This is a genomic window from Mycobacterium asiaticum (assembly GCF_001673635.1).
GTDB lineage: Bacteria > Actinomycetota > Actinomycetes > Mycobacteriales > Mycobacteriaceae > Mycobacterium > Mycobacterium asiaticum_C.
This window is the reverse complement of the sequence record NZ_LZMH01000044.1, coordinates 57,672-115,342: the sequence shown is the minus strand read 5'-3', so window position 1 is coordinate 115,342 and position 57,671 is coordinate 57,672. Positions and strand designations below refer to the sequence as shown.

The 57,671-nt window shown below is 66.3% G+C and carries 48 protein-coding genes, 3 tRNA genes and 1 pseudogene (2 of these 52 cut by a window edge); 41 read left to right on the top strand and 11 right to left on the bottom strand.

Annotated features, from left to right (window positions below; all coding sequences use genetic code 11):
- The 6 genes in view from A5645_RS13370 to A5645_RS13345 are tightly spaced (at most 1 nt apart) and all read left to right on the top strand, a layout consistent with a single transcriptional unit that may run on beyond the window.
- On the top strand, positions 1-92 hold the final stretch of the coding sequence (locus tag A5645_RS13370) for a CoA transferase subunit B (RefSeq protein ID WP_065037052.1). It extends 556 nt beyond the left edge of the window; the window shows 92 of its 648 coding nt (coding positions 557-648); its start codon lies off the left edge, out of view; it ends in the stop codon at positions 90-92.
- Complete coding sequence (locus A5645_RS13365; protein ID WP_065129837.1) at positions 89-1,666, top strand: carboxyl transferase domain-containing protein; 1,578 nt, start codon at positions 89-91, stop codon at positions 1,664-1,666. Before A5645_RS13370 ends, A5645_RS13365 begins: the two co-directional genes overlap by 4 nt.
- 1 nt (position 1,667) lies before the next feature.
- Positions 1,668-3,659, top strand: a complete 1,992-nt coding sequence (locus tag A5645_RS13360) for an acetyl/propionyl/methylcrotonyl-CoA carboxylase subunit alpha (RefSeq protein ID WP_065129836.1) — start codon at positions 1,668-1,670, stop codon at positions 3,657-3,659.
- On the top strand, positions 3,656-4,822 hold the full coding sequence (locus A5645_RS13355) for an acyl-CoA dehydrogenase family protein (RefSeq protein WP_065129835.1): 1,167 nt from the start codon (positions 3,656-3,658) through the stop codon (positions 4,820-4,822). Before A5645_RS13360 ends, A5645_RS13355 begins: the two co-directional genes overlap by 4 nt.
- Entirely contained in the window at positions 4,819-5,316 is a 498-nt protein-coding gene (locus A5645_RS13350) for a MaoC family dehydratase (protein ID WP_065129834.1), read from the top strand. The genes A5645_RS13355 and A5645_RS13350 overlap by 4 nt, the downstream gene beginning before the upstream one ends.
- The gene (locus A5645_RS13345; RefSeq protein ID WP_065129833.1) at positions 5,313-6,122 is read left to right on the top strand and encodes an HpcH/HpaI aldolase/citrate lyase family protein; all 810 of its coding nucleotides are present in this window, start codon (positions 5,313-5,315) and stop codon (positions 6,120-6,122) included. Before A5645_RS13350 ends, A5645_RS13345 begins: the two co-directional genes overlap by 4 nt.
- A gap of 24 nt (positions 6,123-6,146) precedes the next feature.
- On the opposite strand, the gene A5645_RS28365 is transcribed toward A5645_RS13345, so the two are convergent.
- Positions 6,147-6,422 carry a DUF3761 domain-containing protein gene (locus A5645_RS28365; protein WP_081288333.1) on the bottom strand — a complete coding sequence of 92 codons (276 nt, stop codon included), beginning with the start codon at positions 6,420-6,422 and terminating at the stop codon, positions 6,147-6,149.
- Between the two features lie 142 nt (positions 6,423-6,564).
- On the bottom strand, positions 6,565-7,773 hold the full coding sequence (locus tag A5645_RS13340; protein WP_065037019.1) for an Rv1453 family transcriptional regulator: 1,209 nt from the start codon (positions 7,771-7,773) through the stop codon (positions 6,565-6,567).
- A 132-nt stretch (positions 7,774-7,905) separates the two neighbouring features.
- Between A5645_RS13340 and A5645_RS13335 the strand changes: the two genes are divergently transcribed.
- Positions 7,906-9,414: a flavin-containing monooxygenase gene (locus A5645_RS13335; RefSeq protein ID WP_065037018.1), complete on the top strand. Its 1,509-nt coding sequence runs from the start codon at positions 7,906-7,908 to the stop codon at positions 9,412-9,414.
- Between the two features lie 7 nt (positions 9,415-9,421).
- Positions 9,422-10,246 (top strand): adenylate/guanylate cyclase domain-containing protein, encoded by an 825-nt coding sequence (locus A5645_RS13330; protein WP_065037017.1) that lies wholly within the window; start codon positions 9,422-9,424, stop codon positions 10,244-10,246.
- Here A5645_RS13330 and A5645_RS13325 read toward each other — a convergent pair.
- Entirely contained in the window at positions 10,243-11,424 is a 1,182-nt protein-coding gene (locus A5645_RS13325; RefSeq protein WP_155767996.1) for a hypothetical protein, read from the bottom strand. The genes A5645_RS13330 and A5645_RS13325 overlap by 4 nt on opposite strands.
- A 121-nt stretch (positions 11,425-11,545) precedes the next feature.
- On the opposite strand from A5645_RS13325, the gene A5645_RS13320 reads away from it, so the two are divergent.
- Positions 11,546-12,232: a GAP family protein gene (locus A5645_RS13320; protein ID WP_065129831.1), complete on the top strand. Its 687-nt coding sequence runs from the start codon at positions 11,546-11,548 to the stop codon at positions 12,230-12,232.
- Between the two features lie 172 nt (positions 12,233-12,404).
- Positions 12,405-13,097 carry a cutinase family protein gene (locus A5645_RS13315; protein WP_065037051.1) on the top strand — a complete coding sequence of 231 codons (693 nt, stop codon included), beginning with the start codon at positions 12,405-12,407 and terminating at the stop codon, positions 13,095-13,097.
- Between the two features lie 64 nt (positions 13,098-13,161).
- On the opposite strand, the gene A5645_RS13310 is transcribed toward A5645_RS13315, so the two are convergent.
- Entirely contained in the window at positions 13,162-13,392 is a 231-nt protein-coding gene (locus tag A5645_RS13310) for a type II toxin-antitoxin system RelE family toxin (protein WP_065037014.1), read from the bottom strand.
- Positions 13,393-13,538: 146 nt separating this feature from the next.
- Positions 13,539-13,612 (bottom strand) — tRNA-Arg (locus A5645_RS13305).
- Between the two features lie 188 nt (positions 13,613-13,800).
- Here A5645_RS13305 and lipQ point away from each other — a divergent pair.
- The 9 genes from lipQ to A5645_RS13260 all read left to right on the top strand — a co-directional run bounded on the left by lipQ (position 13,801) and on the right by A5645_RS13260 (position 29,320).
- Complete coding sequence (lipQ, locus tag A5645_RS13300) at positions 13,801-15,057, top strand: esterase LipQ (protein ID WP_065037013.1); 1,257 nt, start codon at positions 13,801-13,803, stop codon at positions 15,055-15,057.
- 229 nt (positions 15,058-15,286) lie between these two features.
- Positions 15,287-16,774 carry a WS/DGAT/MGAT family O-acyltransferase gene (locus A5645_RS13295; RefSeq protein WP_065037012.1) on the top strand — a complete coding sequence of 496 codons (1,488 nt, stop codon included), beginning with the start codon at positions 15,287-15,289 and terminating at the stop codon, positions 16,772-16,774.
- Positions 16,771-18,612, top strand: a complete 1,842-nt coding sequence (locus A5645_RS13290; RefSeq protein ID WP_065129830.1) for an HAD-IB family hydrolase/lysophospholipid acyltransferase family protein — start codon at positions 16,771-16,773, stop codon at positions 18,610-18,612. The genes A5645_RS13295 and A5645_RS13290 overlap by 4 nt, the downstream gene beginning before the upstream one ends.
- Positions 18,613-18,620: 8 nt before the next feature.
- Positions 18,621-20,996 (top strand): glycerol-3-phosphate 1-O-acyltransferase, encoded by a 2,376-nt coding sequence (locus A5645_RS13285; protein WP_065129829.1) that lies wholly within the window; start codon positions 18,621-18,623, stop codon positions 20,994-20,996.
- A gap of 144 nt (positions 20,997-21,140) precedes the next feature.
- Positions 21,141-21,620 carry a single-stranded DNA-binding protein gene (locus A5645_RS13280; protein WP_065037009.1) on the top strand — a complete coding sequence of 160 codons (480 nt, stop codon included), beginning with the start codon at positions 21,141-21,143 and terminating at the stop codon, positions 21,618-21,620.
- Positions 21,621-21,687: 67 nt separating this feature from the next.
- Complete coding sequence (gene ettA, locus A5645_RS13275; RefSeq protein WP_065037008.1) at positions 21,688-23,364, top strand: energy-dependent translational throttle protein EttA; 1,677 nt, start codon at positions 21,688-21,690, stop codon at positions 23,362-23,364.
- A gap of 54 nt (positions 23,365-23,418) precedes the next feature.
- Positions 23,419-28,257 carry an NAD-glutamate dehydrogenase gene (locus A5645_RS13270; protein WP_065129828.1) on the top strand — a complete coding sequence of 1,613 codons (4,839 nt, stop codon included), beginning with the start codon at positions 23,419-23,421 and terminating at the stop codon, positions 28,255-28,257.
- The gene (locus A5645_RS13265) at positions 28,254-28,667 is read left to right on the top strand and encodes an acyl-CoA thioesterase (protein WP_065037006.1); all 414 of its coding nucleotides are present in this window, start codon (positions 28,254-28,256) and stop codon (positions 28,665-28,667) included. Before A5645_RS13270 ends, A5645_RS13265 begins: the two co-directional genes overlap by 4 nt.
- Positions 28,655-29,320: a DUF8010 domain-containing protein gene (locus A5645_RS13260; RefSeq protein ID WP_065129827.1), complete on the top strand. Its 666-nt coding sequence runs from the start codon at positions 28,655-28,657 to the stop codon at positions 29,318-29,320. Before A5645_RS13265 ends, A5645_RS13260 begins: the two co-directional genes overlap by 13 nt.
- 54 nt (positions 29,321-29,374) lie before the next feature.
- Here the strand turns inward: A5645_RS13260 and A5645_RS13255 are convergent, their stop codons facing one another.
- The 3 genes from A5645_RS13255 to A5645_RS13245 form a co-directional block, all read right to left on the bottom strand.
- Positions 29,375-30,391 (bottom strand): NAD(P)/FAD-dependent oxidoreductase, encoded by a 1,017-nt coding sequence (locus A5645_RS13255; protein WP_065129887.1) that lies wholly within the window; start codon positions 30,389-30,391, stop codon positions 29,375-29,377.
- 64 nt (positions 30,392-30,455) lie between these two features.
- Positions 30,456-32,030, bottom strand: coding sequence for a glycoside hydrolase family 13 protein (locus A5645_RS13250; RefSeq protein WP_065129826.1), 1,575 nt, complete (start codon positions 32,028-32,030; stop codon positions 30,456-30,458).
- Positions 32,030-32,425, bottom strand: coding sequence for a globin (locus A5645_RS13245; RefSeq protein ID WP_065037049.1), 396 nt, complete (start codon positions 32,423-32,425; stop codon positions 32,030-32,032). The genes A5645_RS13250 and A5645_RS13245 overlap by 1 nt, the downstream gene beginning before the upstream one ends.
- A gap of 129 nt (positions 32,426-32,554) precedes the next feature.
- Here A5645_RS13245 and A5645_RS13240 point away from each other — a divergent pair, with 129 nt between their 5' ends.
- From A5645_RS13240 to A5645_RS13225, 4 genes are all read left to right on the top strand, one after another.
- Positions 32,555-33,202 (top strand): HNH endonuclease, encoded by a 648-nt coding sequence (locus A5645_RS13240; RefSeq protein ID WP_065037003.1) that lies wholly within the window; start codon positions 32,555-32,557, stop codon positions 33,200-33,202.
- Between the two features lie 72 nt (positions 33,203-33,274).
- Positions 33,275-33,502, top strand: coding sequence for an aa3-type cytochrome oxidase subunit CtaJ (ctaJ, locus tag A5645_RS13235; RefSeq protein WP_065129825.1), 228 nt, complete (start codon positions 33,275-33,277; stop codon positions 33,500-33,502).
- The gene (locus tag A5645_RS13230; RefSeq protein ID WP_065037001.1) at positions 33,489-33,956 is read left to right on the top strand and encodes a DUF5130 domain-containing protein; all 468 of its coding nucleotides are present in this window, start codon (positions 33,489-33,491) and stop codon (positions 33,954-33,956) included. Before ctaJ ends, A5645_RS13230 begins: the two co-directional genes overlap by 14 nt.
- Positions 33,957-33,981: 25 nt before the next feature.
- Positions 33,982-34,719, top strand: a complete 738-nt coding sequence (locus A5645_RS13225; protein ID WP_065129824.1) for a hypothetical protein — start codon at positions 33,982-33,984, stop codon at positions 34,717-34,719.
- On the opposite strand, the gene pepN is transcribed toward A5645_RS13225, so the two are convergent.
- Entirely contained in the window at positions 34,710-37,310 is a 2,601-nt protein-coding gene (pepN, locus tag A5645_RS13220; RefSeq protein WP_065037048.1) for an aminopeptidase N, read from the bottom strand. The two genes, A5645_RS13225 and pepN, sit on opposite strands and share 10 nt — an antisense overlap.
- Positions 37,311-37,433: 123 nt before the next feature.
- On the opposite strand from pepN, the gene A5645_RS13215 reads away from it, so the two are divergent.
- From A5645_RS13215 to A5645_RS28720, 4 genes and pseudogenes are all read left to right on the top strand, one after another.
- On the top strand, positions 37,434-38,045 hold the full coding sequence (locus tag A5645_RS13215; protein ID WP_065129823.1) for an Rv2466c family mycothiol-dependent reductase: 612 nt from the start codon (positions 37,434-37,436) through the stop codon (positions 38,043-38,045).
- Positions 38,046-38,149: 104 nt separating this feature from the next.
- Entirely contained in the window at positions 38,150-38,629 is a 480-nt protein-coding gene (locus A5645_RS13210; protein ID WP_065120581.1) for a ribose-5-phosphate isomerase, read from the top strand.
- A gap of 15 nt (positions 38,630-38,644) precedes the next feature.
- A complete protein-coding gene (locus A5645_RS13205) occupies positions 38,645-39,445 on the top strand; it encodes an Fpg/Nei family DNA glycosylase (protein ID WP_065129822.1) in 801 nt (266 codons plus the stop codon).
- 174 nt (positions 39,446-39,619) lie between these two features.
- Positions 39,620-39,811: pseudogene (locus tag A5645_RS28720) on the top strand (Mtp family mycobacterial-type pilin); the annotation flags it as partial.
- Positions 39,812-39,836: 25 nt separating this feature from the next.
- Here the strand turns inward: A5645_RS28720 and A5645_RS13200 are convergent.
- Both A5645_RS13200 and A5645_RS13195 read right to left on the bottom strand, forming a co-directional pair.
- The gene (locus tag A5645_RS13200; protein WP_065129821.1) at positions 39,837-41,036 is read right to left on the bottom strand and encodes a serine hydrolase domain-containing protein; all 1,200 of its coding nucleotides are present in this window, start codon (positions 41,034-41,036) and stop codon (positions 39,837-39,839) included.
- Positions 41,037-41,069: 33 nt separating this feature from the next.
- Positions 41,070-41,140, bottom strand: a tRNA-Gly gene (locus A5645_RS13195).
- A gap of 133 nt (positions 41,141-41,273) precedes the next feature.
- On the opposite strand from A5645_RS13195, the gene A5645_RS13190 reads away from it, so the two are divergent.
- The 14 genes from A5645_RS13190 to folC form a co-directional block, all read left to right on the top strand.
- Positions 41,274-41,350, top strand: a tRNA-Pro gene (locus A5645_RS13190).
- A gap of 51 nt (positions 41,351-41,401) precedes the next feature.
- On the top strand, positions 41,402-42,886 hold the full coding sequence (gene tig / locus A5645_RS13185; RefSeq protein WP_065129820.1) for a trigger factor: 1,485 nt from the start codon (positions 41,402-41,404) through the stop codon (positions 42,884-42,886).
- A 108-nt stretch (positions 42,887-42,994) separates the two neighbouring features.
- Positions 42,995-43,585: an ATP-dependent CLP protease proteolytic subunit ClpP1 gene (gene clpP1, locus A5645_RS13180; protein ID WP_036358432.1), complete on the top strand. Its 591-nt coding sequence runs from the start codon at positions 42,995-42,997 to the stop codon at positions 43,583-43,585.
- Positions 43,582-44,226, top strand: a complete 645-nt coding sequence (gene clpP2, locus A5645_RS13175; protein ID WP_065036995.1) for an ATP-dependent CLP protease proteolytic subunit ClpP2 — start codon at positions 43,582-43,584, stop codon at positions 44,224-44,226. Before clpP1 ends, clpP2 begins: the two co-directional genes overlap by 4 nt.
- A gap of 382 nt (positions 44,227-44,608) precedes the next feature.
- A complete protein-coding gene (gene clpX, locus A5645_RS13170; RefSeq protein WP_065036994.1) occupies positions 44,609-45,889 on the top strand; it encodes an ATP-dependent Clp protease ATP-binding subunit ClpX in 1,281 nt (426 codons plus the stop codon).
- A 275-nt stretch (positions 45,890-46,164) separates the two neighbouring features.
- Positions 46,165-48,111, top strand: a complete 1,947-nt coding sequence (locus A5645_RS13165; protein WP_155767993.1) for a 2-oxoacid:acceptor oxidoreductase subunit alpha — start codon at positions 46,165-46,167, stop codon at positions 48,109-48,111.
- Entirely contained in the window at positions 48,108-49,196 is a 1,089-nt protein-coding gene (locus A5645_RS13160) for a 2-oxoacid:ferredoxin oxidoreductase subunit beta (protein WP_065036993.1), read from the top strand. Before A5645_RS13165 ends, A5645_RS13160 begins: the two co-directional genes overlap by 4 nt.
- A 1-nt stretch (position 49,197) precedes the next feature.
- A complete protein-coding gene (gene mobA / locus A5645_RS13155) occupies positions 49,198-49,803 on the top strand; it encodes a molybdenum cofactor guanylyltransferase (RefSeq protein WP_155767992.1) in 606 nt (201 codons plus the stop codon).
- A 638-nt stretch (positions 49,804-50,441) separates the two neighbouring features.
- Positions 50,442-50,996 (top strand): transglycosylase family protein, encoded by a 555-nt coding sequence (locus tag A5645_RS13150; RefSeq protein ID WP_065036992.1) that lies wholly within the window; start codon positions 50,442-50,444, stop codon positions 50,994-50,996.
- 81 nt (positions 50,997-51,077) lie between these two features.
- Entirely contained in the window at positions 51,078-52,334 is a 1,257-nt protein-coding gene (locus tag A5645_RS13145) for a saccharopine dehydrogenase family protein (RefSeq protein ID WP_065129817.1), read from the top strand.
- Positions 52,335-52,439: 105 nt separating this feature from the next.
- Positions 52,440-53,027: a DUF937 domain-containing protein gene (locus A5645_RS13140; protein WP_065129816.1), complete on the top strand. Its 588-nt coding sequence runs from the start codon at positions 52,440-52,442 to the stop codon at positions 53,025-53,027.
- Between the two features lie 116 nt (positions 53,028-53,143).
- Complete coding sequence (locus A5645_RS13135) at positions 53,144-53,788, top strand: LysM peptidoglycan-binding domain-containing protein (protein ID WP_065129813.1); 645 nt, start codon at positions 53,144-53,146, stop codon at positions 53,786-53,788.
- A gap of 78 nt (positions 53,789-53,866) precedes the next feature.
- Entirely contained in the window at positions 53,867-56,518 is a 2,652-nt protein-coding gene (locus tag A5645_RS13130; protein WP_065129811.1) for a valine--tRNA ligase, read from the top strand.
- Positions 56,515-57,671 carry the 5' portion of a bifunctional tetrahydrofolate synthase/dihydrofolate synthase gene (folC, locus tag A5645_RS13125; RefSeq protein ID WP_065129808.1) on the top strand. The gene runs 295 nt beyond the window's last position, so only the first 1,157 of its 1,452 coding nucleotides appear in the window; it begins with the start codon at positions 56,515-56,517; the stop codon falls past the right edge of the window. The genes A5645_RS13130 and folC overlap by 4 nt, the downstream gene beginning before the upstream one ends.

The following is a 57,671-nucleotide window of genomic DNA, read 5'->3' as shown; positions in this document are numbered from 1 at the left end:
ACCTGATCGAGACCGCGACCGACGTGTCGGTCGAAGAGGTGGTTGCGAAAACTCAACCGCCCCTGATCATCTCGGAACTGGCGAACCAGTGACGACTATCGCCCCGTCGTTCGCCGACGAACATCGCCGGCTGATCGCCGAACTGAACGGCAAGCTGGCCGCGGTCGCACTGGGCGGTAACGAGCGGGCCCGCGAGCGCCATGTCAGTCGCGGCAAGTTGCTGCCGCGCGAACGGGTGGACCGCTTGCTCGACCCGGGCAGTCCGTTCCTGGAACTGGCTGCGCTGGCCGCCAATGGCATGTATGACGACGAATCGCCGGGCGCGGGAATCATCACCGGTATCGGCCGGGTGTCCGGGCGCGAATGCGTGATCGTTGCCAACGACGCTACGGTCAAGGGCGGCACCTACTACCCGATGACGGTGAAGAAGCATCTGCGCGCCCAGGAGGTCGCGCTGCAGAACCTGCTGCCGTGCATCTATCTGGTCGACTCTGGTGGCGCCTTTCTGCCGCGCCAGGACGAGGTTTTTCCCGACCGTGAGCACTTCGGCCGGATCTTCTACAACCAGGCCACCATGAGCGCCAAGGGAATTCCGCAAGTCGCGGCGGTGCTCGGCTCGTGCACGGCGGGCGGTGCCTACGTGCCGGCGATGAGCGATGAAGCCGTCATCGTCCGCGAACAGGGCACGATTTTTCTGGGCGGGCCGCCGTTGGTCAAAGCGGCCACCGGTGAGATAGTGACGGCCGAGGAACTCGGCGGCGGCGACCTGCATTCCCGGGTCTCCGGCGTCACCGACCATCTGGCCGACGACGACGAGGACGCATTGCGGATCGTCCGCTCGATCGCGGCGACCTTCGGACCGCGCGAACCCGCGCAATGGGAAATACGGCGCACCGTCGAGCCCAAACACGAGCAGACCGAGCTTTACGATGTCGTGCCTCCCGACCCGCGGGTTCCCTACGACGTACACGAGGTCATCGTCCGCCTCGTCGACGGCGGCGAATTCAGCGAATTCAAGGCCAATTACGGCAAGACGCTGGTGACGGCGTTTGCGCGCATCCACGGCCACCCGGTGGGCATCATCGCCAACAACGGTGTGCTGTTCAGCGAATCCGCGGTCAAGGGAGCGCATTTCATCGAGCTTTGTGACAAGCGCCGGATCCCGCTGCTGTTCCTGCAGAACATCGCCGGCTTCATGGTTGGCCGCGACTACGAGGCGGGCGGCATCGCCAAGCACGGCGCCAAGATGGTCACGGCGGTGGCCTGCGCCCGGGTTCCGAAGCTGACCGTGGTGATCGGCGGCTCTTACGGCGCGGGCAACTATTCGATGTGCGGGAGGGCGTATTCGCCTCGCTTCCTGTGGATGTGGCCCAATGCCCGGATCTCGGTGATGGGCGGTGAGCAGGCCGCCTCCGTGCTGGCCACGGTGCGCGGCGAGCAACTCTCCGCCGCCGGCAAGCCCTGGTCCGCTGATGAGGAAGAGGCGTTCAAAGCGCCCATCCGGGCCCAGTACGAGGACCAGGGCAACCCGTATTACTCGACCGCCCGGCTGTGGGACGACGGCATCATCGATCCCGCTGACACCAGAACGGTTGTCGGGCTCGCGCTTTCGGTGTGCGCCCACGCTCCGCTGGAACCGGTCTCCTACGGCGTCTTTCGGATGTGACATGTTTGACACAGTCTTAGTGGCCAACCGCGGTGAGATCGCCGTCCGGGTGATACGCACGTTGCGCCGTCTTGGTATCCGATCAGTCGCGGTGTACAGCGATGCCGACGCCGGCGCCCGGCATGTCCGGGCAGCCGATACCGCCGTTCGGCTCGGGCCGGCACCGGCGCGGGAAAGCTACCTCGATATCGGCAAAGTAATCGATGCCGCGCTGCGCACCGGAGCGCAGGCCGTTCATCCGGGTTACGGATTCCTCTCTGAGAACAAGGATTTCGCGGCGGCGTGTGACCGCGCCGGTGTGGTGTTCCTCGGGCCGTCGGCGCACGCGATCGAGGTGATGGGCGACAAGATAACCGCCAAGAATGCCGTCGTCGCCTTCGACGTGCCGGTGGTGCCAGGCATCGCGCGGCCCGGGCTGACCGATGACGAACTGGTCGCGGCGGCCGACGAAGTGGGCTATCCGGTGCTGGTCAAACCGTCGGCGGGAGGTGGCGGAAAAGGGATGCGACTGGTCAAGGAGCCGGCGCGCCTACCCGAAGCCCTGATCAGCGCCCGCCGGGAGGCGGCGTCCGCGTTCGGTGACGACACCCTGTTCCTGGAGCGTTTCGTGCTGCGGCCCAGGCACATTGAGGTTCAGGTGCTGGCCGACACGCACGGCAACGTGGTGCACCTCGGCGAGCGCGAATGCAGCCTGCAACGACGCCATCAGAAGGTCATCGAGGAGGCGCCCTCACCGCTGCTGGACGCCGCGACTCGGGCGCGGATCGGCGAAGCGGCCTGCAACACCGCCCGCAGCGTCGACTACGTCGGCGCCGGCACGGTGGAGTTCATCGTCTCGGCCGACCGGCCCGACGAGTTCTTCTTCATGGAGATGAACACCCGGTTGCAGGTGGAACACCCTGTCACCGAAGCGGTTACGGGGCTCGACCTTGTTGAGTGGCAGCTGCGGGTGGCCGCGGGTGAGAAGCTCACGTTCGCGCAGGACGACGTCGAACTGGGCGGCCACGCGATCGAAGCCCGGGTGTACGCCGAGGACCCCGCTCGCGGATTCCTGCCGACCGGTGGTCAAGTGCTGCAGGTGATCGAGCCGTCCGGAGCCGGGGTGCGCGTGGACTCCTCACTGCTGGCGGGCACGGTGGTCGGCAGCGATTACGACCCGATGCTGAGCAAGGTGATCGCCCACGGCGCGGACCGCGACCAGGCGCTGGCCCGGCTCGATAAGGCGCTGTCGCAGACCGCCGTGCTGGGGGTGCAGACGAATATCGAGTTCCTGCGGTTCCTGCTGGCGGACCCGCGGGTGCAGGCGGGCGACCTCGACACCGCACTGCTCGACGAGCGGCTGGCCGATTTCGAGCCGCTTGCCGTTCCCGACGACGTGTTCGCCGCCGCCGGCCTCTACGTCCAGTGGGCACTCGACCGGCGTGCCCGGGGCGACCTGTGGGCCACGCCGAACGGCTGGCGTATGGGCGGTACCGCAGCCCCGGTCCGCACCGCGATGCGTACCCCGCTGCGCAGCGAAACCGTGTCGGTGTGGGGTGTGCCCGGATCGGCCACCGTTCAGGTTGGGGACGGTGAAACTACCGGTGCGACTGCGCAGCTCGAGCACGGCCAACTCGTGGTTACGCTGGACAGTGTGCGCCGCGAGTACCGGTGCGCGGAGGCCGACCGGCATTTGTGGATTGGTGATGAGCGGGGCACCTGGCACATCCGGGAGGCCGAGGAGCACAAGATCGACCGCGGGGTGGGTGAGCGGCCGGCCGAGGTGGTCAGCCCGATGCCGGGCAGCGTCATCGCCGTGCAGGTTGGTTCCGGTGACGAGGTGTCCGAGGGCGACGTGGTGGTGGTCGTCCAGGCGATGAAGATGGAACACGCACTGGCAGCACCGGTTTCGGGTCAGGTCGAGATCCTGGTGGCCGTTGGGGACCAGGTGAAATTTGAACAGGTATTGGCCAGGTTCGTCCCGGCCGACCAGAGCAAGGAAAAAGAACAATGACGACAGCGATCAGCGCGGGCACCTTACCCAAGGAATACGAGGAACTGCGCGACACGGTGGCCGATTTCGCGCGCACCGTGGTCGCACCTGTCTCGGCCAAACACGACGAGGAACACAGCTTCCCCTATGAAGTGGTCGCCAAGATGGCCGATATGGGTCTGTTCGGCCTGCCCTTCCCCGAGGAATACGGCGGCATGGGCGGCGACTACTTCGCGCTGGCTCTGGCCCTGGAGGAACTGGGCAAGGTCGACCAGTCGGTAGCCATCACCCTGGAAGCCGGTGTCGGGCTGGGTGCGATGCCGATTTACCGCTTCGGCAGCGAGGAACAGAAGCAGAAGTGGCTCCCGGACCTGATCGCAGGCCGCGCGCTGGCCGGGTTCGGACTTACCGAACCCGGCGCCGGATCCGATGCCGGGGGTACCCGCACCACCGCCCGTCTCGACGGTGACGAGTGGATCATCAACGGCAGCAAGCAGTTCATCACCAACTCGGGCACCGATATCACCTCCCTGGTCACCATCACCGCGGTGACCGGCAGCCTGGCCGACGGCAAGAAAGAGATCTCGACGATCATCGTGCCCAACGGAACACCGGGTTTCACCGTCGAACCGGTCTACAACAAGGTCGGCTGGAACGCCTCGGACACCCACCCGCTGTCCTTCGACGACGCACGGGTGCCGGTCGACAATCTGCTCGGCGTGCGGGGAAAGGGTTACGCGAACTTCCTGTCCATCCTGGATGAAGGCCGCATCGCAATCGCCGCGCTGGCCACCGGGGTGGCGCAGGGCTGTGTCGACGAGAGCGTCAAGTACGCCAACGAGCGCCAGTCGTTCGGCCAGCCGATCGGTTCGTATCAGGCGATCAGCTTCAAGATCGCGCGGATGGAAGCGCGGGCCCACGTCGCCCGCACGGCCTACTACGATGCGGCCGCGAAAATGCTTGCCGGCCAGCCCTTCAAGAAGGAGGCGGCGATCGCCAAGATGATTTCTTCCGAGGCGGCCATGGACAACGCCCGGGACGCCACGCAGATCCACGGTGGCTACGGCTTCATGAATGAGTATCCAGTGGCGCGCCACTACCGGGACAGCAAGATCCTCGAGATCGGGGAGGGCACCACCGAGGTGCAGCTCATGCTCATCGCACGATCGCTGGGGCTGTCATGAGCGGTGCCAAATCCGTTGTCCAGCGCGGGTTGTGGTTTGAGGAGTTCGAGATCGGGACCACCTACCTGCACCGGCCCGGCCGTACCGTCACCGAGGCCGACAACGTGCTGTTCACCACCCTGACCATGAATACCCAGTCCCTGCACCTGGACGCGGCGTGGGCCGCCGATCAACCCGGCTTCGGCGGCGAGCGGCTGGTGAACTCCATGTTCACCTTGTCGACTCTGGTGGGATTGTCTGTCTCGCAGTTGACTCTGGGCACCATCGTGGCCAACCTCGGATTCTCCGAGGTGTCCTTTCCCAAACCGGTCTTCCACGGCGACACCCTCTATGCCGAGACGGTGTGCACCGGCAAGCGGGAGTCGAAAAGCCGTCCGGGCGAGGGCATTGTCACGCTGGAGCACACCGGACGCAACCAGCATGGCGATGTGGTCGCGCGTGCCGTGCGCACGACGTTGGTACAGAAGCGGCCCATTGATGGAGAGCCGCAATGAGTTTGCGCGAGACGGGCCCCGCTTGGTTGTTCTGCCCTGCCGACCGTCCCGAGCGGTTCGCGAAGGCAGCGGCGGCCGCCGACGTGGTGATTCTGGACCTGGAGGACGGGGTGGCGGCGGCGGAGCGGGCCGCCGCGCGCGTCGCGTTGCGCGAGACCCCGCTGGACCCGCAACGCACCGTGGTGCGGATCAACGCTGCCGGTACCGAAGACCAGGCGCTCGACCTGCAGGCCCTGGCCGAGACCGCCTACACCACGGTGATGCTGCCCAAGACCGAGTCGGCGGCCCAGGTGGACGCGCTGGCGCCGCGCGATGTCATCGCGCTGCTGGAGACACCGCGCGGTACGATCTTCGCCACCGAGATCGCGGCCGCCGAGGGCACTGTCGGAATGATGTGGGGCGCCGAGGATCTGGTGGCCACTCTGGGCGGCAGTTCCAGCAGACGGCCCGACGGCACCTATCGGGACGTCGCACGCCACGTCCGGTCGACGGCCCTGCTGGCGGCGTCCGCATTCGGCCGCCTGGCGCTGGACGCGGTGCACCTGGACATCCGGGATCTCGACGGCTTGCGAGAGGAGGCCCTCGACGGCGTGGCTGTGGGCTTCGACGTGACCGTGTGCATCCACCCCAGCCAAGTTCCCGTGGTACGCAACGCCTATCGGCCTAGCGACGAGAAATTGGATTGGGCGCGCCGGGTTTTGGACGCCGCGAAGACAGAGCGTGGAGTGTTCGCGTTCGAAGGCCAGATGGTCGACTCCCCGGTGCTGCGGCACGCCGAAGCGATGCTGCGTCGGGCCCCCGGCTAGCCCCCGCCTAGCCTCCGGTCGGCCTCAGCTCGTCAGCCACTGCTTGACGCCGCCGTGGCCCGAACAGGTGCCCGAGCGGTGCGTGCTGTGGGAGTACGTGCCGTCGCCGCAAATGGCTGTGGCGCCATCGGACCCGCCGCCCGCCGAAGGCGAAGCGATGCACTGCCCGTCCGAGTTCTCGTAGTAGCTGTGACTGCAACTGCCAAGAACGGTCGTCGATCCGCCCGCACTGATCGCGGGTGCCGCGAGCAGCGTCCCTCCCGAAATAGCCAGTACCGCAGCAAAAAGCCGAACGCGCATCGTCCCACCTGTGAAGATTGAGCCTGAAAAGTCGACGGGTCCCCACCCGGAAATTCAGACAGTAGCGGGTTGACGGTTATGGGCGTGCCGGATTCGGGAAATGAGCCGACCCGGCGCCCCCCGGTTCCGGCAGGGTGCGCCGTCACCTGCCGCGCCAGCGCAGCACATCCAGCGCGACCGCCACGTTGACGCTGCTCTCAGCCAGTGGGCGCGGCAGCAGCTCGTCCGCCCGCGCCAGCCGGCGCAGCAGCGTGTTGCGGTGGGTGTACAGCCGCGCCGCGGCGCGTGAGGCATTGCACTGCTCGTCGATGAAGATCCGGACGTATTCCTGGAGTTCACCACCCGCCGACTCGAGGTCACCGAGGGTGTGGCGCACGAATTCGCCGGCGCGGTCGGTGTCCGCGGTGAGCAGGGCGACCAGCTCGACGTCGGCGAACTGGGCGATGCGTTGCGGCGAGTGCAGACGAGCCATCATCTGCTGGGTGGTGATCGCATCGAAGTGACTGCGCCGGAATCCGTCGATCCCCTGGACCGTCGGGCCGATGGCAACGCGGACATCGGGCATTGCTGCGATCGAATCACGCAGCAGCGCAATATCGATCGACCCACTCGGGATCCATACCCATCGGGTGGCGGTGCTGGCGAGGACCGTCAGCGGTCGTACCCGCGCGGCATGCCCGAGCGCCTCGGCGGCCGCATCCAGCCTGGCCATGTCGGCACCGGGATCGTCGCTCCAGATGACGGCCGCGGTGTGCGGGCCGGTCAATGCGTACCCGAGTCGCGCCTCGGCCCGTTTGCGCGTGATGGGGGCACCGTCGAGGATCAGCGCGACGGTCTCCCGCCGCTCGGCATGAGTTCCGCGGGTGAGGTCGTCGAGCTCCTGATCGATCTGGGCGGCGATGCCCGCCAGCGTGGCATCGATGTATGCGCTGATCGAGCGGGAGCAGACGTCGAGCAGCTCGTGGAGTTCCGCGGGATCAGACGTCAGCTCGAAGGCGATCTCCATCAGCCGGCGCCAGGCCACCGCTTCGCCGACGCGGTAGGCGTCGAGGGTGAACGCGGTCAATCCGCGGCGGGCGACTTCGCGGGCGATGTTCATCGGCTCCGGACCGGTGTTCGGCGGCACCGGCGCCCCGGGGTCGCGCACGTTCGCGGCTCCCCAGAAATACATGTTGGCCCGGTTGCTTCGGCTGACCGCCGCGGCCAACTCGGGATCGGCGGCTATCTGGGGGCTCGCCGCCAGGACCTCCGCATCGAGTTCGTCCAGCCACTCGGCGCGCGGGTTGACCGTGATCTGCGCGCACTGCCGAATCAGCTCCCTGACCGGCTCGGACGGACGTTTCCACGGCATTTAGCCACAGTAATGTGCTGGTGCAAGATGCACCACCTACGCCGGTGAATTGAGAAGAAATGTACTTGGTTGGTGGTGTCCGGTCCGGCGACCATTGACCCAATCGCATCCCGCCGATCAGGAGCCAACGACATGTCCCACCCGTCCGCAGACACCGTCGAACACGTCGACGTCCTCATCATCGGCGCCGGTATCTCGGGCATCGGCGCCGCGTACTACCTGCAGCGGGAGCACCCGGGTCGCAGTTACGCCATCCTGGAAGCGCGCGGTGCCACGGGCGGCACCTGGGACCTGTTCCGCTACCCGGGCATCCGTTCGGACTCCGACCTGCACACCTTCGGCTACGAGTTCAAGCCCTGGCGCGACGACCACGCCATCGCGACGTCCGACAAGATCCTGGCCTATCTGCGCGAGACCGCCGCCGAGAACGGCATCGACGGCAAGATCCGGTTCCACCACAAGGTGCGCGGCGCCGCCTGGTCGAGCGCGGACGCACGCTGGGTTGTCGAGGTGGAGCGCACGGACGTCCGGCAGTCGGTGCAGATCAGCGCCAACTGGCTGTTCTGCGCCGGCGGCTACTACCGCTACGACGAGGGATACACCCCGCACTTTGAGGGACGCGACCGTTTCACCGGTCAGATCGTGCACCCACAGCACTGGCCCGAGGACCTGGACTACGCGGGCAAGAAGGTCGTCATCATCGGCAGCGGCGCCACCGCCGTCACCCTGGTGCCGGCGATGGCCGAGCGGGCCGGGCACGTCACCATGCTGCAGCGCTCACCGACCTACATCATGCCCGTGCCCTCAAAGGACGTCTTCGCCAATGCGGCCAAGGCACTGCTGGGCGACAGACTCGGTTATGCGCTGGCCCGCCGCAAGAACATCGCTCAGCAGCGTGCGGTGTATCAGTTCTGCCAGAAGCACCCGTCCTTGGCTCGGAAGATCATCCGCCACCTCAACGCCAAGCGACTGCCCGAGGGCTACCCGGTCGACGAGCACTTCAGCCCGACCTACAACCCGTGGGATCAGCGACTGTGCGCGGTGCCCGACTCCGACCTGTTCCGGGCGATCAGCAATGGCAGTGCGTCGGTGGTGACCGACCGGATCGCCACCTTCACCGAGACCGGCATCGAGCTCGAATCCGGTCGCCAGCTCGATGCCGACATCATCGTCACCGCAACGGGTTTGAACATGCAGGCCTTCGGTGGGATTTCGCTCACCGTCGACGGCGCAGCGGTCAACCTGCCCGAGCGGGTGGCCTACAAGGGGATGATGCTCTCCGACGTGCCGAACTTCGCGTACGCGATCGGCTACACCAACTCCTCCTGGACGCTCAAGGTCGGACTGCTGTGCGAACACTTCTGCCGGTTGCTCAGCCATATGGATGCGCACGGCTATGACACCGCGCGTCCCGTCCTCGACGACCCGGACATGCAGACCCGGCCCTTCATGGACTTCGCGGCCGGCTACGTCCAGCGCGTAGTGCACGAGCTACCCCGGCAGGGCACCGACCAGCCGTGGCTGACGTCGATGAGCTACCACGCCGATGTGAAGCTGTTGCGCGACAATGACGTGGTCGACGCGGCGCTGCAATTGACGGCCTCGGCCGACATTCCCAGCCGGGAGGCGGTCCCGGCATAATCGTCGAGTGAGCGCGACAGTTCTTTGGGCGATCATCGCCCTCACCGAGTTCGCCGTGCTGATCGCGGCCGGTGTTGTGCTCATCGTCTCGCGGCACCAGCTGAGCGGAGCGCGAAAAGCGCTGGCGCGCTTACGGTCGGAGGGTCCACACCGTCGTCGCCGCCGGCCCGGCGTGGCTCCGCTCGCGGTCAAGAGAGTCTGGCGGACTGCGGACTCTCTGATAAACAAGGGGCTTGGCGCCACCGTGCGTAACTCGGTCGAGGACCTCGCCGGCTGGGCCCGAGTCGAACGGCCCGATCTCGCGAGGATTACAGCGGACGGCAACGTCGTCATCGCCTTCTCCGACATCGAAGGGTCCACCGAACTCAACGAGGAACTCGGCGACAGGGGCTGGGTGAAACTGCTGGAACGCCATAACAAGCTGATCGCCAAGCAGGTTGACGGTCACGGTGGCCACGTGGTGAAAACGCAGGGCGACGGTTTCATGATCGCCTTCCCTGACCCCACAAAGGCCGTCCTGTGCAGCATTGCCGTGCAGCGCGCGCTGCAGGCAGAACCGGAACGGTTCAACGACATTCGCGTGCGGATCGGCCTGCACATGGGCAGCTCGGTGCGACGCGGAGACGATCTTTTCGGACGCAATGTCGCTATGGCCGCAAGAGTCGCGGGTCAGGCCGACGGGGGTGAGATTCTCATTAGCGAGTCGATTCGCGACGAGATTCAGAACTCGCGTGAAATCGCGTTGGACACACCTCGCGAGGTAGAGCTCAAGGGCATCCGCGGCACACACCAGCTGTACCCGGTGATGTGGTCGGGTGCCGACAACAGCTAGGGGATCTGCCGTACCCGGTCGCCGATATTGACCCGCACCTGCGGGCGGACCGGCGCGTCGTCACCGGCCGACTTCGCGTTGCCGATCTTCTCCCGCACCGGAATGGGTTCGCCCAGTTCGGTTTCAAGCATCTTGGTGATCGACTCGTCAATGGAATCGAACGGTCCGAGGTCGTCGGTCTGCCCACCCGCGCGGGCCAACCCGGTCAAGGCCGGGTATTGCAGTTTCGCCGGTGTGTACGTCCGGAACGTCACGGCCCGCGATAATTTCGGCTGCACCTCAACGACTTTCACGCGCAGTTTCTCGACCGGCAATTCGCCGATCACTCCACCGGTCTCCGGGTCCAGGATTTCGTCTCCGCCGTCGGCCATCACCGCGAACACCATGTCGGGCGCCAGGCCGTGTTCTGAACCGCGGTTCATGATCAGGGTGTATTCGTCTTCGACCCGGGCGACGCTGCCGGTGATCAATCCCGGGGCTTCGTCGTCTCTCGTCGTCCGTTCTTGCGGTATTGCACCGGGCCCGTCGCTCGCAATGATGCGGGGCGGGGGAGCGTCGCTGATGTCCACCGACTCCCACTGGCGTACCGACTGCTCTGCCGTACCCAGCGACAACTCGGTCGCGGTCTTGGCTCGCACCACCTCGATCAGTGCACCCTCTTTGCTGCCGCTTTCCAGGTGATGCTGCGCATCGGCGAGGCGGTCGTCGACGTAGCGAACCGACTTCTTCAAATGCAGGGTCGCGTAGAGCGCGTTCTGCGTTGCTTTCGCGAGGCTCTGGCTGAGCTCTTGTCCGGCGTACCAACGAGTTCCGAGGATGCCCAGCGTGATGCAGAGGCCAGGAACAAACGCAATGACGCACGCCTGCCCGATTGGATTGCCCGGGAAGGCGAGAGCACCGAAGATGCTCAGGCCGGCGAGTCCGCCCAGGATGGCGAGTTTTTGGACCGGAGATGGTCTGAGCTCGGCCAGCCGGGCCAGCCGTCTGCCCAGGCGGGCCAACCATCTGCCCAATAGGGACAGTCCCGCGCCCAGATGAGACAGCCCGTTGGCCAGGTGCGTCGGCCAGGTGGCGAATACGGCTTTCAACTGGGCCCGACCGTTGCTCGCCGGTGCGCCGGCAGCCAACGGCTGCCCAGGGATCTCGGAGCCAGTTGCAGGTGGTTCGCCGTCAGCCACCTTGTCATCATCGCACCGGAGAGCGAACTGCGAGGGCTTAGACACCGCTGGGTCTCGGCGCGCCGATGGTACGGTCGCGGCGACATCCGTGCCGATACACAAGACGGAGAAGCCTGCCACCATGTGGATCACCATCCTGGTGATGGCCATTGCGGTGAGCCTCGAACCGTTCCGGATCGGTATGACGGCGTTGCTGCTCAACCGGCCCAGACCGATGCTGCAACTGCTGGCGTTCCTCTGCGGGGGCTTCGCGATGGGCATGACGGTAGGCCTCGTGGTCTTGTTCGTATTCCGCAGACGGCTCGCCGATACGAATTACCTCACGCTGCCCAGGGCGCAACTGATCATCGGTGGGTTGGCCATGTTGGTGGGCGCGGTCCTGGCCACAAATATCCTGCTGGGCCGGGTCAGGCGCCAGCCGCAACTCAATGCGGTCGTTGCCAGAATCGGTTCGCTGCGGCCGATCGTCTGGCTGCGACAGCTGCTCGAGGGACGTTCGCTGTGGGTGGCGGCCGCGGCCGGTCTGGGCTCGGGCCTCCCGTCCGTGGATTACTTGGCTGCATTGGCGGTCATCCTGGCCTCCCGCGCCCCGGCTATGGCTCAGGTGGCCGCGCTGCTCGCGTTCCATGCGATGGCCTTCGCTTTCGTGGAGATTCCGTTGCTCGGATACCTCCTGAAACCCGAAGCGACGCGGCGGGGAGTGGCCAGGCTCAACTCCTGGATCCGATCACGTCGCCGCCTGGAAGTTGCCATCCTGCTGCTCGCGGTCGGTGGCGTGCTCGTCACCCTCGGTGTCGTGGGTAACTGACTCAGCCGCCCGCCGGCGAGTACCACCGGCTGTTCCGGCTGGCCGAGCGTTCCTACGGCGGCTACCGCGATTATCGTGAAAGACCGCGGCAGAGGGCAGCCGGATCCCCATATTCCGGCTGAGCCCGGCCACCTAGCTCACCCGACATTGAGATGAGGCAGTGTTTTTCGTGATGAGACGACGATCATTTCGCCGGTTCGTGGCTGCGGCCGGCGTGGCGGCGGGGGTGACCGTTCCTGCCGTTCTAGCGCTTCCGTCCGCAGCGGCCGCGCCGTGTCCCGACGTCGAGGTCGTTTTCGCCCGAGGGACCAACGAACCTCCCGGGGTGGGCGGTATCGGAGGGTCCTTCGTCGACGCGGTGCGTTCCCGGGTTGGGGGCCGCTCCTTCAACGTGTATGCGGTCAACTATCCGGCCAGCGATGACTTCGGCAATCCCAATTTTCCGAAGACGGTTGTCGACGGCATCCGGGACGCCAGCTCACACATCCAGTCGATGGCCGGTTCCTGCCCCAACACCCGGGAGATACTGGGCGGATTCTCCCAAGGTGCGGCGGTCGCCGGCTACGTCACTTCGGCCGCGGTGCCAGACGGCGTGCCCGCCGCCTCCGTTCCGCAACCCCTGGCACCAGACGTCGCCAACCATGTCGCCGCGGTAGCACTGTTCGGCACACCATCCCCGCAGTTCTTGAGTCACCTGAACGCACCGCCGATCACGATCGGTGCCGCCTATCAGCCCAAAACGGTGCAGCTGTGCGCACCGGGAGACGGGATCTGCGGCGCCGGCAGCGACCCCGCGGCGCACGCTTCCTACGGGGTGAACGGCATGACCGGCCGAGCCGCGGACTTCGCGGTGGGCCGCCTGTAGGACAAGATCGGTCGACTGATTAGGCCTCGGACGGGCTCTGCGCGGCTGAACACCCCGACGACTGTCAGCGTCGTTGCTCGTCGTCAATCCGATAGATCACGCGGTACGTTCCCCGGCGGGCACTGTGACGATCTTCGAGCGGCGGCCGCAATCGCTTACCGACCCGATGTGGGTTGTCCAGCAACGGTCCGGTGATGAACTCATAGGCCGCGAAGGCCACGGACTCCGGAAGGGTCTCAGCCAGCTGTCGTCTCGCGGTCGGGGCGACGACCAATTCGTATCGCTGATCGGTCACTTCCCGGCACGACGCGCTTGCATCGCTGCGGCGAGTTCGTCTTGAGTTTCACCTTCGCTTCGAGCCAGTTCGGCATCAGCTTCACTCAGCGCCCGCACCGCAGCAGAGTCGGACAGGACGCCAATGGTTAACACACACCCCATTAGCGCCCCCGGCACGACTCGAACGTGCGACCTAGGGATTAGAAGGCCCTTGCTCTATCCACCTGAGCTACGGAGGCAATGTGCAGGTCAGTCTATCCAACGGCCGAATCCCTGGCCGCGACCGCAACAACACACGCCCGAAAGATGTTTCAGAGGGCCATTTACGGGTTATTGTGTGAGCCTCGACACACGTACAACATCGGCCGGCAATCGGCCGTTAACCGCAACGAGGCGTGTGCCTGACGTCGAGGGGTGGAACCTAGTTATGTGCTTGTCCAGTGTGACTGCGCGGTGCTCGCGGGTCGGTGCTGAGGCGCTACGACAGGGTGCTCAGATGGCGGCCGACGCCAAGGACACCTATCGGGCCGGGGCCCTGCTGCTGCGTGGATCGCCATTCGCCGCCGGGTGGATCGCCGGCTGGCTGGCCACGGAGTTCCCTCCGCACGTCGTGACCGGGCACGCGTTGTGCCGGATCGCGCCGCCCTCGATCAACCGGGTCGGCACCACCTGGGCGGCGCAGCGTGCCGACCTGGCGCTCACCGCCGCTCTGGAGGACTCTTTCGGGTCCAGCTTCCGCGAGCAGGTCTACCACCCGACCACCGACCCGTCCGTCATTCGCCGTAGCCGGCTGCCGCGGCCCAAGCCGGGCCCGCACCGCCGCTACGCGGCCAAGACCTCCAACATCTCCTACGGGCCCGGCGGCACCGAGCATCTGCTCGACATCTGGCGCCGCCCCGACCTGGCCCCCGGTCACCGGGCGCCGGTCCTGATCCAGGTCCCTGGCGGCGCGTGGAGCGTCAACGGCAAGCGACCGCAGGCGTACACGCTGATGAGCCGGATGGTCGAACTCGGTTGGATCTGCGTGTCTATCAACTACAGCAAGAGCCCGCGGGCCAAGTTTCCGGCCCACATCATCGACGTCAAACGAGCCATCGCCTGGGTCCGGGAGAACATCGGCGACTACGGCGGCGACTCGGACTTCATCGCGATCACCGGCGGATCAGCGGGCGGACACCTGGCGTCGCTGGCCGCCCTGACCCCCAACGACCCGAGGTTCCAGCCGGGCTTCGAGCGTGCTGACACGACAGTCCAGGCGGTCGCGCCGTACTACGGGGTGTATGACTTCACCGACCTCGAGAACATGCACGAGTTGATGCTGCCGTTCCTCGAACAGTTCGTCATGAAGGCACGCTACGACCACCAGCCAGAACGGTTCATCGAGGCCTCGCCGGTCTCCTATGTGCACAGCGAGGCCCCGCCGTTCTTCGTGTTGCACGGCGAAAAGGACGAGCTGGTCCCCAGCGGCCAGGCCCGGGCATTCTGCGCGGCGTTGCGCGGCGCCGGTGCGTCGACGGTCGCCTACGCCGAACTGGCCAACGCCCATCACGCGTTCGACATCACGCCGACGGTCCGCTCCCGGCTGGCCGCTGACGCCGTAGCCGACTTCCTCGGCGTCGTGTACGGGCGGCGGGAAAGCTCGTTGCTCGACTCCTTGGCGCTGTCGGCGACCCCGGCCAGCTGAACCGTCGTACCCCGCCCGGGCGTCGCCAAAGCAATATCGGTGCGCCACAGCGTGTCTCGCGACCCGGCGACTGCCGCCCACGGTACTGAGTGCATCGTCACTTTGACCACCGCCGGAACCGGACTAGCGTTGGGCTGGCATTCTGGTGGCGGGGCCCGATAGCAGGAGGATTGATCGGCGGTGAGAGGGTTGAGGTGCGCAGAAACCCGGCTCGCGAAGGGTCCCGATCATGGCTGAATCCAGGGCAGAATCCGGCGGTGCCGTCAAGCTGCCCGACGAGCTCGGACCGGTCGACTATTTGATGCACCGGGGCGAGGCCAATCCACGGACTCGCTCGGGCATCATGGCGCTGGAAATCCTCGACACCACACCGGATTGGGAACGCTTCCGGAGCCGGTTCGAGAACGCCTCCCGAAAGGTGTTGCGGCTACGGCAGAAGGTCGTGGTGCCGACGTTGCCGACGGCGGCGCCGCGCTGGGTGGTCGATCCCGATTTCAACCTCGACTTCCACGTACGACGGCTCCATGTCAGTGGGTCCGGCACCCTGCGCGAGGTTTTCGATCTGGCCGAGGTGATGCTGCAATCGCCGTTGGACATTTCGCGGCCACTGTGGACAGCCACCTTGGTGGAGGGGTTGCCCGACGGCAAGGCGGCAACGCTGCTGCACCTCAGCCACGCGGTCACCGATGGTGTCGGTGGGGTGGAGATGTTTGCCGAGATCTACGACCTGGAGCGGGATCCCGGTCCCCGGCCGGTCCCGCCGCAACCCATCCCGCAGGATCTGACTCCCAACGATCTGATGAGACAGGGCCTCAACCACCTGCCGGTCGCATTGGTCGGCGGCGCGCTCGGCGCTTTGACCGGTGCGGTGACGGTGGCCGGGCGCGCGGTACTGGACCCGGTCTCCACGGTCTCGGGCATCGTCGGCTATGCGTTGTCGGGCGCGCGGGTGATGAATCGAGCCGCGGAGCCGTCGCCGCTGCTGCGCCGGCGCAGCCTGACCACCCGCACCGAAGCGATCGACATCCGGCTGTCCGACCTGCACAAGGCGGCGAAAGCCGGCGGCGGGTCCATCAACGACGCCTACCTTGCCGGGCTGTGCGGGGCCTTGCGGCGCTACCACGAGGCCCTCGGCGTGCCGATCAGCACGCTGCCCATGGCGGTCCCGGTCAACCTGCGGTCAGACGGTGACGCGGCCGGCGGAAATCAGTTCACCGGCGTCAATCTGGCGGCTCCGGTGGGCACCGTCGACCCGGTCGCCCGGATGAAAAAGATCCGGGCACAGATGACACAGCGCCGCGACGAACCGGCGATGAACATCGTCGGCTCCATCGCGCCCGTGCTCAGCGTGCTGCCGACGGCGGTGCTCGAAGGTCTCAGCGGTTCGGTGATCGGTTCTGACGTGCAGGCCAGCAATGTCCCGGTATACCCGGGGGACACCTTCATCGCCGGTGCGAAAGTGCTGCGGCAGTATGGTATTGGGCCGCTGCCCGGTGTGGCCATGATGGTCGTGCTGATTTCCCGCGGCGGGTGGTGCACGATCACCGTGCGCTACGACCGGGCTTCGGTGCGAAAAGACGAGCTGTTTGCGCAGTGCCTACTCGAGGCGTTCAACGAGATCCTCGCGCTGGCCGGTGATCCGCCGCCGCGCGCCGTGGCCGCCTCGTTCGAGGCCGAGCCTTCTGATGCGGCCGCTCGATCGGTGTCGGGTTCATGAGCGCCGACGAGAAGGACGACGCAGCGCGTCAGCCGTCCAAGGATCTGCGGTTGCCCGGTTCGGTGGCCGAGATCATGGCCAGCCCACCGGGTCCCAAGGTCGGTGCGTTCTTCGACCTAGACGGGACGCTCGTGGCGGGCTTCACCGCGGTGATCCTGACCCAGGAGCGGCTGCGTCGCCGCGACATGGGCGTCGGGGAGCTGCTCAGCATGATCACCGGCGCGCTGAATCACACCCTGGGGCGGATCGAGTTCGAGGACCTCATCGGCAAGGCGTCCATGGCGCTGGCCGGAAGGTTGCTCACCGATCTGGACGAGATCGGTGAGCGGCTGTTCAACCAGCGGATCGAATCCCGGATCTACCCGGAGATGCGCGAATTGGTGCGCGCGCACGTCGCTCGCGGACACACCGTGGTGCTGAGCTCCTCAGCGTTGACCATTCAGGTCAACCCGGTGGCGCGCTTTCTTGGCATCACCAACACCCTCACCAACAAGTTCGAAGTCAACGAGGACGGGCTGCTCACCGGCGGCGTGGTCAAGCCGATCCTATGGGGACCCGGCAAAGCCGCTGCGGTGCAAAAGTTTGCGGCCGAGCACGACATCGACCTGAAGGAAAGCTACTTCTACGCCGACGGCGACGAGGACGTCGCCCTGATGTATCTGGTCGGAAATCCACGGCCCACCAACCCCGAGGGCAAAATGGCGGCGGTCGCCAGACGGCGGGGGTGGCCGATCCTGAAATTTGAGAGCCGCGGGGGCGTGGGCCTGCGTCGGCAGATCCGCACCCTGGCGGGTTTCAGTTCCATGTTCCCGGTCGCGGCGGGCGCCGTGGGACTGGGACTGCTCACCCGCAACCGACGGCGCGGCGTCAACTTCTTCACGTCGAATTTCTCGTCGTTGTTATTGGCCACCTGCGGTGTGCACCTCAACGTGATCGGACGGGAGAACCTCACCGCGCAGCGTCCCGCAGTCTTTATCTTCAATCACCGCAACCAGGTTGACCCGGTCATCTCCGGCGCGTTGGTCAAAGACAACTGGGTCGGGGTGGGCAAGAAAGAGCTGGAGCGCGACCCCATCATGGGCACTTTGGGCAAGTTGCTCGACGGGGTGTTCATCGACCGCGACGACCCGAACTCCGCCGTGGAGACGTTGCACACGGTAGAGGAGCGCGCCAGGAACGGGCTGTCCATCGTCATCGCCCCGGAGGGCACCCGGCTGGACACGACGGAGGTCGGGCCGTTCAAGAAGGGGCCCTTCCGCATCGCGATGGCGGTCGGAATTCCCATCGTGCCCATCGTGATTCGCAATGCCGAGATCATCGCGTCCCGCAACTCCACCACGCTGAACCCGGGCACGGTCGACGTCGCGGTGTTCCCGCCGATCCCGGTGGAGGACTGGACTCTGGACACTTTGCCGGACCGGATCGCCGAGATCCGCCAGCTCTACCTGGACACGTTGGCGGATTGGCCGGTTGACGAATTGCCCGAAGTCGCCCTGTACAACAAGCCCGCGAAGAAGGCCCCGGCCAAGAAGGCGGCCGCAAAGAAGGCGTCGGCCAAGAAGGCCGCCGCAAAGAAAGCCCCGGCCAAGAAGGCCGCCGCAAAGAAGGCCCCGGCCAAGAAAGCCGCCGCGAAGAAGGCGGCTGCGAAGAAGGCTGCGCCGAAGAAGGCCGGCAAGATCACCCCGCGGACGACACCCAACAAGACCCCGCACGAATCCAGTGTCGACTTGAAAGACGATGTCCACCTTGAGGATCACGTCGTGCAAAGCAACGGCGAGGCGCAACAATCCAGTACGAATCAGGCCGACGCCGTCGACCCTTCGACCCCTAAGCCCTGAGGACGGCTGTGACCCAGCCGGCCGCCGACACCAGCGCAGTCCTGACCGCTGAAGATGCGCTCGTGCTTGCGTCGATGGACACGCCCGCCGAGATGCAACTGGTCATGGAGTGGTTGCGCCAGCAACGTGCCCGCCATCCCGAGATCAAGTTCGACGTGTTGAAGCTGCCGCCGGAGGATGCGCCACCGGGCAGTCTGGCCGCGCTCGTCGAGGAATTCGAATCCGGCAGCGACCGCTCGATCGTGCCGGTGCGAGTGTTCTGGCTGCCGGCCGCCGACCGGGGCAGAGCGGCCAAGCTGTCCGCACTCCTTCCGGGCCGAGATCCGTACCATCCCAGCCAACGTCAGCAACGCCGCATCCTGAAAACCGAACCGTGGCGCGCCCGGGTGGTGGCCGGTGAGTCGGCCAAGGTGTCCGAGCTTCGGCAGCAGTGGCGTGACACCACCGTCGGTGAAAATACCGCGGAATTCGCGCAATTCGTCAGTCGCCGGGCGCTACTGGCATTGGCCCGCGCGGAATATCGGATCCTGGGCCCGCAATACAAATCTCCCCGCCTGGTCAAGCCGGAAATGTTGGCCTCGACGCGTTTTCGTGCCGGCCTGGAAAACATTCCCGGTGCCACCGTCGAGGAAGCCGGCAAGATGCTCGACGAACTGGCGACCGGCTGGAGCCAGGCGTCGGTGGACGTCATCTCGGTGCTCGGCCGGTTGCTGAGCCGCGGTTTCGATCCGGAGTTCGACTACGACGAGTATCAGGTCGCCGCCATGCGCGCCGCCCTGGAAGCGCACCCAGCCGTGCTGCTGTTCTCGCACCGGTCCTACATCGACGGCGCCGTGGTGCCAGTCGCAATGCAGGACAATCGGTTACCGCCGGTCCACATGTTCGGCGGCATCAACCTGTCCTTTGGTGTGATGGGACCACTGATGCGCCGGTCCGGGACGATCTTCATTCGGCGCAACATCGGCGACAACCCGCTGTACAAGTACGTGCTCAAGGAGTACGTGGGCTACATCGTCGAGAAGCGGTTCAACCTGAGCTGGTCCATCGAAGGCACCCGGTCGCGGACCGGAAAGATGTTGCCGCCCAAGCTCGGTCTGATGAGCTATGTCGCCGACGCCTATCTGGATGGCCGCAGTGACGACATTCTGTTGCAGGGCGTTTCGATCTGCTTCGACCAGTTGCACGAGATCGCCGAGTATGCGGCGTACGCCCAAGGCGCCGAGAAGACGCCCGAAGGTTTCAGCTGGCTCTACAACTTCATCAAGGCCCAGGGCGAACGCAACTTCGGCAAGATCTATGTCCGCTTCCCGGAAGCGGTTTCGATGCGCCAGTACCTCGGCCCACCGAACGGTCCGCTAGCCCGCGATGAAGCGGCCAAACGCCTTGCACTGCAGAAGATGTCGTTCGAGGTGGCGTGGCGGATCCTGCAGTCCACCCCGGTGACGGCGACCGGCCTGGTATCCGCGCTGCTGCTGACCACTCGCGGACTGGCGCTCACGCTGGATCAGCTGCACCACACCCTGCAGGAGTCGATGGACTACCTCGACCGCAAGCAGACCCCTGTGTCCACCAGTGCCCTGCGGCTGCGCTCGCGCGAAGGTGTGGGGGCGGCGGTGGACGCATTGTCCAACGGCCACCCGGTAACTCGAGTCGACAGCGGCCGGGAGCCGGTGTGGTACATCGCCCCGGAAGACGAACACGCCGCGGCGTTCTACCGGAACTCGGTCATCCACGCATTCCTCGAGACTTCGATCGTCGAACTGGCGCTGGCGCACGCGCGGCACGCCACCGGCGACCGAGTCGAGGCGTTCTGGGCGCAAGCGATGCGGCTGCGCGACCTGCTGAAATTCGATTTCTATTTCGCCGACTCCGCGGCGTTCCGGGACAACATCGCCCGGGAGATGGCGTGGCACCAGGATTGGGAAGCACACGTGGCCGCCGGGGGCGACGAGATCGAGAAGATCCTGTACGCCAAGCGGCCGTTGATCTCCGAAGCGATGCTGCGAGTGTTCTTCGAGGCCTACGAGATCGTCGCCGACGTACTGCGCGACGCTCCGCCCGACATCGGTCAAAAAGAGTTGACGGACCAGGCGCTCGGGGTGGGTCGTCAACACGTCGCGCAGGGACGGGTACGCAGCAGTGAGTCGGTGTCGACGCTGTTGTTCGCCACCGCCCGCCAGGTCGTCACCGACCAAGACCTGATCGCGCCCGCGCCGGACCTGTTCGAGCGGCGCAGCGCTTTCCGGCGCGAGTTGCGTGACATCCTGCGTGACTTCACCTACGTGGGTCAGATCGCCCGGAATCGATTCGTCGAGCGGGAGGTCGAAGCGCGCCGGCAGCGGATGCACGCACAGCGCGAGACGGGCAGCGCCACGCCCGCCTGACCGCCAACTCGTCCACAGTCGCGGCGTTGTCCACAAGTTCGCCTCGGCCTCGGCGCTGCGGGCCCGGTTCGTCGGTGGGCACGGGCTCAATGGGCTCAACACCGAGCACGACCAAGCAATCTCGCGGAAGGAAACTGAGCCCACATGTTCGAGACACCGTTCACCATCGTCGGCCACATCGTCACCGATCCCCAGCGCCGGCAGGTTGGCAATGAGGAGCTGATCAAATTCCGGGTGGCGAGCAATTCCCGTCGCCGCACCAGCGACGGCGGCTGGGAGCCGGGCAACTCGCTGTTCGTCACCGTCAACTGCTGGGGCCGCCTGGTCACCGGAGTGGGTGCCGCACTGGGCAAGGGCGCACCGGTGATCGCCTACGGCCACCTCTACACCAGCGAGTACGAGGACCGTGACGGCAATCCCCGTTCGTCGACCGAAATGCGGGCGATAGCGGTGGGGCCGGACCTGGCGCGCACCATCGCCCGCATCGAAAAGCAGCGCTACACCGGTCCCGCCCCTGAGGCGGCTCCGAGCGCCGAGGTGGGCACCGATGTCGCCGGCGGCAGCCACCCCGACCCGGCTGGAGACGTTGCCGCAGGACCCGGCGGGCTGCCACTGTCGGCCTAGCGTTTCCCGGCGGTGCATAGGATGGGCCGCGGATATTTTCGAAAGATCAGAAAGGCAACACCGCGGCATGGCTGAGTTCATCTACACGATGAAGAAGGTCCGCAAGGCGCATGGCGACAAGGTGATTCTCGACGACGTGACGTTGAGCTTCTACCCGGGCGCCAAGATCGGCGTCGTCGGCCCCAACGGGGCCGGTAAGTCGAGCGTCTTGCGGATCATGGCCGGACTGGACAAGCCGAACAACGGTGACGCCTTCCTGGCCAACGACGCGACCGTCGGCATCCTGCTCCAGGAGCCGCCGCTGAACGAGGAAAAGACGGTCCGGGGCAACGTCGAGGAGGGTTTGGGCGAGATCAAGGTCAAGCTCGACCGCTTCAACGAGGTCGCCGAGCTGATGGCCACCGACTACTCCGACGAGTTGATGGAGGAGATGGGCCGCCTGCAGGAGGACCTGGACCACGCCGACGCGTGGGACCTGGACTCGCAGCTCGAGCAGGCCATGGACGCGCTGCGCTGCCCGCCGCCGGACGAGCCGGTGACCAACCTGTCCGGCGGTGAACGGCGCCGCGTCGCGCTGTGCAAGCTGCTGCTGTCTAAGCCGGACCTGCTCCTGCTCGACGAGCCGACCAACCACCTGGATGCGGAAAGCGTGCAGTGGCTCGAGCAGCACCTGGCCAGCTACGCCGGGGCGATCCTGGCGGTCACCCACGACCGGTACTTCCTGGACAACGTGGCCGAATGGATCCTCGAGCTCGACCGCGGCCGCGCCTACCCCTACGAAGGCAACTACTCGACCTACCTGGAGAAGAAGGCCGAGCGGATCGCGGTTCAGGGCCGCAAGGACGCCAAGCTGCAGAAGCGCCTGCAAGAGGAGTTGGCCTGGGTCCGCTCCGGCGCCAAGGCCCGACAGGCCAAGAGCAAGGCTCGATTGCAGCGCTACGAGGAGATGGCCGCCGAGGCGGAGAAGACGCGCAAGCTCGACTTCGAGGAGATCCAGATCCCGGTCGGCCCGCGCCTTGGCTCGGTGGTGGTCGAGGTCGACCACCTCGACAAGGGCTTCGAGGGCCGCACCTTGATCAAGGACCTGTCCTTCACCCTGCCTCGCAACGGCATCGTCGGCGTGATCGGGCCCAACGGTGTCGGCAAGACCACGCTGTTCAAGACCATCGTCGGGCTGGAGGAGCCGGACAGCGGCACCGTGAAGGTCGGCGAGACGGTCAAGCTGAGCTACGTCGACCAGACCCGCTCCGGCATCGATCCGAAGAAGACGGTGTGGCAGGTGGTCTCCGACGGGCTGGACTACATCGAGGTAGGACAAACCGAGGTGCCGTCCCGGGCGTATGTGTCGGCGTTCGGGTTCAAGGGTCCCGACCAGCAGAAACCTGCGGGCGTACTGTCCGGTGGCGAGCGCAACCGGCTGAATCTGGCCCTGACCCTCAAACAGGGCGGGAACCTGATCCTGCTCGACGAACCGACCAACGACCTGGACGTCGAGACGCTGAGCTCGCTGGAGAACGCGCTGGTGAATTTCCCGGGCTGCGCGGTGGTGATTTCCCATGACCGCTGGTTCCTCGACCGGACCTGCACGCACATCCTCGCCTGGGAGGGTGACGCCGACAACGAGGCCAAGTGGTTCTGGTTCGAGGGCAACTTCGGCGCATACGAGGAGAACAAGGTTGAGCGGTTGGGAGCCGACGCGGCGCGTCCGCACCGCGTGACCCACCGCAAGCTGACACGGGACTAGTGTCAGGTCCGGCACTAGCCCAGCGGTACCCGTCGCGAGTGGGGAGCAATCGGAATGACGATCGATCCCGGAGCAAGAGATGACGTCGCGGCGTGGAGCACGTTCACGCAGCGGTCCGGAATACCTGACTGGGTATCCAAGGCGTACATCGACAGCTATCGCGGATCGCACGACCGCGAACCGGGTTTGCCGGATCCCGCCTCCGCACTGGTAACGCCCGCGATCGTGGATGCTCACCGCCGGCTCGCCGAGCACCGGCCGACCGGTGAGAGTTCCGTGGCGGTGTACCCCGCCGACGACCCCGGCGGGTTCGGGCCGGCGCTTCAAGTGGTCACCGATCAGGGCAGCATGCTGATGGATTCGGTCACCGTGCTGCTGCACCGGCTCGGCCTGTCCTACACGGCGATCCTGACGCCGGTCTTCGAGGTCCGCCGCGATTCCGCGGGCGAGATCCAGCGGGTCGAGCCGAAGTCCGACGACTCCTCGCCCTACGCCGGCGAGGCCTGGATCCACGTTCAACTCTCTCCCGCGGTGGACAGCAAGGTCCTTGCGGAGGCGGAACGGCTGCTGCCGAAGGTGCTGGCCGATGTGCAGCGGGTCGCCACCGACGCATCGGCGTTGATCGCCACCCTGAGTGAGGTCGCCGCCGCCGTCGAGAACGACCCCGAGGGCCACTACCAGGCACCCGACCGGCAGGACGTGGCGGCGCTGCTGCGCTGGTTGAACGACGGCAATTTCCTGCTGCTGGGCTACCAGCGCACCGAGGTGCAGGACGGCCTGGTCGTCGGTGACGGGTCCAGTGGCCTGGGTGTGCTGCGGGCCCGGTCCGGCACCCGGCCCCGGCTGACCGACGAGTCCAAACTGCTGGTGCTGGCTCAGGCGGCGGTGGGCAGTTATCTGCGTTACGGCGCCTACCCATACGCCATCGCAGTGCGCGAATACGCCGACGGCGCACGGGGAGACGCCGGCACGGTCTACGAGCACCGCTTCGTCGGCTTGTTCACGGTCGCCGCGATGAACGCCGACGTGTTGGAGATCCCAACCATCTCGCACCGGGTTCGCGACGCGCTGACGCTAGCCGGCAGCGACCCCAGCCACCCGGGCCAGCTGCTGCTCGACGTCATCCAGACCGTCCCGCGACCGGAGCTGTTCACACTCAGCGCCGAGCGGCTGCTGACGATGGCCAAAGCCGTCGTCGATATGGGATCCCAACGGCGCGCGCTGCTGTTCCTGCGCGCCGATCGGCTCCAGTTCTTCGTCTCCTGCCTGGTGTATCTGCCGCGCGACCGCTACACGACCGCGGTGCGCTTGCAGATCGAGGACATCCTGGCCCGCGAATTCGGCGGCACGAGGTTGGAGTTCACCGCGCGGGTCAGCGAATCCCCGTGGGCGCTCATGCATTTCATGGTCCGGCTGCCCACCGACGATCCACATCCGCGGCCGGTCGACGTGTCGGAGGCGAACCGCGTCCGCATCCAGGGGCTGCTCAGCGAGGCAGCCCGGACCTGGGGTGACCGCCTCGGCGCCGCGGCGCCGACGGATGCGGTCAGCTACGCCGACGCCGAGCACTATGCGAGCGCGTTCTCCGAGGCGTACAAGCAGGTCGTCACCCCCGCCGAGGCCATCGGGGACATCGCCGTCATCAAAGAACTCAGCGACGATTCGGTCAAGCTGGTGTTCTCCGACCGGGACGAGCAGGGCGTCGCGCAGCTGACCTGGTTCCTGGGCGGCCGCACCGCCTCACTCAGCCAGTTGTTGCCGATGCTGCAGAGCATGGGCGTCGTGGTCCTCGAAGAGCGCCCGTTCACCGTCACCCGGCCCGACGGGCTGCTGGTGTGGATCTACCAGTTCAAGATCGTCCCGCATCCGACCATCCCGTTGGCGGCGTCGGACGAAGAGCGCGAGGCGGGTGCGCAACGATTCGCCGACGCCGTCACCGCCATCTGGCAGGGCCGGGTGGAGATCGACCGGTTCAACGAGCTGGTGATGCGCGCCGGGCTGACCTGGCAGCAGGTGGTGCTGCTGCGCGCCTACGCGAAATACCTGCGCCAGGCCAACTTTCCCTACAGCCAGTCCTACATCGAGACGGTTCTCAACGACCATCCCTCGACCGCACGGTCGTTGGTCGCGTTGTTCGAAGCGCTTTTCGACCCCAGCTCCGCCGGCAGCGGCCGGGACGCGCAAGCCGCCGCCGCCGCCGTCGCCGCCGACATCGACGCGTTGGTGAGCCTGGACACCGACCGCATCCTGCGGGCGTTCGCCTCGTTGGTCCAAGCCACGCTGCGCACCAATTACTTTGTCAACCGCCCGGATTCGGCGCGCAGCCGCAATGTGCTGTCGGTCAAGCTGAACGCGCAACTGATCGACGAGCTGCCGCTGCCGCGGCCCAAATTCGAGATCTTCATCTACTCGCCCCGAGTCGAAGGCGTGCACCTGCGCTTCGGCCCGGTCGCGCGCGGCGGGCTGCGCTGGTCTGACCGCCGCGACGACTTCCGCACCGAGATTCTGGGCCTGGTCAAGGCGCAGGCGGTCAAGAACGCCGTCATCGTGCCGGTCGGTGCCAAAGGCGGCTTCGTCGTCAAGCGTCCGCCGCTGCCGACCGGCGACCCCGCCGCCGACCGCGACGCCACCCGCGCCGAAGGCGTCGCCTGCTATCAGCTGTTCATCTCCGGACTGCTCGACGTCACCGACAACGTCGACCACGCCACCAAGGCCGTCCATCCGCCACCCGGGGTGGTGCGCCGCGACGGCGACGACGCCTATTTGGTCGTGGCGGCGGACAAGGGCACCGCCACCTTCTCCGACATCGCCAACGACGTCGCGAAGTCGTACGGCTTCTGGCTCGGCGACGCGTTCGCTTCCGGGGGATCGGTCGGCTACGACCACAAGGCCATGGGCATCACCGCCAAAGGCGCGTGGGAGGCGGTCAAGCGGCACTTCCGCGAGATCGGCGTGGACACCCAATCCGAGGACTTCACCGTCGTCGGCGTCGGCGACATGAGCGGCGACGTGTTCGGCAACGGCATGCTGTTGAGCAAGCACATCCGGCTGATCGCCGCGTTCGACCACCGGCACATCTTCCTCGATCCCGACCCCGATGCGGCGTCGTCATGGGTGGAACGCAAGCGGATGTTCGATCTGCCGCGGTCCAGCTGGGACGATTACGACAAGTCGCTGATCAGCGCGGGCGGCGGGGTGTACAGCCGGGAACAGAAGGCCATCCCGATCAGCCCGCAGGTCCGCGAAGCCCTCGGCATCGATGGGGACGTGCAGGAAATGGCGCCGCCCAACCTCATTCGCGCGATTCTTCAGGCGCCGGTCGACCTGCTGTTCAACGGCGGCATCGGCACCTACATCAAAGCCGAAGCGGAATCCGATGCCGATGTCGGCGACCGCGCCAACGACCCGGTGCGCGTCAACGGAAGTCAGGTGCGCGCCAAGGTGATCGGCGAAGGCGGCAACCTCGGCGTGACCGCCCTGGGCCGAGTTGAATTCGACCTGTCGGGCGGTCGGATCAACACCGACGCACTCGACAACTCCGCCGGTGTCGACTGCTCCGACCACGAGGTCAACATCAAGATCCTGATCGACTCGCTGGTCACCGCGGGCAAGGTCAAGGCCGAGGAACGTAAGCAGCTGCTCGAGTCGATGACCGACGAGGTCGCCACGCTGGTACTCACCGACAACGAGGACCAGAACGACCTGATGGGCACCAGCCGCACCAACGCGGCCAGCCTGCTTCCCGTGCACGCTGACCAGATCAAGTACCTCGTCGCCGAGCGCGGCGTCAACCGCGAACTCGAAGCGCTGCCGTCGGAGAAGGAGATCGCCCGGCGCACCGAGGCCGGCATCGGCCTCACGTCACCCGAATTGGCGACGTTGATGGCGCACGTGAAGCTGGGCCTCAAAGAGGAATTGTTGAAGACCGAGCTGCCCGACCAGGACGTCTTCGCCTCGCGGTTGCCCTATTACTTCCCCAAGCCGCTTCGGGAACGGTTCACCCCGGAGATCCGGGGGCACCAACTGCGCCGCGAGATCGTCACGACCATGCTGGTCAACGACATGGTGGACACCGCGGGCATCAGTTACGCCTACCGGATCGCCGAGGACGTCGGCGTCACACCCATCGACGCCGTGCGCACGTACGCGGCCACCAACGCGATCTTCGGCGTCGGACACACCTGGCGGCGCATCCGCGCGGCCAATCTGCCGGTCGCGCTGTCCGACCGGTTGACCCTGGACACCCGGCGGCTGATCGACCGGGCCGGTCGCTGGCTGCTGAACTACCGGCCCCAGCCGCTGGCCGTCGGCGCCGAGATCAACCGCTTCGCCGCGAAGGTCAGAGCCCTGACGCCACACATGTCGGAGTGGCTGCGCGGCGACGACAAGGCCATCGTCGAGAAGGAGGCCGCCGAATTCACCGCGCAGGGTGCGCCGCCGGACCTGGCCTACCGGGTGGCTGCCGGGCTGTACCGCTACAGCCTGCTCGACATCATCGACATCGCCGACATCACCGAGATCGAGACCGCCGAGGTTGCCGACACATATTTCGCGTTGATGGACCGCCTGGGCACCGACTCGCTGCTCACCGCGGTGTCCGAACTGCCTCGCAACGACCGCTGGCACTCCTTGGCGCGCTTGGCGATTCGCGACGACATCTACGCCTCGTTGCGGTCGCTGTGCTTCGACGTGCTCGCGGTGGGTGAGCCCGACGAGAGCGGTGAGCAGAAGATCGCCGAGTGGGAACACATCAGCGCGTCCCGGGTGGAACGGGCACGCCGCACCCTCGACGAGATACGGGAGAGCGGCGCGACGGATCTCGCGACCCTGTCGGTGGCGGCGCGGCAGATCCGGCGCATGACCCGCACCAGCGGTCGAGGTTCGTCGGGGTGAGCATCGGATACGTCGCGGCGGTGCCGGTGCGCTGGTCGGACATCGACATGTACCAGCACGTCAACCACGCCACCATGGTCACGATCCTCGAAGAGTCGCGGGTGCCCTTCCTCAAGGAGCCGTTCGGCGCCGACATCACCACCATCGGCCTGCTGATCGCCGACGTGCGGGTTACCTACAAAGACCAACTGCGGCTGGCCGACTCGCCGCTGCAGGTGACCATCTGGACCAAGCGGCTGCGGGCCGTCGACTTCACCCTGGGCTACGAAGTGCGTTCGGTGAATGCCGACCCGGAGTCCAAGCCCGCCGTCATCGCCGAGTCGCAGCTGGCCGCGGTGCACATCAAGGAGCAGCGGCTGGTGCGACTGTCGCCGCACCATCGGGAGTACCTGCAGCGGTGGATTCGGTAGCGGAGCGCGGGCTGTGGCTGCCTGACGACGCCCACCGCGCGGATCTGGCCAAGTTCGTCGATCATGCGCTGCGCCTCGACGATGCCGCGGTCATCCGGCTTCGCGCCCGCGCAACGGGACTCGTGACCGCGTGGGTGGCAACGGGTTTCGATGTGCTGGCCAGTCGCGTGGTGGCCGGCACGGTGCGGCCAGACGACATGTCGGTCGGCGCCGACGGATTGGCGCGCGGGCTGGCGGCTGCCGCGGCCGCCGACGGCTACGTCGAACCCGGTTTCGCCATGGACTCGGCGTGGCGGGGCGCACTGCCGCCGGATTCGGGGTTCACCCACCTCGACGACGTACCGGCCAAGGCGATCCTGGAGCTGTCCCAGAGCGGTGCCCAATTGGCCCGCGAGCACGGCAGCGCCCACGGCCCGCCGGTCTCGCTGCTGGATCAGGAGGTCATCGAGGTCAGCTCCGGTGACACCGTGGTCGGATTGCCGATGCGCTGCGTATTCGCCTTGACCGCAATGGGTTTCCTGCCGCCATCGGCGGACGCGATCGGCGACGACGAAGTGATCCGGGTGCGGGTGCTGCCGACCTGGCTGCGCGTCGACGCGCGATTCGGGTCGGTGTACCGACGGCGGGGGCCGGCATCGCTGGTGCTGCGCTGAGCCGCGTGCCAGATCACCCGGGCTTTTGAATCAGCGCGAGTTTTTCGCGGAGCCTCAGGTGCGGTAGACCGTCCACAACGGCAGCACGCTGTTGAGGTAGTCCATGAATTTCTTCAGACCCACCCGATGCTGCCCGTAGCCGTACGGGTCTTCGGCGTATTCGGGAAACGCGATGCCCAGTCCGAACAAGCCGGGAGCGATGATCCCGTTCTGCTGGTTGTACTCCAGGGGCCCCCACTGCGGTGTCGTCGGCAGTTCCCGGCGATCGAAGCCGACGGTGTAGACCACGCGGTCGCACTCGGCCAGTTTCTCTTCGAATTCGGGACTGGAAACCCAGTACCTTTCCAGCCGATCCGGGTACACCCCGTCGATATTCTCCCGGGCCCACTCGGCCGCCCGGCCTTTGAGGCCGGTGTCATCGAACAGGATCCAATCATCGAGGTACACCGCATATTTGAGAGGACTGCGGTAGAAGTTGATCACCTTGTTGACCGGATGGCGCAATAGATGAGGCAGCGCGATCATCGACGAGTGCGAGGAGCCGAAGACGGCCACCGTCGCACCTTCGAGCGGTTCGGCGGCGAGCTTCTCGGGGTCCAGTGCCACCTCGACCGGTATCTCGTCCAACTGCGGATAGTTCAGTTTCCTGGGCACCGCACCGACGGCCAGAATCACATTGTCGGCGATGACGGGGTCACCCTCGGTCTCGATGCGCCACCGCCTGTTCTCCAGGAAAAGCGCGGTCGCCGTGGTCTGGAAGGCATGCACCCGCTCGCGCAGATGGTCGGTGATCCACAACAACGGGTCGGCTACCAGTGCCAGCGCGCACGTCTCGGCCGGGTCAACCTCACGCAGCGGCAGGGGTGGCGCCTCGGAGAAGCGAAATGACTTGGCGCCGTTGAGATATTCCAGGAATGTGCCGGCAACGGTGTTGCTGGATACCGACCGCCACTTGGCGCCGAGATCGCCCGCGCCGAAGGCCGGGTCGATCCAGGCGAGCCTTTCCTGCGGGATGCCCCGGTCCAGCAGCCGCCCGACCGCGGCGATTCCCGCGGGTCCCGCTCCGATCACTGCCCACGCGTACGAAGTCATGCATCACCTATAGAGCAGCGAGCGACCGAAAGCGAGCGAACGGTTACCCGAGCCATGCCGCGCCGTCCGCCGGCAACCGGCCGTCCACCAGCGGCGCGCTGCTCAACAACAGCTCGCCCGGCGGCAGCGCGACCGGCTGATAACCGGCGTTGAGCACGCAGACCAGGCCGCCGCCGCGGCGCCGGAAGATCAGCACCCCGGCCGGCGAGGACAACCAGTCGATCGCTGTTCCGTCGAATTCGGTTCGCGCACCGCGCAATCGAATGACTTCGCGGAAGAACGCCAGCGTTGACCCGGCGTCGGCGCGCTGCTTCTCGACGGTCAGTGACGCCCAGTCGGCGGGCATCGGCAGCCAGGTGTCGGGGTTCGTGGAAAACCCGAACGGGGGAGCGTCACCCGACCACGGCATCGGAACCCGGCATTTGTCGCGGCCGCGCTCGGTGTGCCCGGAGCGTTCCCACGTCGGGTCCTGCAGCACCTCATCGGGCAGATCCACGTCCGGCAAACCCAGTTCCGAACCGTTGTAGACGAACAGCGCGCCGGGCAGCGCGAGCATCAGCATGACCATCGCCTTCGCCCGGGCCAGGCCGACCTCACCGCCGCCGTATCGGGTGACCTCGCGGCCCACATCGTGGTTGGACAGCGTCCAGGTCGGGGTGGCATTCTCCAGCGCCGCGGCCTCCAGCGAATTCTGAACCGCGGCATGAATCTCGGCCGCGTCGAAGTCGGTGCGGGTGAGCCGGAAGTTGAAGCCGAGATGCAGTTCATCGGGCCGGACGTATTCCGCCCACTGCGCGTTGTCGTGGACCCACACCTCTCCGACGGTCACCGCGTCGGGGTAGTCGTTCATGACGGTGCGGATGTCGCGGTGGATGGCGTGCACGTGCGGCCGGTTGAAGCGCGGGTCCTCGTCGCTGTGCCGCAGGATCTCGACTGCGGCATCCGGCGCGTCCGGCAGGCCCGCCGGCTTGGCCATCCCGTGCGCCACGTCGATGCGGAACCCGTCCACCCCGCGTTCCAGCCAGAACCGCAGCGTCTTCTCGAAGTCGTCGAAGATCTCCGGGTTGTCCCAATTCAGGTCCGGCTGCTCGGTGTCGAACAGGTGCAGATACCACTGCCCGGGGTTGCCATTCGGCTCGATCACCCGCGTCCACGCCGGGCCGCCGAACACCGACTCCCAATTGTTCGGCGGCAGCAGGCCATCCGGCCCGCGGCCGTCGCGGAAGAAATATCGTTCGCGTGCGTCGGTGCCCGGGCCGGCGCCCAGCGCGGCCTGAAACCACGGATGCTGGGAGCTGGTGTGGTTGGGCACCACGTCCATGGTGACCTTGATGTTGCGGGCGTGCGCCGCGGCGATCAGCCGCTCGAAGGCGGCCATCCCGCCGAACAGCGGGTCGATGTCCCTGGGATCGGCAACGTCGTAGCCGTGGTCGGCCATCGGCGAGACGGTGACGGGGTTGACCCAGATCGCGTCCACGCCGAGCCACACCAGATGATCCAGCCGGTCGGCGAGCCCGTCGAGGTCGCCAACACCGTCACCATCGCTGTCGGCGAACGACCGCGGATACACCTGGTAGAACACCGCGGACTGCCACCACGGCTGTGACTGGGCTGCCATCAGATCGCCGAGTTGACGAGGGAGTGCGCAGCCATCTCCAGATACTGGAGCAACTGCCGCCGATGCTCGTCGTCCAGCGTCTGGGAGTCAATGGAGCCCACGGCGGTGTACATGCACCTCAGCCAGGCGTCGCGTTCGAGCGCAGTGATCCGGAACGGCACGTGCCGCATCCGCAACCGCGGGTGTCCGCGCTGCTCAGAGTAGGTGCGCGGGCCGCCCCAGTACTGCTCGAGGAACATCCGCAGCCGCTCCTCGGCGCCGCTGAGGTCCTCCTCGGGGTAGAGCGGACGCAGGATTTCGTCCTCGGCAACCTGCTCGTAGAAGCGCGAGACGATCGCGTCGAAGGTCTTGGCGCCCCCGATGGCGTCGTAGAAGGTTTCTGTTGTTTGATCCATCGCTGTCCATTGTGAGGCACCCGCGACCGTGGCCGCGACGCTCCGGCTATTCACCGGATCGACACGGCGCCGACCGGGAATAGGCGTGCGATCTGCAGAAAATCGTGGTGAACTGTCGGCGGAGGATTTATGGCGCAGCGCAACAAACGCCGCAGCCACCGCAGTTCGGGTGCCGCGGCATATGGGACCGGGCCTGCCGCCGCGCCATCTCTCCATAGTGTCGACACCCATCCGCCTTCGCGCACCGACGGCGCATCCATCTGGAGCCGGCGGCGGGTGCTGTTGCTGAACTCCACCTACGAGCCGCTCACCGCGTTGCCGATGCGGCGCGCGATCGTCATGGTGATCTGCGGCAAGGCCGACGTGGTACACGACGACCCGGCCGGGCTGATCATCCATTCCGCGACCCGCTCGATCGCGGTGCCGTCCGTGATCCAGCTGCGGTCCTACGTCCGGGTGCCCTACCGCGCCCGGGTGCCGATGACGCGGGCAGCGTTGATGCACCGCGACCGGTTCTGCTGCGCCTACTGCGGCGCCAAGGCCGACACCGTCGACCACGTGGTGCCGCGCAGCCGCGGTGGTGACCACTCGTGGGAGAACTGCGTCGCGTGCTGCTCGGCATGCAACCACCGCAAGGGCGACAAACTGCTCAGCGAACTCGGCTGGGCGTTGCGGCGCGCGCCGCTACCGCCGACCGGTCAGCACTGGCGGCTGCTGTCCACGGTCAAGGAGCTGGACCCGTCGTGGGCCCGCTACCTCGGTGAGGGCGCGGCCTGATTCTGGGAATTTCCGGGGTCCTAGGTGTCCCGGTATCACCCCGGGTGGGATACGGTTTGCGTCGTGAACGCTATGCAGACTCACCTGCTGCTAGTAGGTGTCCCGTTGTTGCTGGTGGTGGTCCTGAGCTTGCTGACCTTGACGCGCAAGGGCCCGCATCCCAAGAGCTATAACCTGTCGGAGAAGTGGACACACGCGCCGATTCTGTGGGCCGCCACCGATGAGGCTGTCGGCGGTTCCCACGGTGGTCACGGCCGGTCGGAGTTCACGGTTGGAGGTGGCGCAAGTGGCACATGGTGAAGTCGCGACGGTAGAGCCCACCGACCTGCCCAAGGGTTGGGTGCTCACGACGAGCGGACGCATCTCCGGGGTCACCGAGCCCGGCGAGCTTTCGGTGCACTACCCGTTCTCCATCAAAGAGCTTGTCGCCGTGGACGATGCGCTGAAGTACGCCTCGCGTGCTTCCAAGGCGCGGTTCGCCGTCTACCTCGGTGACCTGGGCAGCGACACCGCCGCCCGGGCTCGCGAGCTCCTGGCCAAGGTCCCGACCCCCAACAACGCGGTGCTGCTCGCGGTGTCGCCGAATCAGAGCGCCATTGAGGTGGTGTACGGCTCCGAGGTGCGTGGTCGGGGTGCGGAGTCGGCGGCCCCGCTCGGTGTGGCCGCCGCTTCGTCGGCGTTCGAGCAGGGCAATCTGATCGACGGCCTGGTCAGCGCGATCCGGGTGCTCAGCGGGGGCATATCGCCGGCCTGACCGCCGGTGCGCCTCAGCGCGACGCGTGACGAGTTATGCACAGCGGTGGCGGGACAACGCCGCCCGTCGTGCGATCGCGCCCGACGTCGTCGCCGAGATCGCCGAACGTCACGGCATCGACGCGGCCGCGCTGACTCTTCTCGACGGGTACGAGGAGATCACCGATCCGCATGGCAAGTCGTTCTTCCTCGTCCCCTCCGGCATTAGCGGAGACGAGGTACGCCGGGCGGTGCTGCTGACCTACGTACTCAACGCCGGCACCGACTACGGCAACGCGGGCCGCCACCCGGGGATAACGAATGACTTCCCCGAGACGGCGTACTCGACCGCCGAGGTCGGGCGGATCAAGGACCGGCAGCGGGCCAACAGCTGGAGCTACGACCGGGACGTCCGGTTCGTCCACCGCAACGGCGGTCGCCTGATGACGACGCCGCACGGGATCCTGATGGGCACCGGCGGCAACTGGCTTCAGCGGCTCTACAGCCAGCGGGGTGGAACGACCTGGGGTGACATCTTCATGGTCAACACCGCCCGCGGGGCCGACCCCGCCGAGGCGCTGCGCGGCATCGTCCGCGCGCAATCGCCCCGGCTGGCACTGGACCGGCTCCTGCACCACGAGGAGCGGCACAGCGCGCAGTGGGCGGAACTGGGCTATGCGGGCATGCTGCGCGCCTACAGCTGGGAACTGTTTCGCGAGTTGGTCTTTCGCCGCACCAACCGGCTGGAACTGGCGGCCGGCTTACGCGACGGCGGCTACTGCTGAGCCTCGGCGTCGAACTTGCGTGCCCGCAAGGACCGCTTCACCCCGGCCTGCCCTTCGAGCACCAAGCGGCGCAGCGACGGCGGCACCTCGGATTCCGGTGCTTGCAGGAACTTGTCGGCTGCGGCAATCGCCTCCTCGCTGATGTCCCAGTGCGGGTACAAGCCGATCACCACCGACTGTGCGACTTCGCTGGACCGGCGCGCCCACACCGCCGGGATCACCTCGAAATAGCGGTCGGTGAACGGCTTGAGCAACTCGCCCTGTCCCGGGGCGGCGATGCCTGCGATGATCGCCCGGCTCAACGCGTTGGCCAGGGTGTCGTCTTCGACCACGCGGGTGTACGCATCCTGCTTCACCTGCAGCTGCGGTCGCGCCGCCGACGCTTGAGCTCCGTGCCGTCGGCCCGCGGCCGTCCGGTCGTTCTGCGTCTCGGCGTCGATGCGCGGCGTATCGGGACCGTCGGCGTCGATTGCGCCGGCGGTGGCCAGGGCGACGACCACCCGCCAACGCAGGTCGGTGTCCACGTCCAGGCCCGCCAGGCCCTGCTCGGCCGGGTCCCGGTCCAGTAACGCCGACAGCACGTCCACGTGCCGCGGCGACAGCACCGACGTGCACAAGGCGTTGACGAAGACCAGCTGATGATCCGATCCGGGTTCGGCGCCGCGGGCCAACTCCAGCAGCCGGTCGGCGAGCTGCGGCCACCCGTGCTCGCGAGCCCACCCCGGCTCGGCGTAGGAACCCACCGCCGTCTGTGCCTGCAACAGCAGCCGCTGCGCCACCGTCACCTCGCTCTCGGCCTGGATGCCGTTCAGCACCAACGCCACGAAGTCGCGGGCACGCAGTTCGGCCTCGCGGGTCATCTCCCAGGCGGCCGACCAGACCAGCGAGCGCGGCAGCGGCTCGGCGATATCGGCAATGCGCTCCAGCGCGGTCTGCAGCGACTCCGGGTCAAGCCGCAGCGAACAGTAAGTGAAGTCGTCGTCGTTGACCAAAACCAGCTTGCCCCGCGAAACTCCTACCAGCGCAGGCACTTCGGTGGTTTCGCCCTCGACATCGAGTTCTTCGCGGTGCACCCGCACCAACTTGCCGGAGCCCTCGTCGTCGTAGATGCCCACGGCCACCCTGTGCACCCGCGTCTCACCCTTGCCGGGCGCGGCACCGCTCTGCGTCACCGCGAACCGGGTGAACTTACCGTCACCGTCGACATCGAAGTCCGGCCGTAATGTATTGAGCCCGGTGGTTTTCAGCCATTGCTGCCCCCAGTTCGACAGGTCGCGGCCGGACGCCTTCTCCAGCGCGGACAGCAGATCACTGAAGGTCGCGTTGCCGAATGCGTGAGTCTTGAAGTAATCCCGCAACCCGGCCAGGAAGTGGTCCAAGCCCACGTAGGCGACGAGCTGCTTGAGCACCGAGGCGCCCTTTGCGTAGGTGATGCCGTCGAAGTTCACCTCGACCGCGTGCAGGTCGGGGATGTCCGCGGCGATGGGGTGGGTGGAGGGCAGCTGGTCCTGACGGTAGGCCCACGACTTCTCCACCGTCGCGAATGTTGTCCAGGCTTCGGTGTATTCGGTCGATTCGGCCTGGCACAGCACCGAGGCGAAGGTGGCGAACGACTCGTTGAGCCACAGGTCGTCCCACCAGGTCATGGTGACCAGGTCGCCGAACCACATGTGCGCCATTTCGTGCAGCACCGTCTCGGCTCGGCGCTCGTAGGACGCCCGGGTGACCTTGCTGCGGAACACGTAGTCTTCCAGGAACGTCACCGCCCCGGCGTTTTCCATTGCGCCGGCGTTGAATTCGGGCACGAACAGCTGGTCGTACTTGCCGAACGCGTAGGGCATACCGAAGTTGCGGTGGTAGAAGCCGAAGCCCTGCTTGGTCTCGGTGAACAGCCGCTCGGCGTCCATGTGCGGCGCCAGCGAGGCGCGGCAGTAGATGCCGAGCGGGATCTCGCCGTGCTCGTCGCTGTAGGTGTCATTCCACGCCGCATACGGTCCGGCCACCAGGGCCACCAGGTAGGTGCTCATCCGCGGGGTGGTGGCGAAGGTGTGGATGGCGGCCTTGTCGCCCTCCTCTACGGACAGCGGCGCGCCGTTGGAGACCACCTGCCAGTGCTTGGGCGCGGTCACCTGAACGTCGAACGTGGCCTTGAGGTCCGGCTGGTCGAAGCAGGCGAACATCCGCTTGGCGTCGGCGGTTTCGAACTGCGAGTACAGGTAGGTCTCGTCGTCGACCGGGTCGACGAAGCGGTGCAGGCCTTCGCCGGTGTTGGAGTAACGGCAGTCCGCGTCCACCACGACGACGTTGCGGTCGGCCAGGCCGCGCAACGTGATACCGGTCGACTCGTCGTAGCCGGACACGTCGAGGTCTTGACCGTTGAGGCTGGCGCTGTGAATGGTGTCGGCGGCCAGGTCAAGCACGGTCTCGGCACCGGCGAGGGCATCGAACACCACGGTGGTGGTGGAGCGGAAGGTGCGTTCGCCGGGTTTGCCCGCGCCGTCGGTGACGTCAAGGTTGATCTGGTAGCTGTGCACGGTGACCAGGGCGGCGCGTTCGACTGCCTGGTCGCGAGTGAGGTTGGGAAGGGCCACGCGCTCCAACATATCGGCTGAGCGTCGCCGCTTCAGCGCGCAGCATCCCCGCGGGAACAGTCCGGGTGTGGCTACGGTTGTGTCTGAGCGGACTGTCCGATGTGTCGACGAGAGGACGCAGTAATGGCCGAGAAGTCTGAAGCTGGGTTTTGGTTCGATCCGCTGTGTCCGTGGTGCTGGATCACCTCGCGCTGGATCCTCGAGGTGGAGAAGGTCCGCGACATCGAAGTGAACTGGCACGTCATGAGCCTTGCGGTGCTCAATGAGAATCGCGAGGGACTGCCGGAGCAGTACAAGGAAATGATGGCCAAGGCCTGGGGGCCGGTGCGGGTGGCCATTGCCGCCGAGCAGGCCCACGGCAAGAAGGTGCTGGAGCCGCTCTACACGGCCATGGGCACCCGCATCCACAACGAGGGCAACAAGGATCTCGAAGAGGTCATCAAGTTGTCGCTCGCCGACGCCGGCCTGCCCGCCGAACTGGCCGAGGCCGCAACCAGCACCGACTATGACGAGGCCCTGCGCAAGAGCCACCACGCCGGCATGGACGCGGTGGGTCCCGACGTCGGCACACCGACGATCCACGTCAACGGGGTGGCGTTCTTCGGCCCGGTGATCTCGAAGATCCCGCGCGGCGAAGAGGCCGGCAAGCTCTGGGACGCCTCGGTGACCTTCGCGTCCTACCCGCACTTCTACGAGCTCAAGCGGACACGCACCGAGCCGCCCCAGTTCGACTGAGCTCAGCTCGACCGACCACACCAAGCGTGCGACCGCGCCGAGTGGCCCACGCTCGGCGGGTGGCCGTCGTGGAGCCCCGCGCCCGCTGATGCAGAATGACCGGCATGCGCGTCTACCTGGGTGCCGACCACGCCGGCTATGAGCTCAAGCAACACATCATCGAGCACCTGAAGAAGACCGGCCACGAGCCGATCGACTGCGGCGCCTTCAGCTACGACGCCGAGGACGACTACCCGGCGTTCTGCATCGCCGCGGCAACCCGCACGGTCGCCGACCCGGACAGCCTCGGCATTGTGCTGGGCGGGTCCGGCAACGGTGAGCAGATCGCCGCCAACAAGGTGCCGGGCGCCAGGTGTGCGCTGGCATGGAGCGTGGAAACGGCGTCATTGGCGCGCCAGCACAACAACGCGCAGTTGATCGGCATCGGCGGTCGAATGCACACCGTGGAGGAGGCGCTGGCCATCGTCGATGCGTTCGTGTCCACGCCCTGGTCGAAAGCCGAACGGCACCAACGCCGCATCGACATTCTCGCCGAATACGAACGGACCCACGAAGCGCCGCCGGTGCCCGGCGTCTCTTCCTGAGGAGACTGACAGCCAGTGCCCGAAGGCCATACGCTGCACCGGCTGGCCCGGCTGCATCAGCGCCGCTTCGCCGGAAACCCCGTGGCGGTATCCAGCCCGCAGGGACGCTTCGCCGACGCAGCAGTGGTGAACGGTCGGGTGCTGCGGCGCGCCAGCGCGTGGGGCAAGCACCTGTTCCACCACTACGAAGGTGGCCCGATCGTGCATGTGCACCTCGGGCTCTACGGCGCCTTCTCGGAATGGCAACGGCAAGACGGTCAAATGCCCGATCCCGTCGGACAGGTGCGGATGCGGATGGTCGGTACCGAATACGGCACCGATCTACGCGGACCCACGGTGTGCGAGGTCATCGACGCGGCCCAGGTCGACGACGTCGTCGCCCGGCTGGGGCCCGACCCGTTGCGTGCCGACGCCGACCCGGCGTGGCCCTGGGCACGAATCAGCAAGTCGCGCAGGCCCATCGGTTCCATGCTGATGGATCAGACCGTCATCGCGGGCGTGGGCAACGTCTACCGCAATGAGCTGTTGTTCCGCCACGGCATCGACCCCTACCGGCCCGCGCAGAAGGTCTCCGAGGCGGAGTTCGCCGCGGCGTGGGCGGATCTCGTGGCGTTGATGAAGGTCGGGTTGCGGCGCGGCAAGATCATCGTCGTCCGCCCCGAGCACGATCATGGTGCGCCCTCGTACGCACCCGGTCGGCCCCGCACGTACGTGTACCGGCGGGCCGGTGAACCGTGTCGGGTGTGCGGGGAGGTGGTCCGCACGGCGGTGCTGGAAGGCCGCAACGTGTTCTGGTGTCCGACCTGCCAAATTTGACCGTGTGGCGCGAAAGTTCAGTATTCACTGAGGATTTCGATCACGGTCAGCGTCAAGCCGTTTACCAGTAAATTCGCAGAAGAAACGCTGACGTCTACAGTTTCGCGGCTGGGCAGGCGGGTAGAAGATGTCCTTGTGAAAAACATTTCCCGTTTAGCTGCAACCCTTTTCGCCATGGCCGCTGCGCTGGGACTCGCCGGTGTGGGAGCGGCGACCACAGCTGCCGCACAACCCGCGCCTTTGCCTGACTATCACTGGTGCCCTGGACAATTCTGGGACCCGGGCTGGGGCCAGAACTGGGACGGCGGTAACTGTCACGACGATCATCACCGCGACAGAGATGGCAATGACCACAGTCGCGACTGGAACAACGGCTGGCGCCGATAGCGATTCAGTCGTCGGCGGGCAGGACGCCGAGCGCGCGGTAGACCTCGTTACTGAGGGCGACACTGCGCGGGTCGGCGTTCGCCTTGCTGGCGTCGAAACGGTTGGACACGTATCCGTAGCCGATCCGGTGTTCGAGGTCGACAAACGCGAATGAGCCGCCGAGACCACCGTGGCCGAAGACCAGTGGGTTGGGGCCGTTGACGCAGCGCTGGTTCAGCATGTAACCCAGGCCCCACCCGTGGTCGGCCACCCGCGGCCCCAGCACCAGGTCGGGCTCGAAGCCGCCCTGGCAGACCCGAACCAGGTCCATGTGCTCGCGGCTCAGCAGCTTCTCCTGGGCCAGTGCGTTGTAGAACGTGGCCATCCCGAGCGCGGACACCTGCGCGTTGGTGCCGGGGAATTCCAGCTGCCGCCACAGCTGCAGGTTTTCGGTGTCCAGGTCGTCGTCGGCGAGGAATCCCATCGAGATCGACATGCCGGCCTTCGGGTGGTCGGCCAAGCTGGTCGGATCGCTGGGGGCCTGCAGTTCGGCCAGCAACTGCCGGCCGGTCGGCTTGTTCACCCGCTCGGCGCAGCGGGCCTGCTCGGCCGGCGTCAGGCCGATGTGGATCTCGGCTCCGATCGGTTGGGCGATCTCGGTGCGCAGGTACTGCCCGATGGTCCGCCCGGTGACGCGACGGAAAACCTCGCCGAGGATGAATCCGAAGGTGGTCATGTGATAGCCCTGCGCCGTGCCGGGCTTCCACCACGGCTCGGCGATCTCGAGCTGCCGGCAGACGTAATCCCAGTCGCAAAGCTGCTCGGTGGTCACCCGCGTACGCGGTCCGATGACCCCGGAGCGGTGACTCATCACCATGGCCAGCGTGATGTCGTCCTTGCCGGCCTGGCCGAACTCGGGCCAGTAGCGGGTCACCGGCGCATGCAGGTCCAGCTCACCGCGATCCGCGAGCTGGTGGATGCAGGTCGACGTCAGACCCTTGGTGCCGGACAGCACGGTGGTCAGCGTGTCCTCCTGCCACGGCCGGGTGCCCGCGCCGTCGGCCCAGCCACCCCACAGATTGACCACCAGATGACCGTCGACCCATACGGCGACGGCGGCGCCGACTTCCCCACGCAGCGTGAAATTGCGCTCGAACGCGTCGCGCACTCCGACGAAGTTCGAGGCGCATGAGCCTTGAATAGTGACGCTTCCCAGGTCGCTCATTGCGCCTTTCTACCGTGCAAAATCTTAGCTCAGAGCGGGCGACGGGAATCGAACCCGCGTAGCTAGTTTGGAAGACTAGGGCTCTACCATTGAGCTACGCCCGCAAGTGTTAGTCGAGCGAGACTGTACGTGGTGGCGTAGATCAAATCTAATCGACGCAGTCGCGTGACCGCAGCGTAAGGTCCGAGGTCGCCTCCGGGCCGGGTCCCGGCTGGCCGTAGGATCGCGAGGTCAGCGCGGGGTGTAGCGCAGCTTGGTAGCGCATCCGCTTTGGGAGCGGAAGGCCGCAGGTTCAAATCCTGTCACCCCGACCAGCCCGACAAGCGCACAGCCGCACGCAGGAACGACAAACCGAGGAGCACGCCGTGAAGAGCACCGTTACGACTTTGAGCCCGACCCGGGTTCGTATCAACGTGGAGGTGCCGTTCACCGAGCTCGAACCCGATTTCCAGCGCGCCTATAAGGAGCTGGCCAAGCAGGTGCGGCTGCCCGGCTTCCGGCCCGGCAAGGCGCCGGCCCGCCTGCTCGAGGCGCGCTTCGGCCGCGAGGCGCTGCTGGACCAGGTCATCGAGGACGCCGTGCCGAGCCGTTACGGCCAAGCGTTGACGGAGTCGGACGTGCAACCGATCGGCCGGCCCAACATCCAGGTGACCAAGAAGGAGTACGGCGAAGAATTGCAGTTCTTCGCCGAGGTCGACGTCCGTCCCAAGCTGGAGATCCCCAATCTGGACGCGCTGACCGTCTCGGTCGAGCCGGTGCAGGTCGCCGACGAGGAGGTCGAGGCGGAACTGGACTCGCTGCGGGCGCGGTTCGGCACACTGGCCGGTGTCGACCGACCGGTGCAGACCGGTGACTTCGTCTCGATCGACCTGTCGGCGACGGTGGACGGCGAGGAAGTGCCGAATGCCGCTGCCGAGGGGCTGTCGCATGAGGTCGGCTCCGGCCGCCTGATCGCGGGCCTGGACGACGCTCTGGTGGGCCTGTCCGTCGATGAGTCGCGAGTGTTCACCGCCAAGCTGGCGACCGGCGAACATGCGGGCCAGGAGGCCGAGGTGACCGTCACGGTCAAGTCGGTCAAGGAGCGCGAACTGCCCGAGCCGGACGACGAGTTCGCTCAGCTGGCCAGCGAGTTCGACACCATCGAGGAACTGCGCGCCAGCCTGGCCGAGCAGGTTCGCAACACCAAGCGCGCCCAGCAGGCCGACCAGATCCGCAACGCCGCCCTGGACGCGCTGCTCGAGCAGGTCGAGGTGCCGGTGCCGGACGCGATCGTCCGCTCGCAGATGGACGAGACATTGCAAGCCGCGATGAGCGGGCTGAACCAGGACCCGGCCAAGTTCGCCGAGGTGCTTGAGCAGCAGGGCTCGTCCCGCGAGGAGTTCGAAGCCGAAGCGCGCACCGCCGCCGAGAACAACGTCAAGCGGCAGCTGCTGCTGGACGCCATCGCCGACGAGCTCGACGTCCAGGTCGCTCAGGAGGACCTGACCGAGCGCCTGGTGATGACGTCCCGGCAGTACGGCATCGAGCCGCAACAGCTGTTCGCCTATCTGCAGGAGAACAATCAGCTGGCCGCCATGTTCGCCGACGTGCGGCGCGGTCTGGCGGTCGCGGCCGTGATCGAGAAGGCGACCGTCACCGACAACGACGGCAACACGATCGATACCAGTGAGTTCTTCGGCAAGCGGCACGCCGGCCACGATCACGATCACGATCACGGCCATGATCACGATGGGGCCGAGGATGCGTCCGAAGCCGACGACGCGACCGTCGAGGCCCAAGGCGCCGAAGAAGGCAGCGAAGAAGCGGCCCAAGACGACAACGCCGAACAGGCCGACGAACCCACCTCGTGACGCTGTGAGCGAACGAGCCCTTCTCAGGTGGTCAAAGGGTGGGCCCGGTTCGTTAGTGTCAGGTGCAACACGCAATACGAGAAAGCAGGTAATTCAGTCGTGACTGACATGCGTTCGAACTCGTTGGGTCTCAACCTCACGGACTCCGTCTATGAGCGCTTGCTGTCCGAGCGCATCATCTTCCTGGGTTCGGAGGTGAACGACGAAGTCGCCAACCGGTTGTGCGCGCAGATTCTGCTGCTTGCGGCCGAGGACGCCGACAAGGACATCTCGCTGTACATCAATTCGCCCGGCGGCTCGATCAGCGCCGGAATGGCGATCTACGACACCATGGTGCTGGCGCCGTGCGACGTCGCCACCTATGCCATGGGCATGGCCGCCTCGATGGGGGAGTTCCTGCTGGCGGCCGGCACCAAGGGCAAGCGTTACGCGCTGCCGCACGCCCGCATCCTGATGCACCAGCCGTTGGGCGGGGTGACCGGTAGCGCGGCCGACATCGCGATCCAGGCCGAACAGTTCGCCGTCATCAAGAAGGAAATGTTCCGGCTCAACGCCGAGTTCACCGGCCAGCCGATCGAGCGCATCGAAGCGGATTCCGACCGCGACCGCTGGTTCACCGCGCAGGAAGCTCTCGAATACGGCTTCGTCGACCACATCATCACCCGCGCCGCCCACATCAGTAATGGAGAAGCCCAGTGAACCTTCAGGACCCCCGGATCCAACCCCAGGCGCGGTACATCCTGCCGTCGTTCATCGAGCACTCGAGCTTCGGCGTCAAGGAATCCAACCCGTACAACAAGCTGTTCGAGGAACGCATCATCTTCCTCGGCGTGCAGGTCGACGACGCGTCGGCGAACGACATCATGGCGCAGCTGCTGGTGCTCGAGTCGTTGGATCCCGACCGCGACATCACCATGTACATCAACTCGCCGGGTGGCGGCTTCACCTCGCTGATGGCCATCTACGACACCATGCAGTACGTGCGCGCCGACATTCAGACCGTGTGCCTGGGTCAGGCCGCGTCGGCCGCCGCGGTGCTGCTGGCCGCCGGTACCCCGGGTAAGCGGATGGCGCTGCCGAACGCGCGCGTGCTGATTCACCAGCCGTCGCTGTCCGGCGTGATCCAGGGTCAGTTCTCTGATCTGGAGATCCAGGCCGCCGAGATCGAGCGGATGCGCACCCTGATGGAAACCACGCTGGCCCGGCACACCGGGAAGGACGCGTCGGTGATCCGTAAAGACACCGACCGCGACAAGATCCTGACCGCCGAAGAGGCCAAGGACTACGGGATCATCGACACGGTTCTGGAATACCGGAAGCTTTCGGCGCAGAACGCCTGAGCCCAGCGAGCTGGGTGTCACCTTTCCCCGCGAGCAGACGCAAAAGCACCCGGATTTCAACGAAATCGGGTGCTTTTGCGTCTGCTCGCGGGTCAGCGTCGCGGTAGGGTTGTGGCCGGAGGGCTCGCCCAGCGGCTGACCACAGCCTCGGTGGCGTAACGACCGCGACACGCCAGGGACACGTATTGCGCGTCTCAACGAGTGGCGGAGGCTCTCGGGCTATATGTTTCATGCACACCATAAGCGCGAATAATCAGTTGAATACCAAGCAAGCTATTCGGCATTAACGGTCGCGGCAGGCCGGAACTAACGGGTAGCGTCGTGAGATACCAACCGGCAACCAAGACGTTACGGCGACACAGGAAGTAGGCCCTGAGGCATCATGGCACGCATCGGAGACGGCGGTGACCTGCTGAAGTGCTCGTTCTGCGGCAAGAGCCAGAAGCAAGTCAAGAAGCTCATTGCTGGCCCGGGCGTGTACATCTGCGACGAGTGCATCGACCTCTGCAACGAGATCATCGAAGAGGAACTGGCCGACGCCGACGACGTCAAGCTTGACGAACTGCCCAAGCCGATCGAGATTCGTGACTTCCTCGAGGGCTACGTAATCGGACAGGACACCGCCAAGCGCACGCTCGCGGTCGCCGTCTACAACCACTACAAGCGAATTCAGGCCGGCGAAAAGGGCCGTGACTCGCGCTACGAACCCGTCGAGCTCACCAAGTCCAACATCCTGATGCTCGGCCCGACCGGCTGCGGCAAGACGTACCTGGCCCAGACGCTGGCCAAGATGCTCAACGTGCCGTTCGCCATTGCCGACGCCACCGCGCTGACCGAAGCCGGCTATGTCGGTGAAGACGTCGAGAACATTTTGCTCAAGCTCATCCAGGCGGCCGACTACGACGTCAAGCGCGCCGAGACCGGCATCATCTACATCGATGAGGTGGACAAGATCGCCCGCAAGAGCGAAAACCCGTCCATCACCCGGGATGTGTCCGGCGAGGGCGTTCAGCAGGCGCTGCTGAAGATCTTGGAAGGCACCCAGGCGTCGGTTCCGCCGCAGGGCGGACGCAAGCACCCGCATCAGGAATTCATCCAGATCGACACCACCAACGTGCTGTTCATCGTCGCGGGTGCGTTCGCTGGGCTGGAGAAGATCATTTACGAGCGGGTCGGCAAGCGTGGCCTGGGCTTCGGTGCCGAGGTGCGCTCGAAGGCCGAGATCGACACCACCGACCACTTCGCCGAAGTGATGCCCGAGGACCTGATCAAGTTCGGCCTGATCCCCGAGTTCATCGGCCGCCTACCGGTGGTCGCCTCGGTCACGAACCTGGACAAGGAGTCGTTGGTCAAGATCCTCTCGGAGCCCAAAAACGCTCTGGTGAAGCAATACACCCGCCTGTTCGAGATGGACGGCGTGGAACTGGAGTTCAGCGACGAGGCGCTCGAGGCGATCGCCGACCAGGCGATCCACCGCGGCACCGGCGCGCGGGGTCTGCGCGCGATCATGGAAGAAGTACTGCTGCCGGTGATGTATGACATCCCGAGCCGCGACGACGTTGCCAAGGTGGTCGTCACCAAGGAGACCGTGCAGGACAATGTGCTGCCGACGATCGTGCCCCGCAAGCCGTCTCGTTCGGAGCGGCGCGACAAGAGCGCCTAACCGCTCGTTTTCCCGCGTCTGGCGTGTGTTTGCCACGCCAGAGTGACGAATACCACAGTTTGGCGTTTCGCCGTCGACGACCCCGCGCTGACTACGGCTTTTGCTTGCGTACTCGCTGGTAACACCGCGTTGAGAGCGGCTATACAACCTAAGAAAAGTGTCATAATTGGTACCGCCAGTGACATGAAACGTGAGAGCGGAAGAAGGCACTCCGGCGCGCGTAATCTTGGGAACCAGTGGAGTGCCTGTCCGGACACTAGATGGAAGGCGGAGACGTGGATCTGAACGGCAATGGCGCCGGGGCAGAGTCTCGTAACGGGTCCGGTCGGCAGCGCCTGGAGAACGTCGTTATCCGCTTCGCGGGAGACTCCGGCGATGGCATGCAGCTGACCGGTGACCGATTCACCTCTGAGGCGGCCCTTTTCGGAAACGACCTCGCCACCCAACCCAATTACCCCGCCGAAATCCGCGCTCCCGCAGGAACTTTGCCAGGCGTCTCGTCATTCCAGATTCAGATCGCCGACTACGACATTCTGACGGCAGGCGACCGGCCCGACGTGCTGGTCGCGATGAACCCCGCCGCGCTCAAAGCCAATATCGGTGATTTGCCGCGCGGCGGCATGGTGATCGCCAACTCCGACGAATTCACCAAGCGCAATCTGACCAAGGTCGGTTACGTCACCAACCCGCTGGAAACCGACGAGCTCGAGGAATACGTCGTCCACGCGGTACCGATGACAACCCTGACCCTCGGCGCGGTCGAAGCGATCGGCGCCACCAAGAAGGACGGCCAGCGCGCCAAGAACATGTTCGCGCTGGGATTGCTGTCGTGGATGTATTCGCGTCCGATCCAGACCAGTGAGAATTTCATCCGGGAAAAGTTCGTTCGTAAGCCCGACGTCGCTGAGGCCAACGTGCTGGCCTTGAAGGCGGGCTGGAACTACGGCGAAACCACCGAAGCGTTCGGTACCACCTACGAGGTGTCGAAGGCCTCGCTGCCGGCCGGCGAATACCGGCAGATCTCGGGCAACACCGCCTTGGCCTACGGCATCGTCGCGGCGGGCCAGCTGGCCGACAAGCAGGTGGTTCTCGGCAGTTACCCGATCACCCCGGCGTCGGACATCCTGCACGAGTTGTCCAAGCACAAGAATTTCAACGTCATCACCTTCCAGGCCGAGGACGAGATCGGCGGTATCTGCGCCGCGATCGGCGCCTCCTACGGCGGCGCGCTGGGTGTCACCAGCACCTCGGGACCGGGTATCTCGCTCAAGTCCGAGGCGCTCGGGCTCAGTGTGATGACCGAGCTGCCGCTGATCGTGATCGACGTCCAGCGCGGCGGACCGTCCACCGGGCTGCCCACCAAGACCGAGCAGGCCGACCTGCTGCAAGCCCTGTTCGGCCGCAACGGCGAGTCGCCGGTGGCGGTGGTGGCGCCGCGGTCGCCCTCCGACTGCTTCGAGACCGCGATCGAGGCCGTCCGCATCGCCGTGTCGTACCACACCCCGGTGATCGTGCTGTCCGACGGCGCCATCGCCAACGGGTCTGAGCCGTGGCGTATCCCGGACGTCAGCTCGCTCCAGCCCATCAAGCACGTCTTCGCCAAGCCGGACGAACCCTTCCAGCCCTACGCGCGTAACCCCGAGACGCTTGCCCGTCAGTTCGCCGTGCCGGGCACCCCCGGCCTGGAACACCGCATCGGCGGCCTGGAAGCGGCCAACGGTTCCGGCGACATCTCGTACGAGCCCGTCAACCACGACCTGATGGTCCGGATCCGGCAAGCCAAGATCGACGGCATCAGCGTCCCCGATCTCGAGGTGGACGACCCGACCGGCGACGCGGAGTTGCTGCTGATCGGGTGGGGCAGTTCCTACGGCCCCATCGGCGAAGCCTGCCGACGGGCGCGGCGCAAGGGCATCAAGGTCGCCCATGCCCACCTGCGCCACCTCAACCCGTTCCCGGCCAACCTGGGCGATGTGTTGCGTCGCTACCCGCAGGTGGTGTGTCCGGAGATGAACCTCGGCCAGCTCGCGATGCTGTTGCGCGCGAAATATCTGGTGAACGTGCAGTCGGTGAGCAAGGTGCACGGCCTGTCTTTCCTGGCCGACGAAGTGGGCCGCGTCATCCGCGCCGCGTTGGGCGGGACGTTGGCAGACATCGAGCAAGACAAAACCATGGTCGCCCGGTTGTCGGCGGCCACGGTTGGAGCGGGAGCCGCACTATGACCAACCTGATTGGGGCCGACCTGGGCGTCACCCCCAAGCCGAGCAAGAACGACGGGGTGCCCCGGCTCTCCGGTGAAGACCAGCCGCAGAAGGGCAAGGACTTCACCAGCGACCAAGAAGTCCGTTGGTGCCCGGGTTGCGGTGACTACGTCATCCTCAACACGATCCGCAACTTCCTGCCCGAGCTCGGGCTGCGTCGCGAGAACATCGTGTTCATCAGTGGCATCGGCTGCTCCAGCCGGTTCCCGTACTACCTGGAGACCTACGGGTTCCACTCGATCCACGGCCGGGCTCCGGCCATCGCCACCGGTCTGGCGCTGGCGCGTGAAGACCTGTCGGTCTGGGTGGTCACCGGTGACGGGGACGCGCTGTCCATCGGCGGCAACCACCTCATCCATGCGCTGCGCCGCAACGTCAACATCACGGTGCTGCTGTTCAACAACAGGATCTACGGGCTGACCAAGGGTCAGTACTCGCCCACATCCGAGGTCGGCAAGATCACCAAGTCGACCCCGATGGGTTCGCTGGACCACCCGTTCAACCCGGTGTCCCTGGCGCTGGGCGCGGAAGCGACGTTCGTCGGCCGGGCGCTGGACTCCGACCGCGCCGGTCTGTCCGAGGTACTGCGCGCCGCGGCCCAACATCGCGGCGCCGCCCTGGTCGAGATCATGCAGGACTGCCCGATCTTCAACGACGGCTCGTTCGACGTGCTGCGCAAGGAGGGCGCCGAGGAGCGGGTGATCAAGGTCCGGCACGGTGAGCCGATTGTGTTCGGCGCCAATGGTGAGTTCTGCGTGGTGAAGTCAGGCTTCAGCCTGGAAGTGGCCAAGACGGCCGACGTCGCCGTGGATGAAATCGTGGTCCACGACGCGCATTCCGACGACTCGGCCTATGCCTTCGCGCTGTCGCGGCTATCGGATCAGAATCTCGACCACACAGTTTTGGGTATCTTCCGCGACATCAGCCGGCCCACTTACGACGACGCGGCCCGTTCGCAGGTCACCACGGCCAGAACTGCGACCGCATCCGACCAAGCCGCGCTGCAATCGCTGCTGCGCGGTCGCGACACCTGGACCGTGGACTGAGGTGACAACACAGGTGCCCGAGGAGATTTCACTGGCCGGTGTCGTCCTTGCCGGCGGCGAATCGCGGCGCATGGGCCGTGACAAAGCGACCCTGGCGGTGCCGGGTGGCAGTACCACACTGGTCGAGCATGTGGTAAGCGTTGTGGCTCAACGTTGTTCGCCGGTGTATGTGATGGCGGCGCCGGGCCAACCGTTGCCGGCGCTGCCGGTTCCCATCCTGCGCGACGAAATGCGTGGACTCGGCCCGCTGCCGGCGACTGGGCGCGGTCTGCGCGAGGCCGCGGCCGCGGGGGCAAAGCTCGCATTCGTCTCGGCGGTCGACATGCCTTCGCTGACAACCGATTTGATCGACGAGCTGGCCCGCCTGGCGGTCGAGACCAACGCCGAAATCGTGATGCCGTGGGACGGCCGTAGTCATTATCTGGCCGCGGTGTACCGCACGGACCTGGCCGACCGGATCGACGCGCTGGTCGCCGGCGGGGCGCGCCGGATGAGCGCTTTGATCGATGCCTCGGACTCCCAGCAGATTGTCATGCCGGAATCCGATGCTTTGACCAACGTGAACACCGAGGCCGATTTGAGAACGCCGGTGCGGTCCGGGCGCTGACCCGTCGCGTGCTGATCGTGTTCGCTGAAATCACTTGTGTTACTTGACTATCGACAACTTGGCGCAAGTGAAACTGTGACGCACTCGAACGGCTTGCCTGGCATGTGGGCTGGGTCACCCCGGCATTCGACTCGGCGCCCCAGCCTCGCCGAGATTTTCAAACCCCAAATCCGGTGTCACAGCTCACATTATGAGCGTGATTCGGCTCACCAAACCGCGACTTCGTTGCCCCGTCGACACCGTCCGTGAATGCGTGATTGACCTGCGCTAACCCTTGTGGATCTGCGCCGTGACCGACTCGTGACCGCAGCGAGATCTTCGCGTCGCCGAGATGACGAATCCAAATCGTTATCGTACGGTCCTGTTAGCCCGAAAGCGGGCCCGCAAAACCGAATAGGTAAACCGAAAACTGAATCCACGGACCCGCGTGTGAGCGGAGCGGGGGACGGCAACCGAGTACCGGTGCCGCCCCGCAGGCGACGGTCAACGGCCGCGCCGGGTAATTAGACCCTCCGCTGTCGTGCCGAAACGAGACGGCACGCCCTGAAGCAGTTATTTCCGCGTCTTTTGACGCAGCAATCCAATCCGACCCACAGCTGTGGGCTGGCTTCGGCGCGCGCGCAACGAAAGGAACAAGCTTGAAGAACGTCCGCAAGACGCTCATCCTCGCCGCGATCACCGGGACCCTCGTGACCATGCCGGGCGCCGGCATTGCACATGCCGACGTCGAGGGCGTGGACCCGAACGTGGCGCCGGGCTTCGACCCGAACCTGCCGGCCCCGGATGCGCCGCCTGTCGAGCCGGCCGGGTTCGACCCGAACCTGCCGGCCCCGGATGCGCCGCCTGTCGACGCTCCGCCGGCCGACGCGCCGCCCGCCCCGGAGCCTGCCGGCTTCGACCCGAACCTGCCGGCTCCGGACGCACCGCCCGTGGACCAGGTCCCCGCACCGGCGCCCAAGGCGTACAGCGTGAACTGGGACGCGATCGCGCAGTGCGAATCCGGCGGCAACTGGGGCATCAGCACCGGTAACGGTTACTCCGGCGGCCTGCAGTTCACCTCCAGCACCTGGCGTGCCAACGGTGGCTCGGGATCCGCTGCCGGTGCCAGCCGTGAGGAGCAGATCCGCGTGGCCGAGAACGTGCTGCATTCGCAGGGCATCGGTGCCTGGCCGGTTTGCGGCCGACGCGGCTGATCAGCCGATAAACGAATAGCGACAAGTGCCGGGCTACCAGCCCGGCACTTCGTCGTTTCTGCCCGTAGTAGCGTCGAACCGGTGACCGATACGCCACGTGAATTCGACATCATCGTGTACGGAGCCACCGGGTTCGTAGGGAAGCTGACCGCCGACTACCTCTCCCGCGCCGGCCAAGACGCGAAGATCGCACTGGCGGGCAGATCGACCGAGCGGTTGGAGGCGGTCCGCAGCTCGCTCGGACCGTCCGCCCAATCCTGGCAATTGGTGACCGCCGACGCCTCATCCCAGGCCACGCTCGAGGAGATGGCCGCCCGCACCCGGGTCGTCATCACCACCGTCGGGCCTTACACCCATTACGGGTTGCCGCTGGTGGCCGCGTGCGCCGCCGCGGGGACCGACTACGCCGATCTGACCGGTGAGGCGATGTTCGTCCGGGAAAGCATCGACCAATTCCACAAGCAGGCAGCCGACACGGGCGCCCGGATCGTGCACGCGTGCGGTTTCGACTCGATTCCGTCGGACATGACGGTGTATGCGCTGTACAAGGCCGCGCGCGACGACGGCGCGGGCGAACTGGCCGACACCAACTTCGTGGTCCGCTCGTTGCGCGGCGGGGCGTCCGGTGGCACCATCGCCTCGGTATTGGAGGTGCTGCGCACCGCATCCCGCGACCCCGAGGCGCGCCGGCAGATGGCCGACCCGTACACCCTCAGTAGCGACCGCGGAGCGGAACCCGAGGTGGGCAAGCAGCCCGACCTGCCGCTGCGGCGCGGCAGCCAGCTCGCCCCCGAACTCAGCGGACTGTGGACAGCGGCTTTCCTGATGGCGCCCTACAACACCCGAATCGTTCGGCGCAGCAACGCTTTACTCGATTGGGCCTACGGGCGCCAGTTCCGTTACACCGAAACGATGAGCGTCGGCTCCTCACCGCTCGCGCCGGTCGCGTCGGCCGCCATGACCGGCTTCGGCAACGCGATGTTCGCCGTCGGCAGCCGCTTGTTCCACCGCCTTCCGAGTGGATTGGTGGAGCGGGTCGTTCCCAAACCGGGCAGCGGCCCCAGCGAGGCGACCCGTGAGCGCGGCTTCTACAAAGTGGAGACATACACCACGACCACCTCGGGCGCACGCTACGTGGCCCGGATGGAACAGCGGGGCGACCCTGGCTATAAGGCGACATCGGTGCTGTTGGGCGAGTGCGGCCTCGCGTTGGCCAAAGACCGCGACAAGCTGTCCGACCTGCGCGGGGTCCTGACCCCCGCGGCGGCCATGGGCGACGCGCTGCTGGACCGTCTCCCGGCGGCAGGAGTCTCGTTGCAGACCGAGAGATTGACATGACGTGTCGGGTGGGAACCCTCCGCGCCAAGGGGTGCCCATCCGGGAGGCGTGAGTCTACTGTCGAAGATGCGACCCCCTACGAATTAGCGACGAAGGTGGAGAGCGATGGCCGATCTCGACGATCTTTACCAGCAGATTCCGACCGCGGAGCTCGCAACCCGGTTAGGCGCGGACCAAGGTGAGGTGGACAAGGCGGTGCACACGCTGGTGCCCGTCTTGCTCAGCGGGTTGCAGCACGGCAGCCAAGACCCCGAGCATGCCAGCAGGATCGAATCCGCGGCCAGCGGTCACGCCGCCCGGGGCCTGCTCGACGCCGGCGGCGGCGGACCGACGCTGGACCAGGTAGACGAGAATGACGGACACCAGGCCGTCTCGACCCTGTTCGGCGGTAAAGACACCGACGAGGTCGCATCGGCACTGGCCGGTGGCGGCGCGGGCAACAGCGACCTGCTCAAGAAGCTGCTACCGGTGGTGCTGCCAATCGTGTTGGCTTACATCGGAAAACAACTCGGCTCGGGCAATACGCAGGAAACCGGCGCGCAGAAGGGTTCCGGCGGACTGGGCGACATCCTCGGCAGCATCCTGGGCGGCGGCAACGACAAGGGGCTCGGCGGCATCCTCGGCAACGTGCTGAGCGGCAAGGGCGGCGGCCTGGGCGACATCCTCGGTGGTTTGCTGGGCGGCCGGAAATAGCCAGCGCCACAACATAATTGCGCTGAGCCGAAGTCTGTTCCGGTAAGTGCAGGATTAGTAGCCTCGCGCTGCGGGGTAGTACCAGAACCGAAACCGACGCAACGAGAGGGAAAGTCATGGCAGACACGCTCCAAGAAGGTCAGAAGCTGGTACGCGGCGAGTCGCTGGTGTCCAACAACGGGGCCTACACGCTCACCCTGCAAGATGACGGGAACCTGGTGCTCGCTTCGCGCGGTAAGCCGCTGTGGGCCACCTCGACCGACGGTCAGGATGTGGTGCGCGCCGAGGTGCAACGCGACGGCAACTTTGTCCTCTACACGGCCGACAAGCCGGTATGGCACACCGACACCAAGGGCAAGAAGCAGGTCAGGCTCGTCCTGCAGGACGACCGCAATCTGGTGCTCTACGCCGCCGACGGTCCGGCCTGGTCCACCAAGACCGAGACCGACGCGCCGCCGCCGCCCGAACCGGTCGCCGAGCCCGCCGCCGAGGATCTCGATGACAAGGGCATTTCCCAGGACGGGCCGGCGCCCACCGACCAAGCAGTCGCCGAGCCCGTCGGAGAGTCGGCGCCCGACGCCCCGCCGCAACCCGCGCCGGAACCCGCCGCGCGCACCTACACCGTCGAATCGGGCGACACCCTGTGGGCCATCGCCGAGCGCTTCTACGGCGACGGAAGCAAGTACCAGGTCATCGCGGACGCCAGCGGCATCCCCAACCCCGACCTGATCTACCCGGGGCAAGTCGTCACAATTCCCTGACCAGGCGCGCCTGAACTCGCTCACCTGCGGATTCAGGCCGTTATACGGGGCGCGGGCGGCGGTTCCTAGAATTGACCGGTGACCGCCAGCCCCCGCCCCGACGACGACCAGCTACCCAAGTCCTGGGATCCGGCCGCGATGGAGGACGTGATCTACCAGCGGTGGCTGGATGCCGGCTACTTCGCCGCGGACCCGCACAGCACCAAGCCCGCCTACTCGATCGTGCTGCCGCCGCCGAACGTGACCGGCAGCCTGCACATGGGTCACGCGCTCGAGCACACCATGATGGACGCGCTGACCCGCCGCAAGCGCATGCAGGGCTACGAGGTGCTGTGGCAGCCCGGCATGGACCACGCCGGCATCGCCACCCAGAGCGTGGTGGAAAAGCAGTTGGCTGTCGACGGCAAGACCAAAGAGGACTTCGGCCGTGAGCTGTTCGTCGAGAAGGTCTGGGACTGGAAGCGGGAATCCGGCGGGGCCATCGGCGGCCAGATGCGCCGGCTCGGTGATGGCGTCGACTGGAGCCGCGATCGGTTCACCATGGACGAGGGCCTGTCGCGTGCGGTGCGAACCATCTTCAAACGGCTCTACGACGAGGGGCTGATCTACCGGGCCGAGCGACTGGTCAACTGGTCACCGGTGCTTCAGACGGCCATCTCCGACCTGGAGGTCAACTACCAGGACGTCGAAGGGGAGCTGGTCTCGTTCCGCTACGGCTCGCTCGACGACGCCGAACCGCACATCGTCGTCGCGACCACCCGCGTCGAGACCATGCTCGGCGACACCGCGATCGCGGTGCACCCGGACGACGACCGCTACCGCCACCTGGTTGGGACCACCCTGGCGCACCCGTTCGTCGAACGCGAGATGATCGTCGTCGCCGACGAACACGTGGATCCCGAATTCGGGACCGGCGCAGTCAAAGTCACGCCCGCCCACGACCCGAACGACTTCGACATCGGGATGCGCCATCAGCTGCCGATGCCATCGATCATGGACACCAAGGGCCGAATTGCCGGCACCGGAACGCAATTCGACGGCATGGACCGCTTCGAGGCACGGGTGGCGGTGCGCGAGGCGCTGGCCGCCCAGGGCCGGGTGGTCGAGGAGAAGCGGCCCTACCTGCACAGCGTCGGGCACTCCGAGCGCAGCGGCGAGCCGATCGAACCGCGATTGTCCCTGCAGTGGTGGGTTCGAGTGGAATCGATGGCCAAGGCCGCCGGGGACGCGGTCCGCAACGGCGACACGGTGATTCACCCGGCCAGCCTGGAGCCACGGTGGTTCGCCTGGGTGGACGACATGCACGACTGGTGCATCTCGCGGCAGCTGTGGTGGGGTCACCGCATCCCGATCTGGTACGGGCCCGACGGCGAGCAGATCTGCGTCGGCCCCGACGAGACACCGCCGGAGGGCTGGGAGCAGGACCCCGACGTGCTGGACACGTGGTTCTCCTCGGCGCTGTGGCCGTTCTCCACGCTGGGCTGGCCGTCACGCACGGCCGAGTTGGAGAAGTTCTATCCGACCAGCGTGCTGGTCACCGGTTACGACATCCTGTTCTTCTGGGTGGCCCGGATGATGATGTTCGGCACCTACGTCGGGGGCGACGACGCCATCACCCTCGGAGGGGGTCGGGGCCCGCAGGTGCCGTTCACCAACGTGTTCCTACACGGCCTGATCCGCGACGAATTCGGCCGCAAGATGAGCAAATCCAAAGGCAACGTGATCGACCCGCTGGACTGGATGGACAAGTTCGGCGCCGACGCGCTGCGCTTCACCCTGGCCCGCGGCGCCAGCCCCGGCGGTGACCTGGCCATCGGCGAGGACGCCGTCCGGGCCTCGCGCAACTTCGGCACCAAGCTGTTCAACGCGACCCGGTACGCGCTGCTCAACGGCGCCGCCCTGGCGCCCCTGCCCCCACTGAACGAGCTCACCGATGCCGACCGCTGGATCCTGGGCCGGCTGGAAGAGGTTCGGGCCGAAGTGGATTCGGCATTCGACAGCTACGAGTTCAGCCGGGCCTGCGAAGCTCTCTACCACTTCGCCTGGGACGAATTCTGCGACTGGTACCTGGAACTGGCCAAAACCCAACTGGGGCAAGGTCTCACCCACACCACCGCCGTGCTGGCCGCCGGCCTGGACACGTTGCTGCGCCTGCTGCATCCGGTGATCCCGTTCATCACCGAGGCGTTGTGGCAGGCGTTGACGCACCAGGAGTCGTTGGTGATCGCCGAGTGGCCGACGCCTTCGGGCCTGGCGCTTGATCCGGTTGCCGCACAACGAATCACCGATATGCAGAAGCTGGTGACCGAGGTGCGGCGGTTCCGCAGTGATCAGGGCCTGGCCGATCGGCAGAAGGTGCCGGCCCGGTTGGTTGGTGTCGAGGACGCCGACCTGAGCCCGCAGGTTCCCGCGGTGACGTCGCTTGCCTGGCTCACCGAGCCCAGTGAGGACTTCGGCGCCTCGGTGTCCCTCGAGGTGCGGCTCAGCGCTGCCACCGTCGTCGTCGAACTCGACACCTCGGGCACCATCGACGTCGCCGCCGAGCGTCGTCGTCTCGAAAAAGATCTGGCCGCAGCGCAAAAGGAGCTGGCGTCCACTGCCGCCAAGCTCGGCAACGCGGACTTCCTGGCCAAGGCCCCGGAGGCGGTCGTAGGCAAGATCCGCGCACGACAACAGCTGGCGCAGGAGGAAACCGAGCGGATCACGGCCAGGTTGGCTGCGCTGCAATGACTTCGGAGACACCCGACTGGGAGTCGGGCACCCGGCTCGCGCCCACCCCGGACGAGATCGCCTCGCTGCTGCAGGTGGAGCACCTGCTGGATCAGCGCTGGCCGGAGACGCGCATCGAGCCCAGCCTGACCCGGATCAGCGCACTGATGGACCTGCTCGGATCCCCGCAACTGAGCTATCCGTCGATCCACGTCGCCGGCACCAACGGCAAGACGTCGGTGGTCCGGATGATCGACGCGCTGATCACCGCTTTCCAGCAGCGGACCGGTCGTACCACCAGCCCGCACCTGCAGTCGGCAGTGGAACGCATTTCGATCGACGGCAGGCCGATCACACCGGCGCAGTATGTCGAGACCTACCGGGAAATCGAGCCGTACATCCAGATAATCGACCAGCAGTCGCAAGCCGCCGGTGGTCCGGCGATGAGCAAGTTCGAGGTGCTGACCGCGATGGCGTTCGCCGCCTTCGCGGACGCGCCGGTCGATGTCGCGGTGGTCGAGGTGGGCATGGGTGGCCGCTGGGACGCCACCAACGTGATCAATGCGCCGGTGGCCGTCATCACCCCGATCAGCGTCGACCACGTCGATTACCTCGGGCCCGAAATCAGCGGCATCGCGGGGGAGAAGGCCGGCATCATCACCCGCGCCCCGGACGGCGCGCCGGACACCGTGGCCGTCATCGGGCGCCAGACAGCCGAGGCGATGGAAGTGCTGCTCGCCCAGACGGTGCAGGCCGACGCCGCCGTCGCCCGAGAGGACTCGGAGTTCGCGGTGCTGGAGCGCCAGGTCGCGATCGGTGGGCAGATGCTGCAGCTGCAGGGTCTCGGCGGGGTGTACTCGGACATTTATCTGCCGCTGCACGGCGAGCACCAGGCGCACAACGCGGCGGTCGCGCTGGCCGCGGTGGAGGCCTTCTTCGGCGCGGGCGCCCAGCGGCAGCTCGACGTCGACCTGGTCCGGGCCGGTTTCGCCGCCGTGACCAGCCCCGGTCGGCTGGAGCGCATGCGCAGCGCCCCGACGGTGTTCATCGATGCGGCGCACAATCCGGCCGGGGCGACCGCGCTCGCGCAGACGCTGGCCGACGAGTTCGATTTCCGCACCCTGGTCGGGGTGGTCAGCGTGCTCTCCGACAAGGACGTGGACGGCATCCTCGC

Bases quoted from the DNA above. Each gene is read 5' to 3' on its own strand.
- A5645_RS13360 (WP_065129836.1), top strand. From the start codon at position 1,668: ATGTTTGACACAGTCTTAGTGGCCAACCGCGGTGAGATCGCCGTCCGG.
- A5645_RS13355 (WP_065129835.1), top strand. From the start codon at position 3,656: ATGACGACAGCGATCAGCGCGGGCACCTTACCCAAGGAATACGAGGAA.
- A5645_RS13350 (WP_065129834.1), top strand. From the start codon at position 4,819: ATGAGCGGTGCCAAATCCGTTGTCCAGCGCGGGTTGTGGTTTGAGGAG.
- A5645_RS13345 (WP_065129833.1), top strand. From the start codon at position 5,313: ATGAGTTTGCGCGAGACGGGCCCCGCTTGGTTGTTCTGCCCTGCCGAC.
- A5645_RS28365 (WP_081288333.1), bottom strand. From the start codon at position 6,422: ATGCGCGTTCGGCTTTTTGCTGCGGTACTGGCTATTTCGGGAGGGACG.
- A5645_RS13340 (WP_065037019.1), bottom strand. From the start codon at position 7,773: ATGCCGTGGAAACGTCCGTCCGAGCCGGTCAGGGAGCTGATTCGGCAG.
- A5645_RS13335 (WP_065037018.1), top strand. From the start codon at position 7,906: ATGTCCCACCCGTCCGCAGACACCGTCGAACACGTCGACGTCCTCATC.
- A5645_RS13320 (WP_065129831.1), top strand. From the start codon at position 11,546: ATGTGGATCACCATCCTGGTGATGGCCATTGCGGTGAGCCTCGAACCG.
- A5645_RS13315 (WP_065037051.1), top strand. From the start codon at position 12,405: ATGAGACGACGATCATTTCGCCGGTTCGTGGCTGCGGCCGGCGTGGCG.
- lipQ (WP_065037013.1), top strand. From the start codon at position 13,801: ATGTGCTTGTCCAGTGTGACTGCGCGGTGCTCGCGGGTCGGTGCTGAG.
- A5645_RS13295 (WP_065037012.1), top strand. From the start codon at position 15,287: ATGGCTGAATCCAGGGCAGAATCCGGCGGTGCCGTCAAGCTGCCCGAC.
- A5645_RS13290 (WP_065129830.1), top strand. From the start codon at position 16,771: ATGAGCGCCGACGAGAAGGACGACGCAGCGCGTCAGCCGTCCAAGGAT.
- A5645_RS13280 (WP_065037009.1), top strand. From the start codon at position 21,141: ATGTTCGAGACACCGTTCACCATCGTCGGCCACATCGTCACCGATCCC.
- ettA (WP_065037008.1), top strand. From the start codon at position 21,688: ATGGCTGAGTTCATCTACACGATGAAGAAGGTCCGCAAGGCGCATGGC.
- A5645_RS13270 (WP_065129828.1), top strand. From the start codon at position 23,419: ATGACGATCGATCCCGGAGCAAGAGATGACGTCGCGGCGTGGAGCACG.
- A5645_RS13250 (WP_065129826.1), bottom strand. From the start codon at position 32,030: ATGGCAGCCCAGTCACAGCCGTGGTGGCAGTCCGCGGTGTTCTACCAG.
- A5645_RS13245 (WP_065037049.1), bottom strand. From the start codon at position 32,425: ATGGATCAAACAACAGAAACCTTCTACGACGCCATCGGGGGCGCCAAG.
- A5645_RS13240 (WP_065037003.1), top strand. From the start codon at position 32,555: ATGGCGCAGCGCAACAAACGCCGCAGCCACCGCAGTTCGGGTGCCGCG.
- ctaJ (WP_065129825.1), top strand. From the start codon at position 33,275: ATGCAGACTCACCTGCTGCTAGTAGGTGTCCCGTTGTTGCTGGTGGTG.
- A5645_RS13215 (WP_065129823.1), top strand. From the start codon at position 37,434: ATGGCCGAGAAGTCTGAAGCTGGGTTTTGGTTCGATCCGCTGTGTCCG.
- A5645_RS13210 (WP_065120581.1), top strand. From the start codon at position 38,150: ATGCGCGTCTACCTGGGTGCCGACCACGCCGGCTATGAGCTCAAGCAA.
- A5645_RS13200 (WP_065129821.1), bottom strand. From the start codon at position 41,036: ATGAGCGACCTGGGAAGCGTCACTATTCAAGGCTCATGCGCCTCGAAC.
- clpP1 (WP_036358432.1), top strand. From the start codon at position 42,995: ATGCGTTCGAACTCGTTGGGTCTCAACCTCACGGACTCCGTCTATGAG.
- clpX (WP_065036994.1), top strand. From the start codon at position 44,609: ATGGCACGCATCGGAGACGGCGGTGACCTGCTGAAGTGCTCGTTCTGC.
- A5645_RS13160 (WP_065036993.1), top strand. From the start codon at position 48,108: ATGACCAACCTGATTGGGGCCGACCTGGGCGTCACCCCCAAGCCGAGC.
- A5645_RS13140 (WP_065129816.1), top strand. From the start codon at position 52,440: ATGGCCGATCTCGACGATCTTTACCAGCAGATTCCGACCGCGGAGCTC.
- A5645_RS13135 (WP_065129813.1), top strand. From the start codon at position 53,144: ATGGCAGACACGCTCCAAGAAGGTCAGAAGCTGGTACGCGGCGAGTCG.